This is a genomic window from Hydrotalea sp. (genome assembly GCF_049968455.1).
GTDB lineage: Bacteria > Bacteroidota > Bacteroidia > Chitinophagales > Chitinophagaceae > Hydrotalea.
Genome location: NZ_JBMFQT010000015.1, coordinates 1 through 57,671, shown reverse-complemented (window position 1 = coordinate 57,671; position 57,671 = coordinate 1). Strand labels below are relative to the sequence as shown.

Genomic DNA, 57,671 nt, shown 5'->3' with positions numbered 1-57,671 from the left:
CTACGGTAAATGCAGCTGACTTAATTGGAGATACCAAAATTGGTAGTTTAGAAAAAGGTAAGATGGCCGATGTGGTAGCAGTAGATGGTGATCCCGTTCAAGATGTGAAAGTAATGGGTAAAGTTGTTTTTGTAATGAAAGCAGGTAAGGTATACAAATCAGAATAAGTCAATATTTTTTTTCAAACGGAATGCTGTTTTACACAAATGGCATTCCGTTTTTATATTCCCAATACTGTTTTTAATCTACTATATCCTGTTTTGCTTACCGGTAATTGTTGTCCGGTATTTAATATGGCCGCATAATTTTCCTTTTCCAATAGTTCTATTTTGGTAATGAATTGCAGGTTTACAATGTATGATCGATGAATTCGGGCAAACTGCTGTTGAGGCAACATTTGCTCAAAATACTGCATGGTTTTTTTCTTTAAAAATGTACCTTCTGATGTAATGATTTTTACGTAATCATCGGCCGCTTCTAAAAAATGTATTTGTGATAATGGAATGATTTTTATTTTACTGCCGTCCTTTACTACAATGCGATTGGCTGAAAGTGTTGTGTTGAATAAATTTTCAGGTAAAGATGTTGTGTTATTATAATCGGAATTGTGCAAAGCTTTTTCAATGGCCTTGTGAAATCGTTCTTTGCTAAAAGGTTTTAGCAAATAATCAATGGCATTTTGTTCAAATGCTTTTAAAGCATATTCGTCAAATGCAGTAGTAAAAATTACCGAGGCTTTTGTTTCTACTAATTCTAACAATTCAAACCCGTTTATTTTCGGCATTTGTATATCTAAAAACAACAAGTTGGGTTGGTATTGCTGAATGCTTTTAGCCGCTTCAAATCCATCACTGCACTCAGCTACGATTTCAATGTTAGGATATGCTTGTAAATATTCTTTTATAATACTGCGTGCTAAAGGCTCATCATCAATAATAATACATTTCATACTATGCATTTGTTGGTTTTAAAGGTTGCGGAATTTGCAGTGTTACAGAAAACCGGCTATTGGTTTTATCAATTACTAATAAATCGTTGCGACCAAATAATAACCACAATCTTCGCTTAATTGCAGTTAAACCAAATCCCGTTCCGCTTAGGGTATTAGCTGTTTCTGCATCATAGGGATTAGTAACAGTGATGATCAAATAATTTTTTTCAACTTTTGCCAAAATACTAATGGTTACTTCTCCAATAGTATCGTAAAGTCCAAATTTGATGGCATTTTCTACCAATGGTTGAATTAACAGTGAGGGAAGCACTAACGGTAGTGCATTTTTGTTAGATTGAATGTTGGTTAATAAACGATGGCCAAAACGAACTTGTTCAATGGATAAGTATAAGCGCATATAGGAAAGCTCTTCTTCTAATGTATTCCATTGTTCTTCCTTTCGAATAGTGCCTCTTAAAAATTCAGATAATTCTTGAATCATTACCCTGGCTTTTTCAGGTTGTACAGAAGTTAAAGCACTAATTGAATTTAAACTATTGAATAAAAAATGGGGTTGTAATTGCTGGCGCAGTTTTGCCAATTCAGCTTCCTTAGCCAAATTGGTTAAATTTTCTTGTTGTGCTTCTTGTTGTTGTGCTTCTAATTGTATGTACCAGATCATTCCTGCAAGTGTAATAGAACTCAACATTAAAAACCCGTATGCCCAGCGTATAAATAAGGTGCTTCTTAAAAGTTGCAAATAGGAAATGTTATTGGGAAATAATAGTTGTGCAATTATTTGTGCTATAATAGCAGATGCTAAACTCAAAATAAGACTTGTAATAAGGGTGTATCCATATTTTTCTTTCTTGGGCAAATAATAACGCATATTATTGATAACAATCCAACTGCTGGCGAATAACAACAAATTTTCCAATAAACTGTCGAAAGCTGCAACAAAAACGTTTAGGCCTGAAATAATTAAGATATTCCATTGCCATACTATCCAAAGCATCCACCAAATGGCGAGGGCTATAATACGGTTTTTGCCGTTGAAAAATGATTTGGTCACTTGCCGATTAAATTATCGTATGAGTTAATAAAAGTTTTTCTTGAAGTTGGGCAGCCTTTTTTTGAGTAAAATACTCATAATTTTCTGCTTCGTCAATTTCCTTAATGCATGAACTTAATTCAATGCCGTCAGTAAGTTTTTCAATTTCAAATAAATCGGTAATGCCTAAGAATATCCATTGTACAAGCTGATGGTTGTTATTAAAAAACGTTTGTGCTTCTTCATTACCCGTATTAATTGCTTTTTGAAGCGCAATATTTGCACTATTAGCATAAAACAACCTTATTTGTTCATCAAATTGCGGAACATGTTTACCATTGCCGCATTGTATTTTGAACACCATTTTAGCGATATAATATTTCATAAAAAAAGTTGTTTCAACTGTTTTATTAATTGTTTGTTTGCTTTTAACGGATATCCATTGGTGTATTTTTTCAGTACATTATTCCATTTATTTATTTGCCTTTAGTGTATTTACTACCTCATTTATCGCAGCAAAATTGGTAGTGGGCACATATTCAAATGTTTTGATAAACTTGGTACTATCAAAAAAATAATCTCTATCATACTGATAAGTCATTTCACTTAACTCTTTTATAATAGGAATAAATATGCCCAAAGTTTGAATAGCCCATTTGGGTAATACCTGCATTTTAGCCGGCACCTGCATAGCATGCGCAAACAGTTCAATCCACTCCTTTCCGGTAAGGGCTTGGTCTGATACGGGCAAATTCCATATTTGGTTATATGCATCATTGGTATTGCCTAATAAAGCAGTGCCTTTCGCTAAATCAGGTGTATAGCCCATGCTATGCATTACATTCGCATTGCAAATCCATTGTGCTTTTTTCCCTTTTAATAGATTTTGGTAAACCATTGTCATTAATAAACTTTTGTCAATTGTAGTGCCAAAAAAATCGGGCGAACGTGCAATGATGGCTTGCAGTTGTTGCTGCTCAATGGCATTGATTATTAGATTATCAACTTCTGCTCTAACTTTTCCTTTTTTACTAATTGGATGAATGGCTGAACTTTCAGTAATATGTTCTATTTGATTGGCATCTAACGCATACACATTATCAAAAAAAATCAATTTACATTGGTACTGAAGGCAGGCATCAATTACATTTTTTATAAATGGTACCCATTGCTGTTGCCATACATTTGTGTTATAGGCAAAGCCAATTAATACATATACAATACTGCTGCCTTCCACTGCTTTAAATACGGCTTCTCTGTTCAGCAGGTTGGCCGGCATCAGCTCATCTGTTGCATTTATTTTTTTTGGGTTACGAGCTACCAAGCGAATGTTTGATGTGTACTGCGGCAGTATTTTAGCAAGTTCGGTACCAATAGCACCACCGGCTCCCAGAATAGTTTGTTTATGGTTGTTATTATGATTCATGCAGGTTAGTTTTAATTGTAACAATCGGTTATTACTAATAACTTTTAATTTCTATGCCGGCAAACACGGCAGATCCTTTTAGTGTGAGTATTTTACTATCGTTATCCATGTTAATTGTATTGAACTTTCTTTTATCATCTACACCATGAAATACACCATCCATCTCATTTTGTACTTTCCAGTTTTGCGGAACAATTAGTTTTACGCCACTGAAAACGGCTTCAATTTGTAAACAAGCAGCAGTTTGAATGTTAGCTTGTGTACAATCTATTTCTACACCACCAAAAACACTATTGATTTTTCCCCCTAAAAAATTTTTGGAAATTACAGTATGCTGTATGCCACTAAAAATGGAATTAATATTGATGGCATCATCTTCATTAATTTGAACATTGGCAGGGCTGTTTACAGCATTAGTATTTTGGTAATCTTGTTGCCATTTTTTTTTGCAACCTGAATTGTTTCTTTTGGGTTTTAAAATAAAAAATATACCTGCTAATATTAAAAATGTTGGCCAAAAATATTGGTGAAAGGCAGCAAAGGCAAACTCCTGTTCAACCAAGAAAAAGCTGCCGATTGCAATAAGGATTAGCCATCCAAAATTTTGAAACCGATTTTTTATGCCAATTAAAATGCCAATTACAATGAGTAGCATTTGCCAGGAGAAAACCCATACTGGTATGGGATAGCCCATTTTATAAGCTAACAATAATAGCCCACCGACAATTAAAATTAAACCGGTGAATAATCTGCCATTGCTTCTGTTTTGTGAAGGACTCATATATTCTTGATTTAAACAACACAAAACTATGCTGGCCTTTTACTGTGGACAATGGTTGTTAGGCAGACGGCAAATATTGGGCGGTGAGTGACCGAAATAAGGCGGCGAAATTTTAACAGGGTATGAAAAATTTTGGAATCGCACTAAATTTGGGCATGCATATTTTTACAAAATACCTGAAATGGGGGCTGTTTTTGCTATTACTATGGGCTTGTAATAATCCCTCTCAACAGGGTGTTGTAACCGGGTCTTCTGCAAATACAAGTTTCAGCGCACCCTCTCAATTTAATCCTCATCCAAAATATATTCGATATTCAAGGCATGCCCGCTGCCGTATGGAATGTAGGCATATTACCGAGCAGGAAATTGCTGAAATAATTGCGCTTGGGAAAATTGATTACCGGAAAAGTAATTTGCAGGCTGATAATTGCCATAAACGCTATGCTTTAGAAGGAATAACAGCGGAAAATCAATATTTGCGTGTTATAGTGGCTGAATGTAATGATGTATTAACAGTAATAACTTGTATTGATTTGCGCACTGAATGGCCTTGTAGTTGTAATTAACGGTGTTGTATTTGTTTTAATGAAGCATTTCATGCATCTACCTGCCACTGATGATCACAATCTTTGTAGACAACTTTTCCTGACCTGTAACCTGATCTCGTATCAATACCAGATAAATGCCACTGGCTACTTTTTCGCCCTTATAATTTAAACCATTCCAAACAGCTTGTCCTCCCAAGGCTTGTGTTTGATAAACCAATCGCCCAGATAAGTCGGCAATTTTTACTAAGGCATTTTCTGCCACACCACTAATAGCAATAGTGCCGGTATAACCGGGTGGAACGGGATTGGGGAACACCAATACACTATCGTTGGTACTACTACCTTCAGTAGCAGTACCCCGGTAACTCATAATGCCGGTAAAAGTGCTGATGAATACTTCACCGGTGGTGGGTTCTATGCTAATTTTTTGCACATTGTTATCGGGTAACGGAGAGTTATTGACGGTAAAGTGTTGAATAATTTTATCGCCTTCTGCTGAAACCAGCCATGCGCCATTGTTGGTACCTACCCATTTTCTATTTGCTCCATCCACCGCAATACATTGTACTTGTTGGCCTTGAAATAAATATCCTGCAAATTGGTCTTGTTGAATAATGGGCCATACAGCATCACAAGGTTGTTGGAAATAATTGGCAGCGCATTGCACAACCCCTATGCCATTATCGGTACCTACCCATATAAATCCATTTTTATCTTTTGCTAAGCAGTAAACATTGTTGCTGGGAAGATTTCCCTTTCCTACGCCGGATTGCAACATTCGCCATTGGTCGTCATTGGTAGCGGTAATGCTGTTGCCATAATTGTAACAAATGAGTCCATTGTTTTTAGGACTAACAATCCAAAGTTGATTTACATCATCTATTACTATTTGGCTAACGGCATTTTCTGTTAAGCTAAAAGGGATAGCAAAGGCATTGAAGCTGCCATTATTTTGAAGTACTTGTAAATTTTGCGGTGCACCGTAATTGGCAATCCATAAATTATTGTTGGCATCAAAAGCTAAGCCACTAACACGATAACTGGTGGGGTCGCCAATAGCTGATTGTAGGGTAGAGTTACTTTGTTTAAAAATTTGAATGTTGTTGTTATTAATATGCACCAAGCCACCTCCGTAACTTCCTGCCCAAATGCTGCCATCTCTTTTGTCGGCAGCCAAAGTAATAAAATCAAGCGTACTATCTAAAATAGATGTATTAAAAGCGCCAATATCGCTCCAGGAACCATCCTGTAAAATATAAATACCGTTTCTGTTGTATTGGTAATTCCAAGCGGCATTTACGCTGCCGGCTGCAACATATAAAGTTTGATTATTAAAAACCATATCGCCACTGGCAGGTCCTAAAGGCCCATTGGGTATATATCGTTGATAGCTATTATTGTTGAATGCAGAAAGTCCTCCATAATAATCTGCAATCCAGGTGGTATTGTTTACCATAATTGCATCTTTCGGAAAGGATATAACGTTAGGAACAGCAATGGTATTAATAATGGTAGCAGTATTATTTAATGTTATTACCCTACTATTGCCGGTTGCTGTTCGTTGACACACTAATAAGTTATTGCCTGCAGGTTCAATTTTAGTAATAGGCCAATTGGAATCGTTATACCATAATGACCAATTGTTATTTTGTAAAACATAAATACTGTTTTGAATTTGTGCGTACAACGTATTGTTGGCCGTTATTACATTATTAACCGGTAAGGCAGGAAGTCCATTGGTGCCGCTGATATTGTTCCAATTGCTGTAATTGGCTAAGTTTAGCCCAATAGCCGGTGCTGTTTTTAACCCTTCATCCGTAGCAGCATAAAATTGTTGATTGAATAATAAACATGCGTTAATGTTTACTTGATTTCCATTGCTGCCAATAATCCAAGTGTCTTTAATATCATAGCTTTGCAAATTGGCCACTATAATGCCCAATCCTGAGGAAAGATAGGCTAACCCTGCATTGCAGAATATACTGTTAATGCTTTTATTGCCACTAATATTGCTTCTTAAAATATCGCTGATATTGGTAACGATACTGCCTTTAAGTACATCTACATTGCTGTTATTATAGGCAATAACCAATTGTTGCGTTGTATTATCCCATCCAATAGTGCTAACACCTACATCATTCAGTCCTGTAACCTTGCTGTAACGTTCAACATTCTGTTCTGCATCAATACTAAAAACATTATTTTGAGTGGCGCAATACAGTTTATTTCCCTGTACAACCGTTGTGGTGTTTTGATAGTTAAAGTGTTCGCGCCAATAACCAATGGGTTGTAAATTACTTTGTGCTGTAATAGCAGTAGCTATAGCAAATAAGCTGTAAACAAGGAAACTTAAGTGTAAAAAATATTTAAAATATTGCCGCATGGCGTTAAAGCTAAGTAAGGTTATAAGTTTTCTTTCTGAATGTAACGTTGAATTGTAGTATAATTCACCAGCCACAAAATTAACAGAAACAATAATGCTGTTGCCAATGTGTAAATAGAAAGTGTAGGGTTAATAAACATGTAAAGCTTTTGCAAACGTAAAGCCACAAGGTATTGGATAATTGCTACAATAATTAAAGTGCCAATAATAATCAATACATTGGGGGGAAAAAATCGGCGCATTAAAAATTTTCTTAACTGTTTAGGGGCCGCACCTAAAGTTACAAGCAATTGTATTTCCTCTTTACACGAAGCAATGGTTAATTGAATAAATAAGGAAAAAATGAGTAAGGCAAACAACAATAAAATACCTCCGGTTACGCCACTAATTTGTACAACAACATTTACAATTTGACGGTATTTGCTAAAGCGTGTTTTGTCGGCATCAGTAGTAAGTTGATGGTCTTTTAAGTATTGCACCAAAGCGGGATTGCCCGGGTCTTTTGTACGAATAACTACTCTTGAAGGTTGCGCATTATTAAGTGTACCATAATGGTTGTTGGCCCATTCCATAAATGATTCCGGTACCAATAATGAAGTAATTCTATCGCTAAAGCCTACTACTTTTCCTTTTAAAGAAACAACCCCATTCGGCGTTTGTATATTCACTTTAAAAATGATCATTTTCACAATTTCCTGTGTGAGTTGCGGCAAATTCTGCGATAGTGAAAACTGAAAATTATAAAAGTCCAGAAATAGGTTAGGCGCTATCATGGGAACAATATCATTGCCGGGTTGCCATTGCCATTGTGTGCTATCCACATCAATAAAAGCAGCAGGCACACTTTCAAATGAGATGTCGGTATAAAATGGGAATTGGCTACTGAAACTTTCAATAGATGCTTTAAATCTGCTGGGGGTTAAAATGCCCACTGCATCCACAAAAGGCTGTTTTTTTAAATCATCAATAGCTGTGGTAGGTAATGTAGTGTTGCCATAATTGGCATTGGTTAATTGTTTGTTTATCACCAAAAAATTGGCAATACTGTCTTGATTGCTTTTGCTGTGTAATAAGTCGTTATAATTAGCCTGTAATTGAACAGCTGAAAGTATTAACAGCAAGGCAACGGAAAGTCCTATGATAGCTAAAATCAGCCGTAATCTTCCTGAAGCGGTTTTAATAATTTTTTTCAATATATTATTCCAGGCCTGCACTTATAACACTAAATTTTGGTGGTAAGTAAAATAATTATCATCATCTAAATCGGTTAATATAAATCCTGCATTTCTTTTATTGCATTCTTCCGTAATCAATGCTGCTGCTTTTCGGGTATTTTCCTGGTCAAGATGACTGAAGGGTTCATCCATCAACAGCCATTCAAAAGGTTGCATTAATGCCCGAATAATGGCAATGCGTTGTTGTTCACCATAACTGCAAATGCCTACCCGTTGGTGTAATATTTTACTAATGCCCAATTGTTCAGCCATTTCTGTAATGGTAGATACAGGATATATGGGTTGTTGCATAACCCTTTTTAGTTCAATATTTTCCCAGGCAGTTAAGTTGGGAAATAAACGTAAATCCTGAAAAACAATGCTTATTTTTTGTTGGCGATGTTGTGCTAGCTGAGCAGGTGTAAAATTTTGCAAATCAGTATCCCCCCAAAAAATGTTGCCTTCATAGTCATTACGTAAATGGTATAAAAAATGAATGAAGGTAGTTTTGCCGGTGCCGCTGGCGGCTTTTATCTTCACCCTTGTTCCGGGTAAAAAAGTAATTCCCTTCAACCAAATATCACTTTGCCTATTTAATAAATTGGGCTTTAGGGGTATGGGCACCACTTGCTGAATTTGTAACTGCATTGCATTAATGGTTCAAATTATAAACTACCAAGGCGTGAGGAAAACGGAACATTAAAAATAGATTCCGGATTACCTTTCCCATCTTGCTTGCGTGCTGCTCTGTTCTTTTGCATTTGATCGGAAATGTAAGGGAATAATTGCAGCATGCTTACCAAACTATTTTGCGATTCATTTTGCATGCGTAATACAAAATTGCTTGAAGTATTGGTGCCATTAAATGGTTCTGATTTTATAACGATGTCTTTGAAGGTATGATGAATCAATTGATTTGAACTGCTACTGTCGGTTGCAAATTCATCAATTATTTTTCCGATATCGCTGTACATGAATGTATTAGTATTTTGCATTTGTTGCAAAATATTGTCACTCAAAGGTGCAGGCGCATTGTTGTTATTATAAGCAACCAGCAATGCAGTATCGTTGGTAATAATCATGTTTTTATTATTTGCAAAAAGTATTAAATGCATATCTCGCATCAACTTGCCCGATTGGTAAGTGTCTTTTTCTTTTGTTATGAATCCCATTTCGGCAATTTTATCCATAATGCTATGAAAACTACTGTCATTACCAATGGCCATGTTCAACAAATATTTACCCCATTGATTATTATTTTGTGCATAGTTTTTAGGGTTAATATCAGATATTACCAATGCCATATCACCTGAAAAGGCATTGTAAACAGCATCCGATGGAATGCCTGATTTGTCTAAAAATCCATTCACCAACGGTGCTACATCTAATTGCTGTAAAATACCATTAATAATTTTCGGATTAAATGCCATGAGCATGGCAAAATCAATATTTTTTGAGGGATAATGTTCTATGAGTTTTGTATTAACCTTGCCGCTTTTATAAGCTTGTAAAATAGCCTTCATTAATTTATTGGGATAGAAATTGGTATTAGCTGCTACTTTACCTTTTTCAAAATTAAAAGTACCGGTAGTAATATTGTTGTTCAACAATTCAGCTAATTTAGGCAACTGCAGCATGCCCATATTTAATGTGCTAAGTGCATTTGTGCTATTTGTATAAAAATATCCGTCAGCCGATTGTTTGAATAAATCCTTCACTAACGGTACTACACTTATGGATGCACTATTGCTTTCCGTATAATAGCGATTTACTTCTTTTTTCAATTCATCAACCTGGCTAATGTTATCTGTTTCATTTACCCGCATAATGCTATCGGGAAATAAGCCTCTGGGTTGTTCGGTATAATCTTGCATGGTAAGGATGGCATTTTCCTTGTTCCATGAAATAATGCCTTTGCCATCCATTTGTATAAAGGCATATTCCTTTTCTTTATGAATATCGCGGCCCTTTAAATAATCAATTTGTGTTAAATAGGCTCTTAGTTTACTGCTGTCATTTATGCCAATAATCATGCTTAAAAAGTTGCTGTATGATTTGTTGGCATATACCTTAGTGGTCTTAAAAATCATTACCCTATTGGTAAAATTAATACCGGCCTTTTGTAATAGCTGGTACTGATGTACTAATTCACTATTGCCTGTATCTTTTTTTATGAGTTGTTGTATCACAGAATCTATGGAAATACCTGCGGTAGTTAGTTTGGTATTTATTTGATCATTATTAATACAAATTACGGTAGATGCATCATTAGGAATGAGGCGTAATTCTTTGGGCATTTTAGAGGAACAGGCTGCGAGCATACAAATGCCTGCCAATAAAATACCATAATAAAAAGGTTTGCGTTGCATGGAAGTATTTTTAGCAGTGGTTGATGGAAGTATTTAAATCATAATTTCCATAAATGTAAACAATTTATCTTATTACTGTATGGCCTTGTACAATACTTCCTGAATATTAGGCCGTATGTGCAGGTTAAACAGCAAGTTATTATTTCGTGTAGGGTCAACATGGTTACTCAGAAAAATGTACACCAAGTTGTATTGTGGGTCAACCCATACACAGGTGCCTGTAAAGCCGGTGTGGCCAAAAGTTAGCGGTGAAGCACTTTTGCAAGGATACGGATCTTTGGAATTGGCATTGTTTTTTTCCGGTTTGTCAAATCCTAATCCGCGACGACTGATATTGCTGTTATAGGCGGTAAATTCATTCACAACCTTTTCCGATAAATATCGCTTCCCATTCATGGTACCTTTATTCAACAGCATTTGGTACAATTGGGCTAAATCATACGCATTGCTGAATAAACCGGCATGCCCTGCTACGCCACCCAGCATTGCAGCACCTTCATCATGCACATCGCCCCACATTTGCTGGTTCCGAAAATGTGTTTCTATTTCTGTAGGAGCAATTTGGTCTAAAGGAATTTTTTTGCGAGGTGAAAATGTAGTTGATATCATTTTCAAAGGTTCATAAAACTGTTCACTCACATATTCATTAAGGGGTTTTCCGGTAACTGCTTCCACCACTTTTGCCAACAGAATAAAGTCATTGTCACTGTACACATAATGCCCATGTGGCAACAACTTGCTTTTCATAATACGTTGCATAATGGTATCATCCCAATCATTTCTCAGATAAATATTTTCTGCTACCCTTATTTGGTGTTGCGCATCTTTTTGTGTAGCAAAATATTGAGGTAAAGGCTTACCCGTTATGGAATCAATGGTTTCTTTATAAAAACTAATAAATGGTACTAAGCCGGCCTGATGTAATAATATATCTTTCAATACCAAACCTGCTTTATTGGTGCCTTTTGCCTGGGGTAAATAATCGCCTAAAGTTTTTTGAATGTCAATTTTTCCTTCGTCTACTAATTTCATAATAGCTACGGTGGTAGCTGAAATTTTAGTTACTGAGGCCAAATCATACACTGTTTGTAAGGTTACAGGAATTTGCTCATCCGGATTTAAATAACCAAATGCTTTATGGTATACTATTTTGCCGTTTCTAGCAGCTAATACTTCACAACCGGGATAGGCGCCTTTGTCTACGCCTTCTTGTGCAATACTATCAATTTGTAATAAAGTGGTGGCATTCATTCCTGCTAATTCCGGATTTGTTTTTGGAAACCAGCTGTTATACTGCAAACCGGTACCGTAAGGTAAATTTGTGCAAACCGAAACAGGTAATGTTCCCTTTGCCGTTAAACTATCAGTCAACCATTTGTAAACAGCCATTTGGGTATCATGGGTATCTTCATTAGCAGAAACTAAATTGGTTGCGCTGCATACATTGCTAATTGCATAAGGATTACCAAATGTAATGATGATGGCGTTCGGTAATTGCTGCAATTGTTGCAGTAAATAAACCGATGGAGCATCAATACCAAAATTATTGGCAGGGCGGCGACTATAATTGTGCAAACCAACCAACACTAAATCATATTGATTGGCTGTAATAGTTTGCAATAAACGATTGGCGGTAGCAGAGTCCGATTGAGTAAACGGTTCCCGGCTATTCAGATTATCCATTACCTCATTACCCATTTTTGCTTTATTGGCAAAACTATATATATGGGTGTTATAACTATTTTGTAATTGTTGTGCAATAAACGGTATGCCATTAGCGCCAATAGAAACATAAGCAATTTTTTTTGTTGCGTTTACCGGAAGTAATGAATGATTGTTGAATGAAACTGCTGTAATGGCTTGTTGGGCTAAAGTTTCGTTTAGTTGCGCAGTTTTGCTATTTAAATCATTTACTAAATTGGTAGTATCAATAGGCGTAAATTTCGCCAAGCCCATGTTGTATTTAACCAATAACACTTTTTTCACTCTTGCATTAATATCGTCCCAACTTAGTTTCTTGTCTTTAATGGCTTGTAAAATTAATTGAATGCTGCCCGGCACATCGCCCGGAAGGCACAACATATCATTACCTGCAATTAATGATTGCAGTGCAGCTTGTCCCGCAGGGAAAAATTTAGCAATACCCTGCATTTCCAATGCATCGGTAAAAGTAATACCCTTGAAGCCAAGTTCATTTTTCAATAAACCTGTTACTGCATTTTTTGATATTGAGGTGGCAAGGTGTTCAGTGGTATCAATAGCAGGAACAAATAAATGCCCCATCATAACACTTCCCACTCCTGCTTTTATCAAGGCTTTAAATGGGTAAAGCTCTAATGAATCTAACTGAGCCATGCTTTTATTAATAACGGGTAGGTCTTTGTGTGAGTCGACAGCTACATCCCCATGTCCAGGAAAATGTTTCGCACAAGCCATAATATTTTCGCTTTGCATGCCCTGCATAATGGCGGTACCGTATAATGCTACTTTGTATTTATCTTCTCCAAAACTTCTATCGTTAATCACCGGGTTTTGTGGATTATTATTAATATCCACTACAGGTGCATAATTAACCTGAATGCCCATGCGTTTGCATTGTTCTCCAATAGCTTTTCCTACTGTATACATTAAAGGTGCATTATCGCTAATGGCGCCCAACAATAATTGTCGTGGAAAAGATATTACACTATCTAAGCGCATGCCCAGTCCCCATTCACCATCAATACAAATCATTAATGGTGTTTTTGCAATACTTTGATAGTAATTGGTTAATAAGGCTTGTCTTACAGGCCCACCCTGAAAAAAACATAAACCCCCTACATGGTATTGTTGCACCAATTGTGTAACAGCTTGTATGTGTTCTGCCCCTAAATTACTATGGGCCCGTACAATCATTAGTTGGGCAATGCGGTCGGCTTTGCTCATTTTTTTAAAAGTATGGTTTACCCATTTATCAGCCGCTTTTGAATGTTTATAAAAGTCTTGTGCCTGAATCGTTTTCGTGGAAAATATCAGTGCACTCAATAGCATACATAAATAACCTGCAAAGCGTAGTGATTTTGAGTGCTGTGTGTTGAATTGTTGATTGCCGGATAATAAAAAAGCATTGAAAGGCTTCATAATGAAAGTTATTTTGTTGAAACATTTAGGCATAAGTTCACCGATTGAATGTGGTTAGGTGTTATGTGGTGCTGATTGGCCTAATTACCAATAGGTACAGCACAAATTAAGAAAAACGCGCAAAAAGCCGAATTTTTTTGCAGGAATATACAGGAGTGGTAAAAAAAACGCTATACCTAAAGGGCATAGCGTTAGGGGAAGATTGATAATGAAGTATTAAAATTCATTCGAAGCCTCGGTAGATTCTGTATCGTCAGGCAGTTCAAACGGAATATCGTTTTGTTTGATAATGCCGTACCAACGCACCATTTTTTTCATGTCGCTGGCATAAACACGGTCAAAATCCATTTCAGGATATACTTTTTTAAAATAATCTTTAATGGCTTTTGGGTCTTTTTCTGAAGGAATGACTTCACTGCTTTTATCCATCGCTTTAAACACATCAACCAGGTTCACATTTTCGCGAATGGTGAATATTTCAATGCTTTCAATGTGTGAAAATTGGTGTTTACGGCTGCTTACAAATTTGGTGGTATTGTCTTCCAATGAGCGAACAATGGCACCATCGGTTTTACTGCCCACCAACTCATAAAGACCGCTCATGCCCGAAATAGCAATTAACTTTCTATATTCCATACTTCCATTTTTATTGGCTGCAAAGTAAAGGGAAAGATGCAAAAACAATGATAAACATTTTTTATAAGCGTATCAGCTATCGGGAAAACTGCAGCTATTCAATAATTGCTAAACCAATAACAAGCCTTACCCACCGCATTGAATTGAGGAGATATAATTACTGTAAATATGGCAGCAGGCAAATTTGATATTTCTCCCTATCAACAGCGTTGCGCAACGCTGTTGACTCGAAGCAGTCTCGAAGCAGCCTCGAGTAAGGTACCAAGTAGATTTCATTAAAAGTGTGCCAAGTTGGCGGGGTTATGAGGTAGTGTTTAGAAAACTGTGTAAAGGGTCTAGACAGTCGAAGAATAAAAGATAATTAGAGATTTATTAACCAAAAACTGGGTATCTTTCAAGAGCAAAAGCATCAAAAAAGTCAAACTGTTTTTGAAAATCTATCCAGTTTATAAGGGGGTGATACAGTTGTAACTGTTGCGGGTTACCAATTTAGCAAAAACACCCGCCGGACCATTGCCCTTTCCTCAGCGTAGTTTATCAACATCAAAATAATAAAACGCAGTAGGCGTAAGGCTTAGCCTACGCCTTCTTTTTAGTAGCCTTCAGCTACCACCAACCATATTCTCGCAATAATCAACATTTTTTCAAAACCTCACCACCGCCATTATATCTTTTAGAAAGTTAGAACTCTTGGTAGTCATCCAAATTGGAAGTTGCAATTTTCGATCTTCAGTTTTTTAAACTTTATATTTACGCAATCAAAAAATTACAATGGCAAAGAAAGAATTACAGGTATTAGTGGCAGAACAAAAAATACTAAATAGGATTTATGTTATCCGAAATCAGAAAGTAATGTTAGACGAAGATTTAGCAGAAATGTACGGTGTTGAAACAAGACGTCTGAATGAGCAGGTAAAACGCAATAGCAAGAGGTTTCCGAAGGATTTTATGTTTAGCCTAACTAAAAAGGAGTATGAAAACTTGAAGTCGCAAAATGCGACATCAAATTGGGGTGGAAGAAGAAAACTGCCCAAAGCTTTTACAGAACAGGGAGTAGCCATGTTGTCGAGTGTTTTAAACAGCAATGTCGCAATAGAAGTAAACATTAGGATAATAAGGGTATTTACAAAACTTAGGGAATACGCTTTAACACATAAAGAGATACTGCTACAATTATCCAAACTAGAAAAAGAGGTAAAGGGGAACAGCAAAGACATTGAAAATATTTTTATGGTATTGAAGGAGTTAATTGAAAAACAAAATAATCATGTACCAAGAAGGAGAATAGGATTTATAAAAGAAAAAGACGAAGAATAAGCTACACACTAAACATCCCTCACCTCCGCGTAGTTTGTCCAACATAAAAATTTTCTCTCTGTATTGGCTGCGCCTACACTGTACATTTTTAGCATGCAGCTACTAATAACAATATCCATCCAATAATCACCCACCCCTCAAAACCCCGCCACCAGCAGCACATGCTTTAAAAATTTAGAACTGTGGGTAGGCAGTCCGTTGGAAGCTTTCCAAAGGCAACCTTGTAAAAGGTTCCTTTTTATTTTGTGCTGTAAAGCCTTGCAGTTGGACAATAGTGGCGAAGAGGGTATTGATACTGACGGTTCAAACTGTGTTATTTTTCTTATTGTACATCATTCCTTCGGCAAACAGTAGGTATTGTAATTTCTTTTCTTAATATATTGATGAAACCCAAAGTTGGCTTTGATTTTCTGAAAGTATAAGCATATAAAAAATATTACATTAAAATAAGTAAAAGAGGTTTAATCCTGAATTTTTTTCTGACTGCTTCAAAAACTGTAATTTCATGCTATGCAAACAAAGCCTGTTGTTCCATTGTTTGTTTCATTCCTAACCTCATTAAATGGTACTTGCTTATGAAAAAGCTATCTTTCCTCACATTTTTTTTGTTTCTTATGCATATTGTAGCGCATGCACAGGTAGTAATGCCTCCGGAAGGTTCACCTTTAGAGGGCAGATGGGATATGGTATTGCATTTAAACGGTAAGGCATTGCCTTCCTGGTTAGGCGTTTATCATTCCGGCTTGAAAACATTGGTTGGCCAATTTGTAGGCCCCGGTGGTAGTGCTCGCCCTATTTCGGAAGTGTTTTTCGACAACAATAAAATGCATTTTGCTATTCCGCCCCAATGGGAAGCAGCAACCAAATATTTAAGTATTGAAGGTACCTTACAGGGGGATAGTTTGGTTGGAACCGGCGTAAGCAGTGAGGGCGAAAATTTTACGTGGACTGCACATAGAGCTCCTCGCTTGCATCGCAATAAGCCGGTGGTTTGGGGCGAACCTATTCGCTTATTCAATGGCAAAGATTTAACCGGATGGCATGCCATGGGGCCCAACCAATGGGTGGTTGAAAATGGTGTGTTGAAAAGCCCGCATTCAGGCGCTAACCTGGTAAGCGATAAAAAATTTCAAGATTTTAAACTGCACGTTGAATTCAAATATCCGGCAGAAAGTAATAGTGGGGTGTATTTGCGCGGCCGATATGAAGTACAGATTATAGACAGCAAGGGCAAAGAGCCCGCCGTTGGATTATTCAGTGCTATTTACGGATTTATTGCACCCAGTGAAATGGTAGCTAAATCGCCCGGTGAATGGCAGTCGTTTGATATTACTTTAGTTGGCAGAATGGTTACGGTAGTTGCCAATGGTGTTAAAGTAATTTGTAACCGTGAAATACCCGGTATTACCGGTGGTGCATTGGATAGTGATGAGGCAGCCCCAGGGCCTATTTATTTTCAAGGTGATCATGGGCCTATAGAATTTCGGAATATTGTGATTACACCGGCGAATTAGTAAGTAAAGAGAAGTGGTGGCACTATATTGTAATTATCATTTTATTATATGTTATTAAAACTTCTATTGATGCAAAAAAACAGCATCATGGCATTTGCCGCTATAATGTTATTAATGGTGCTTCACGTCAATGCACAGCCTTTACATAAATCAATCTTATTAGCGCTTTCAAAAACCAATCATACACTGGCTATAGTAAACCCTGTTACCTTAAAAGTTATTACGCAAATTCCGGTGGGTATTGATCCGCATGAGGTGATTGCCTCTTCCGATGGTAAAAAAGCATTTGTGTCAATTTATGGCGGGGGTACTTTACATACATTGAATGTAATTGATTTGGTGGCGCAAAAACCTTTGCCCGATATAGACACCAAACCATTATTAGGCCCACATGGACTAACCTTTGCAAATGGTGCACTCTGGTTTACTGCAGAGGGATCAAAATGTGTGGGACAATATAATCCTGCTAACCAGCAATTCGACTGGGTAATGGGTACCGGACAGGACAGAACCCACATGTTATATGTTACACCCAATGGCAAAGAAGTGTATACCACTAATGTTGCTTCCGGTACGGTGAGTATTTTATCAGAAACGATGTTTACACCCTTTCCCGGTGCCTCGGCACATAAAGATTGGGCGCAAACCATTATACCTACTGCAAAAGGAGTGGAAGGAATGGATGTATCGCCCAATGGGAAAGAATTATGGACGGCTTCTGCAGAAAATGGAAATATTTATATTATTCATCTTAAAACTAAAAAAGTAACAGCCATTATTGATGCAAAGATTACAGGTGCGAACCGATTGAAATTTACACCCGATGGCACAATGGTTTTTATATCAAGCCTTAAAACAGGCGATTTAGCAATTTATGATGCCAATACCCATCAGGAAATAAAAAGATTATCACTTGGTCATGGTGCAGCCGGAATATTAATGGATCCTGATTGTAAACGCGCTTTTGTAGCCTGTTCTAACGATAATTATATTGCGGTGATTGATCTTAAAAAATTAACGGTGATCCAGCATCTGGAGGTAGGTGGAATGCCGGATGGGTTAGCCTGGGCAAATCAATAATAACATTTTATAATTGCATGCGGGGTAACTAAAAGATGCTGTGCAACCCTCAAAACTTCTATTTTCCACTAACTTTAGTGCATTGTATTCATTTATCGCTATAGCCATGACGCATCATGCCACACCGCCAAACACTTTAAAGCAGGAAATTGTAAATAGCATTATTCATGGCTTTGGTATTATTTTCGGTATTGTAAGCATTCCTATATTAATTGTATTAGCATTTAAAAGTAACCATACACCCGGTGTAATAGGTGCGGCTATTTATGGTTTTTGTTTTTTGCAACTTTTCACATTTTCTACCCTATACCATGGCTTTCAAAATTTACAAATAAAAAGGGTACTGGAAATATTAGACCATATTAGTATTTATTTTCTGATTGCAGGCACTTATACGCCCTTTTTGTTAATCTACCTGCACAATACGTTTGGTATTAGTGTACTGGTAACACTATGGAGCCTGACTGCCCTTGGTATTATATTCAAAATTTTTTTTACAGGAAAATGGAATATCCTTTCTACGTTTATTTATATTGGAATGGGTTGTATTTTATTAGTAGGAGGGAATACTTTTTTTATTACCATTCCTATGCCTGTAATGACCATGATTGTAATTGGTGGTGTGCTTTACTTAATAGGTGTAGTATTTTATTTGTGGAATAAATATCCCTATAACCACGCTATCTGGCATTTTTTTGTATTAGTTGCTGCCGTTTGTCATTATGTAGCTATATTATTAGCTGTGTAATTTGTAATTTCATAGGATTGTTTTCCTTACCACACCTTTTTATATGTATTTCATGAAAAAGCTAAAAGGCAGGTGTTTATTGATTTTATTTTTTGTAATGATTTGTCAAATAGCCTTTCCAAAGCAAAACCATACACCATTAACCATTCGGAATTTGTATGGCAACTTTTATGTTTATATTACCTATGGTAACGTAGATGGATTGCTGTATCCGGCCAATGGCATGTATGTGGTTTCCAAAAAAGGGGTGGTATTGCTTGATACACCATGGGATACTGCCCAATTGCAACCTTTATTAGATTCTATATGGAAACGGCATCATCAACGGGTGGTGCTTTGTATAGCAACACATTTTCATGCCGATAGAACTATTGGCTTGCCTTATTATGCTTCTAAGGGTATTAAAACCTATAGTTCTCAACAAACAAAAAACTTGTGTATCAAAAAAAAGGAAGGTATAGCTGAATATACTTTTACAAAGGATACTGTTTTTACGGTAGGTAATGTACAGTTGCAAACATATTATCCCGGCCCCGGGCATAGTGCCGATAATATTGTAGTATGGTTTCCAAAAGAAAAAATATTGTATGGGGGCTGTTTTATTAAAAGCGTTGCAACCAATGATATTGGTAATTTATCAGATGCTAACGTGCCTGAATGGCGATTGGCCATTCAAAAAACCATGCAACGTTTTGCGGGGGCTACTTTTGTTATTCCCGGCCATTTAGATGGGTATAGTCCTCAAAATATAGAACATACCGCCCATTTGGTAGATAATTATTTGCAACAAAATCATTAACATGAAACTGCATACATTTATTTTCATTTTTTTTGTCATTATTATTACCACTTTATTTTCTTCATCATTTGCTCAAACACCTGCTGCAGTGCATGAAATACCTATTGTTTTGCAAACGGCATCCGGATCCATTGAAGGTACCTTAATGCTTCCGGAAAAAAGCACACCTATACCTGTAGTCTTAATTATAGCCGGTTCCGGGCCTACAGATAGAAATGGAAATAATCCCACTATGCACAATGGCAGCCTACGAATGTTGGCCGATAGTTTGGCTAATAATGGCATTGCTAGTGTACGATACGATAAACGTGGAGTGGGAGCCAGTGCTGCGGCTTTAAAGGCAGAAAAAGATATTCGTTTTAACAATTATGTAAATGATGCTATTGGCTGGTTACAATTACTACAAAAGGATAACCGTTTCAATAAAATAATTGTTATTGGTCATAGTGAAGGGTCGCTTATTGGTATGTTAGCTGCGAAGCATAACGCGAATGCCTTTGTGTCGATTGCAGGAGCCGGTATGCCTGCGGCTGATATTTTAAAAACACAATTGGCTACACAACCTGAACCGTTTAAACAAATAATTGATGCTGATATAGATACCTTACAACGGGGCGATACCTTACGTTATGTGAATCCATTGTTGTATAGTTTGTTTCGCCCTTCGGTACAGCCTTATTTAATTTCGTGGTTTCAATACAATCCTGCAAAAGCTATTGCTGCATTGAAGGATATGCCTGTTTGCATTATTCAAGGTACGGCCGATATACAAATTTCAGAAGCCGATGCAAAATTATTAGCACAAGCCGACCCTGCTGCCCAATTGGTTATTATACCCGGAATGAATCATATTTTTAAGCATGTAAATGGCGATAGGAATGCCAATATTGCTACTTATAATAATCCGAATCTCCCAATTAACACCCAATTAGTGAAAACCGTTGTAGCATTTATACATGCATTGGAATAGTTTTAATAATTGTTGTTACTATTAATGTAACACAAGGGTGCTTTCCATATTTTCTAACGCAATACCTTTTGTTTCCGGCATCATTTTCCAAACGTACAAAAGTTGCAATACCATCATAAAGGCAAAGAAGCCAAAAATAAGGGTACCTGAAACCGTAGCTGCAAAAAATGGAAATACCTGTGCAACCAAGGCTGCAAAAAACCAATGGGTTAAACAGCCAAACGAAGTACCGCTGGCACGTATGGCATTGGGAAATAACTCAGATAAAAATACCCATATTACCGCACCTTGGCCTACAGCATGCGCCGCTATAAACATGAATACATAATAAACAATCATGCTATGGTTAGTGCTATTAAAAGCAATGGCAATTAAGGATAAAGATATAATGTACCCGAAGGAGCCGATAAACATTAGCGTACGTCGGCCAAACTTATCAATCAACGACCAGCCGATAATAGTAAAAATTAAGTTCACTACACCAATACCTACAGTTGAAAATAATGCAGCACTGCGGCCTATGCCTGCCATTTCAAAAACTTTAGGAGCAAAATAAATAATGGCATTGATGCCGGAAAGCTGGTTAAAAAAAGCAATAAGAAATGCCAATATTAGCAGGCGAAGATGCTTTTTTTGAAAAAGCCTTTCTGTATTGGAACTAACCGATTGTTTAATACGTTCAATTAAATGATCGGTATTGTCTTCCGTAAGGGCCAATACTTTTCTGGCTGCAGCATCATCTTTTTTATACAATACCAACCAGCGTGGAGTTTCCGGGGTAAATATCATTAGAATAGAAAATGCCGCAGAAGGAATGGCAACAACGCCCAGCATCCAACGCCAATCATTTTTGCCATCAAAACCTTGTAATAGGTAATTAGAAAAATAGGCAATTAATATACCCGCTACCACATTTAATTGAAAGGATATCACCATTCTACCCCTGTATTTTGGTGGGGCAATTTCTGAAATGTACACCGGTGCAACTACCGAAGAGGCGCCAATACTTAATCCGCTAATAAAACGGAATAGCATAAATGCATATACGTTAGTTGAAACGGCGGCTCCAATAGAGGTAAGTAAAAATAAAACACCAATCCAAAACAGTGTTTTCTTTCTGCCTATTTTATTGGCAGGTATATTGCCAAAGGCTGCACCAAATGCAGTACCATATAAAGCCATAGCTATTGCCGTACCATGCATCCAATTACTCAGTTGCCAAAGTTGTTGTATGGCTTGTTCTGCTCCGGATATAACAGCTACATCCATACCAAACAGTAAACCGCCCAAGCCAACGGTAATTGACCATAAAACTAATTTTTTATTCATACGGCATTTTTAGTTGTTGCTCAAAAAAAAGAAAGGGTTGCAAATGAGTGGGTGTGAACTTTCATCACCCTTGTCTAATGTAATTAAGAAAAGGCAGATGGCAAAAAATTGCTGAATTGACACCTGTAAACCCTATTATTTTTATTACATCCTGTGTTTTGATAGCAAGATAAATTGTTCCGCAATTAAAAATATGGAATCCAAAATACTACCTACTGCATTGGTCTATTTCATTTTTGTAGCTTATTTCTTAGTTCATATTCCGTTGTTTAAATTAGTTTCTATGTGCAAGGCACCTGACAATATTTTGTGTATAGGGCAACGATTGGCTATATACAATAATCTTTCTTTTTGTTCAGCAGAAAGATTGCCGTTTAGCTGAATAGATCTTTCAAAAATGGTACCCTTTGTTGCATCTGCTTCAACTGTAATATTCACATTTACCTGAACACTATCTAATGGCCATTCTTTTCTATTGGCATACATACGTAAGGTAATAGCAGTGCAGGAAGCTAAACTTCCCAATAACAACTCATGTGGGTTCATTCCCTTTTGTGTTCCGCCTACTTCAATATGTTCATCGGCTATGAATATACCCGATGGCGTATCTAAAAGGGTTTGGTATTGTTCCTGATGAATAGTAGCAGTAACAGACATACATTACAATTTAGTACTTAAATGTACCAAAATAACCGAGTAATGGCATGATTAATTTCTTCAAATAAACGGCAATTTATAAGAAGCCTTTTTTTATGGCAGCATGAATTAGTGCTGCTGTATTTTTTACATTGAATTTTGTAAGGATGTTTTTTCGATGTGAATCAACTGTAGTGGTGCTAATAAATAAACGTTGTCCAATTTCCGGATTCGTTAATCCTTCCGCGATAAGTGCTAAAACTTCTTTTTCGCGAAGGGTTAATATTATTTCATCATTGGAATGATAACGTAATGTTTGAGCTACTTCAAAACTAAAATAAGATTTTCCTTTCATGGTAGTTTCAATGCAATCTAAAATTTCTTTAGTGGAAGCATTTTTTAATAAATAGCCGGAAGCACCATTTTCCATCATTTTTTTTATAAAGCTTTGTTGATTAAATGTGCTTAGGGCAACTATATTAATAGCGGGGTATTTTGTTTTTACCATCTTACATAACTCAATACCACTGGTATCCGGAAGGCTAATATCCATTAAAATAATATCGGGTTGTTGGTGTTGTAAAAAAGCCAGGCATGAATCTGCGTTCATAGCGTGCCCTATCCACTCAATGTTTTTTTCATTTTGTAGTAATGCATGAATGCCTTCAATTACCATATAATGGTCATCTACTATGAACAATTTTGTTATCATACATTAAGTTCAATGTGAACTGATGTGCCTTTTCCCGGTGCGGTTTGAATATCTACTTTCCCTTTTAAATAATCTACTCGGCTATATATATTATTCCATCCAATTCCTTTTGAAAATTGTTGTTTGTGCTCCGGCATGCCCTTGCCGTTATCTTCTACCGTAATATGTATAGTATTATCATCATCAGTAATTTGCACAATGGCTTGTTGTGCATTAGCATGTTTTAAAATGTTATTAATCAGCTCTTGTACAATTCGGTAAATATGTATGGCGGTTGTTTGTTCAAAAGTTTTATTCTTAATACCAATGCTTTGATATTTTAATTCAATGGCCCCCGTTTCGTTTGTTTGTTGGCATAAATCATGTAAAGCTGCATCTAATCCAAATTTAAGTAGTACTTCGGGCATCATGTTATGTGCAACCCTGCGCATTTCGTTGATAGAAGAATCAAGCATATCTAAACTACGTTCAAATGCTTGTTGGTTTTCGGGTGTCATTATCAAATTTTGTTTCATATGGCTCATAGTGTATTTGATACCCGATAGCATGCCTCCTAATCCATCATGTAAATCTTTGGCTAAACGGGTTCTTTCCTGTTCTTCACCTTTCAAAATTGCTTCTGTAGCGGCCAGTTGTTGTTGCGTTTCTAGTTCAATAATACGTTGTTGTTGTAGTGTTTGTTTGTGTTTGTGATTGCGATAGGTTAACGAACCAATAATAAATATGGTAATAGATGCTGCAATTAGAACATAATTCCAAATTTTATTTTGCTTCAATGCTAATTCATGAATTTTTTTTTCAGACTCTAATTGTGCAATTTGTAATTCTTTATTGGCATTTTGATATTTGGCTTCTAGATCAAATAAATAATTTTGATTTGAACGGGCTGCCAATGAATCCTTTAAAGTGGTATACTCTTTTAAATATTGATAAGCAGCAGGAATGTTGCCTAATTTTTCTTCTACTATTACCATATTTTCTAAACCATATTGTTTAATTTGATCTAATCCAAATTGTTGCGCTAGGCTAATGGATTGTGTTAAATAGTATTTGGCTTCATTATAGTTTTCTTTTTGTAGATAGTCGAAGCCTATATCTTCTGTAATACTAGTAATTTCATATTGATTGCGAATTTTCTGCATTAATGTCAATGCCTTTTTTTTGTTTTCAATAGAAGAATCAAACATTTGTTTTCCTTCCGAAAAATATTTACCCAATAAATGGTGCGCTTTTCCTTCTGCATAGTAATGTTGAAGTGAATGTGCTAATGCAATATTTCTTCTTAAAGGTGTAAGTACAGTATCGAAATTTTTTAAAGCGATATGAATGGACATTTCCTGGTTAATGGCAATGACCAATTTAGTTTTATCATTTAATTTTTCTGCACCTTTTATGGCTTCTTTACTATAATATAGTGCTTTATTATTGTCATTTAAGAAGCTATAAATAGTGGCTAAATTTAAACAGGGGAAAAAGGTCAATCCTTCTTCATTGATAGAGTTAAAGATTTTTATCGCTTCTAAATATTGCATAGTGGCGGAGTCATATAATTGACGTTGATGATAAATAACTCCATAATTGTGGGTTAATAGGCCTTTTTGTTTAATAAAAGTAGGTTGGGTTGAATTTTTAATTAAAGCAAATGCTTTATCATAAAAATATTTGCCACTATCTAATTGGGCTTTGTCAATATATAATACACCTCTTAATCTTCTGGCAATTATTAATCCTAATCTATAATTTAATTGTTGCGCTAATTGAATAGATTTCCACGATATTTCTTCTGCTTTGTCATGATTTTGAAATTGCAGTAATCCAATCAGTTCATTTAATTTGTTCACTTTTGCGGTATCATTAGGCATGCGTTGTATTTGTTGCATTATGCTATCGGCACTGATAGTTTGCCCCTTCAGGTTTATATGCATAGCAGCAACAAATAATATAAAATACAATAGCCTTTTGTACGACATTAATTGATGATTGTCTTAACAAATTAACCATTTTATCGATAATCCACTATTCCCCCTTTCAGGTGATTTTTGATTGATTTAATGAATATCCCAGTTTTAAGGGATAGGTTTTAGGATATAATTTTTTCATTTTTACACTTGCTGTTTAGTCAGTTTTATTCAATTGTGCATTTAACCTATTACAGTGTATGAAACAATTAAAATGCTTATTCCTACTGCTGGTGATGTTTGTTCCCTTTTTAATGCAGGCACAAACAAAATCTTTGGCTCCCCAAAAAGAAGGTATAATGGAGCAATTATTGTTAAAAGTTGCTTTGCCTTATCGTATTATAAATGATAGCGTAGCAGTTATTCCATACAGTGGAAGCAGTATTCCGGATTATCAAATTGTTATTCAGCGCGTAAGTGATTTATGCATTATCTATACCAATTTATCTGAAGTACAATCTTTTAAAGATGATTCACTTGTAATGCACCACTTGTTACAGCAGGCTGATCATTTTGACTTGATTAAAATAGGAATGGATCAGCATAATGATGTATATATCCGTTCTGATGCATTCATTGATTTGTTGAATAGTAAGTATATGGAACGTTTGATTCGTCAGGTGGCTAATGTTGCCAATATTGTTGCGGGTGAGATTGCACAACTACAAACAAATGCTTTGAAATAATTTTTAAATCAGTAATAAATGTTTTAAGATGTATTCTTTTTTTTATTGTAAAATATTGAAATGTTCATTCTTCTTGTTTATTATTCTCAACAGCCATTTATTAATAGGGCAATCTGTTAAAAAAAGCAATGTTGAACAGCCACCTACACAACAAGAAATGCAAGCCTTAATACGACAGGCTCAAAAGCAAATGAGTAATATAAGTGCTAAGGAAAAAAAGACGATGGACAGTTTAGGTATTCTTCTTCCTGATTTTAATAAAACAGCTCAACAAGTGTCCCATGTAAATGACAAGCAATTGAGTAAGGCTTATGCAAAAGAAACGCAAATAGTTCCCATAAGAAATACGGCAAGAATTAGTCGTATACCACCCACACCTGTTACACAACAGGGTGTAATTACTTTATTAAAATATGGTCAGCAAAAAATTCAACAGGTTATGGGTGCTTCTATTGTTACGTTAGGGGATGAAATATTTCAACAATTAATGTCATTGCCTGCTGCACAAGCCGGAAGAGCGGCTGTGGGAATTTGGATGATGGGAAATCAGGCAGTGGCAGTATATGTTATGGGTAAAATAGTTTTACAAAATCCAAATAATATAGACAATTTGAGCAATTATACTTCTATGTTAATTATGAGCAGTGCTGAACCCCTGTCTATTCCTATTCTGCAGTATTTAAATAAACAGTATCCGAATAATAATGCCATACTTAATAACTTGGGTCAGGCCTGGTATGGATTAGGTGAAATGAATAAAGCTGAAAAATATTTAGATAGTGCTATTCGTTTGTATGCATATCATCCGCAAGCTAATCTTACCAAATCATACATTGAAGAAAGCAAGGGTAACAAAAACGGTGCTATTAATGCAGTAAAGCAATCGTTACATCACGCATATACAAATGAAAAAGAAAGTAGACTTAGAAAATTTGGTGTAACAATTTCTGAGAAAGATATTGAATGGAAATTGCCCGGTAATGATGAAAATCTCATTTTATCGGAATATCAACAACCGGCTTATCCTAAATCGGTTGATGGGTGCATTGCATTAGAGAAAGATTGGGCTAATTACATAGCTATGTGTGATGAAGAAATTGAAAAATTGAAACAAACTTTAAAAGGATTACAGGAATTAGCACAACAAAATAATTCTATACGAATTAATCAAAACATACAATTCGTCAATAAAGCATTGCTAACAGGTAAAAAAACAGGTACATTATCGGTAATGCCTTTTTATGCTCCAAAAGCAGCTTTAAAATTAAAAGCATTGAACGATGAGTCGAGTAATTATATGGTGCAACTAAAGCGACTGAATGAAAAACAAATGAAGTTTTTATACAAACAAAATGAATTGAAAAAAACTTATGATTCGTTATTGCATACCATTAATGAAAAAGAAGCGGAACAAACCGGTGAAGGATTAGCTAACAAAAGTTTTTGCGCGGAAAAGAAATTGCTGACAAATAATTATTTGCAAACTGTTAATACCGAGGCTGAAGAATTAAAACAACAAATGCTGGATTTATTCCGTCGTAAAATGAATGAGGAAGTGCACTGGTTAAAATATACGCAATGGCCCGAAGAATTTGAAGCCAGCAAAGTAATGATGAAGATTAAATGGTGGGAAGCATTACGCGAAGCCCATTTTGAAAAAAACACCTTATACATATGTACAGAAGAATCGAAAAATAAACCTTCCGGCAAATTTAAGTTAGCAGAGTTTGATGATGTTGCATGCCAATATCATACAGAATTAAACATGATTGTGATGAAGGCAAGTTTTGATTGCAGTAGGGTAACCACTTCTATTGATGTGCCCTTTATTAAGGGAAGTTTGAAACAGAATATGGATAAGGAAACTTTTGCAGATCAATTTATGAATTGCACTGTTGAAATAACAGCAGAAGCAGGTAAAGAAATAGAAGTTGGTCCTATTCAAGTGGGTGCATCTGCAGGTGGAGGAGTGGGTATTGAAATTGATAGAACCGGCCTAAAGGATGCATATGTAATTGGTAAAGCAGGAGTAAGTGCAGGACCTGCTGATATAGGTGTAGAAGGTAGAATTAGTTTGGTGAGTGGCAGTAGTTCAATGGGTGGAACTGGTTTATTAGAAAGCCTCAATTAATCATTAAAATAAATACAATGAAACTAATAATGTTAAGCTTGGGTATACTGTTTTGCATAAACAATACCCACAGTCAGTTATTAAAAAAGCTACAACAAAAAGCAGAGCAGGCAGTATCAAAAAAAATTGATAAAGCGGATGCACCTAAAACAAATGATAATCCTAAAAAATCTGATGCAGGTGATAATGCAACGGCATCAAGTCAGTCACGTCAACCCGATTTAAAAGTGTATAGTAAGTTTGATTTTGTTCCGGGTACTACCATTTTATATTTTGATAATTTTGAAAAAGATAATATTGGTGAAGCTCCTGAAGGATGGATTACTTCTAAATCGGCTGAAGTAGTAACCATTGATGGTTTAGAGGGTAAGTGGGTAAAAATGGCCGCAAGTAATGCCACACATATATCGCGCAACAAAAAGCAAAGTTGGGGAAATAATTTCACTATAGAATTTGATTTGTTGATTGTAAAGAATTCATACGATCCAAGGCTCGATATTGTTTTGTATAATACAGGAGGTAATTTAGTAACTGATGAGGGTATTTTACAAAGCGCTAAACCGGCAATATATTTTGAATCTATCATTGCGGGTGAAAATAAAAGCCGCGCTATCCTCAGAAATCTCGATAAACGGCTATCAGATAATATGTCTGAGGAGTTACCTTACAATAATTTAACACCGGTACATGTTAGTATGTGTGTACAAGGTAAGCGTTTTAGAATGTGGTGGAATGATAGAAAGTTATACGATTTACCCGCTGTCAATGAAACTTATTTGCCTAATCAATTTGGCTTCAATTTCGGCAGTGTTGGTGGAACAGACTATTATGTGAGTAATATTCGTGTTGCAAAGGATGTACCCGATACCCGTTCTCGTTTTGAAGAAGGTAAATTAGTTAGTAACCTATTATTCTATAGTGGTACTGCTAATTTAAAACCCGAAAGTATGGGTGCTTTGTTAGATGTAAGTAAAGTGCTGAAAGAAACAACTACACTAGTTAAAATTGTTGGTCATACCGATAGTGACGGTGATGAAGCACTAAATTTAAAACTTTCACAACAACGTGCTGAAACAGTAAAAAATATTTTAGTTAATCAATATAATATTGATGCATCCAAACTTACTACAGAAGGGCGCGGAGAATCACAACCCATTGCTGATAATAAAACACCGGAAGGTAAAGCACAAAATAGAAGAGTTGAATTTATATTTAAGCCTGAAGCCGATAATTATAGCAACACCATCAATTCAACTTCTGAAAGTAAACCCAATGCAGCTAAGCCTAGTACAAATACATCAACCGGAAAAAACAGTACTCCGGTAAGTAATACCAATTTGCAATTGCAAAGTAAAATTTTAAATACACAATTACCGTTTGCTCAGTTTATGAAAACAGGTGAAAATACTTATACATTCATTGCAAGTAAAGAGGAAGGTAATAGCAAAGAAAATTATGTGAAGATTCATCTGGTATCTGTGAATAGCAATTTAAAACCTGAAACATTCAATTTTCAGGAGATTAATCAAAAGCAACCATTATACGGAACTAAACAATATGCTGAAATAAAAGACAATGAAGCGGTATTATTTTATGGAACAGATAAAAAACCGTATGTATATAAATTTTCACCTATTGTTACCAACGGACATATGGCCAATTTTGTGGATGAGGGATTAATTCGTCATTTACCAGCTGCATCTCCAACCTGCAAGTTTGTTATTGAAAAAGTAGAAAATGGTAAAGCAAGTGGTTATTTTACATTTGGTGTGATGATTCAAGGACTTAAGCCCATTAAAAAGGGCGATGCTATGACGGAAACCTTTACCAATGGCTTTGCGGGTGATATTAAAGGAACTTTTACCAATGTTCCAATTTATTAATCATGCATTAATGAAATGTTTTTATGTTAACTAAATTAATGCATAGCACAGGAGTGCTTTTGATGCCATTGTTTTTCATTACCAACTTAAATGCGCAAATAGATAGTTTTGATCTTGTAACGTTTAAACCACCCATTGGATGGGAGCAACAGACATTTCAAGACGTAAGAAATTATTATACTATCAATCAAAAAAATAAGGAGTGGTGTAAAATATCAATTTTTAAAAGCGCTATAACAACGAGTACACTAAAACAAAACTTTGACCTTTCCTGGCAGCAATTGGTAAAGCAAAACCTGCACGTAAACAATGAACCGGAAATGCAAAAACCAATAAAAGAACAGGAATGGGAAGCTATTAGTGGTTATGCACCTTTTAATGAAGGTGAATTAAGCGGTGTTGCGCTGCTAGTAAATGCAACTCGCAAAAATACTACGGTAAATATATTAGTGATGTTTAACAGTGCTGTATATACATCATTAATTGATGATTTTTTATCGTCAGTACAATTCAAACAATCGGTTTCGGATTCAACATTAGTGATACAAAACAACAATCAATGGATGCAGATTGAAACGCCTGTTGCGAATTCTAAGTTTACATTTAATACTACAAATTTTGATGATGGGTGGACTGCAATTGAAAAAGAAGATTGGGTAGAAGTATCAAAAGATAATTACAAAGTTTTATTGCATTATCCTAAAGAAGGAACAATATTTCCTGCAGATACGGATCCGCTTGTTAGAACTGCATGGAATATTTTAGTTGCACCTCGTTACAGTAACTTAACTAATTTCAGAACTACTTACATTAATACTTTTAATAGACCTTATATTGGCTTTGGGAATGCGGTTTCAAATGTAACCAAACAACAAGTTTATCTGGTATTGTTTAAACGAAGTGCCGGTTGGATAGAAGTTATAACACCCACAAAAGCTGATTTTGTATCCACATTTCATTTTGATCCGGAATCCATTCAATGGGATAGTAATGCTGATGTATTGCAAACGCTTGATAACATGTCTGGTAGAAACAAATTTGCTGTGGCCGCTGCAGATTTATTTGGTACCGGTAAATGGACGGATCGTTTTACAAGTAATACCTACTATACTAATATTTATACCGGTCAAAGTGCTGGAATGCAAACCTATGCCTCAACGCAATGGTTCAATTTTGACGGGAGCAACCATTATGAATGGCAATTGATAGCTACTAACAGTTTTGGTGGAAGAACAGGTGTTTTGCAAAGTAAAAGTAATGGTGTTTTTGAGTCAGTTAATAATTGGCAAATACGGTTTTCAGATATCAGTGGTAAACCAAAGGTTTATGATGTTTATTTTACGGCACAAAAAGGGAAAAGAGTTTTGTGGATGAATGATGCTCAATATCCTGGTTCAGGGGTTTTTACGGGCTTCTCTAAATAAATTTAATTATTAAAAATCTATATTATGCGTACAATTATACTTTTTTTGTTGTACTTCCCGCTTATCACATGGGCTCAAAACCAAAGAGTTTATTTAAAGCTATTTGATGAAACGGGTAAATTAATCAAAGGTGATGCATTCATGCGTGGTTTTGAAGGTAATATTTCTATACTGTCTTTTTCTGAGGGTGGGAAAAACAGCAATCAATTTATATTTTCTATGAATATAACAGGAGCAAGTGCCGATTTAAAAAGGGCTATGCAACTTGGCATTGTATTAAAAAATGGGTTACTATCCGTTTTACAAATGGGTAATTCAGGTCAGCTTGTTTTAGGAAACACCGTTTTCATGGAAAATGTTAGAGTAATTAATTGTACAGAGGCAATGGGCTGTAATGGTTTATTATCTACACAGGTTACATTAGCCCCTGCAAAAGTTGGGTGGACTTATTATCAAACAGATGCGTTGGGTAAAACAACAATATCTCGTAAGTACGGATTTGACAATGAATCGGGAACGCAATGGAATAATTTTTAGTCATCCCATAACTACACATATAAATTGGTTATTGAGAAAAACTAGCTCATATTGGCCTTCAATTCAGCTATCGCATTGGGATGAATATGGTATACTTTAATTCTTTTATCGATAGCATCCGGTTCACGAATAATCAGTTCTGTGCCTTTTATGGCTAAGTACTTTTGATTAATGGAAGTAAGAATTTTGTATCGCTGGCTTTTTTGTGTTTCCAAGCTTTTATTTTTTAAACCTAATATGCTGTTTAATTCATCAATGCTAGTAGGTTCATTATTTTGCGTATTTTGTAAGATTAATTTTAATACTTCCCATTCTTGATCAGTATACTCCGGAAATTTTTTTGTGTATAAGCTTTTTTCGCCAGTTAGGTTATTGGTAACAATTTGTTGTAAGGATGGCGCATGTTGTTTGTTTTTATAATACTTCCAAAATGCAACTCCACCAACTAATACCACTAAGCATGCAATGATAAGAATGGTGAGGTTACTATTTGTATGCAACTGATTTGCTTCCTTCACATAAATTGGTATACCTGTATCTTCAAATTCCGAAAGGCTGAGGGGAATGGTATCAATTTTATTTTTTTCGCACAAGTAAAGGGTTGAATCTAAACAAAACAAATTTCCATTTAAATAATTCGTAATAATAAACTGGCTTTTGTCGTTTTCCAATGGTAAACGGTATAAAGTATTTTTCTCAAAGTTCCACAATAGGTTTTTCCCATCATTATCTAGTAGTACGCCCCAGGGGGTCATAGCAACTTCCTGAGTAGATTTGGTAAATGGCCATAAAGTTTTATTCAAAGTGCCTAAAGTAGTCCAGTTTAAGGTGTTTAGGTCAAGCACTTTCACCTTATATTGGTTATAATTTTGTGTTGTTTGCTTTTTTATGCCTCCATTTTTGTCAACAAAATTGGCACAATAAATTTTTCCTGCATTGGGATTATACCAAATCATGCTGGCATTAGGTTCATTAAGTACCGGATTTTCCTCATTTAAAGGAATAATATACCATTCATGTGCCTTATTGCTATATTTTCGTAAATGCCCTGTAATACGCCAATAACCACTACCGCCTAAATTATATAATTCATTTTTATATATAAAAGGGAAAGCACCATAATTGTAACCCCTATAAATAGTGGAGTCCATTCTTACAAATTGATGATGATTGTATTGATAAATGATACCCGACCCGTCAATAAAAAGGTAAATGGCGGTATCTGATTTTAAAAGTACTTGTCTTTGATTTTCCCAGGGATGAGATAACTTAATAAACTCAGCATTTCTTCCGGGTAAGGTGATGTGTACAGACTTTGGATACTTTAATAAAAATTCTATTTCAGGATGATGTGCAGTATTATTTTGGGCATTGGTCATAGAGCATACATGGCAAATTGCTATTATCCATAACCATTTATTCAATATTTTCAAAAAGGGGTAGTTCAATTTTTTCTAAGTTATTTAGTTAATAACTAATGTGTAAATATACTTTTTTCAATGGGGTTACGCAAATTAAAAACATAACTGGTTAAATAATGCAATTGTTTACCAAATTTTCTGCTTTGGGTTAATGGCAAAGTAAATTTGTCAGGTGTTCAGGCTCAATTTCTTGTAACACTCTTTAACCGAATATCTTTTTATAAAGCCAAAATTATGATGAAATTAAAAAGTGTACTTTCTGTCATTTTAATGACTATTCTTTTATGCAGTTGTGGAATGAATATGGCTTTAACAGCCAATTTCAACAATAATGTTACGAATGTAACCTTATCTCAAAAAAATTACAAGGTAGTTGGTTTGGTAACCGGAAAAGCGCAAGCCGCTTATGTGTTGGGAATTGGTGGTTTATCGCACAAAGCATTGGTTGCAATGGCAAAAGCAGATATGCTAAAGCAAGCTAATTTAATGGGCAGTGCAAGGGCTGTTATAAATGTTACTACTGAAGAAAATTTAGTGCAAATACTATTTCCCATTTATTTCCGAAAAGAAGTATATGTGCAAGCGCATGTAATTGAGTTTGTGAATGGTGGGTAATAGCTATTATGTACAATTCATTTTTTAAATAATTGATGAGTGCTCATTTAAAAAAATGACTTTTGGTTTTCATGGTTAAAAAAATAGAGGGGTAGTGTTTTGTTTCCTATTTTGTTTCACTCAAAATCAAAATAGGTTTTTTATTTAGTATAATTGTTCATCGTATGCTATCGGCGCTTCCTGTATATTTTTTTTATTGGTGATGAATGGATTTTTATAAGCAACATAAGCAGATAAACTACACATTAAAATCAATAATGATAAACCTTTTGATAACCCTGCATGTTCAGAAATAAAACCTATTACGGATGGTCCGGTTAAAAATCCTACTAATCCACCAGTAGTAACCATTGCAAAACCCTCAACCGTTGTTACTCCGGGTATATTAGCAGAAGCCCTAAACAAAATAGGTACAATGGTACAACTTCCTAAGCCTATCATTATATAGCCAATAATTGCTATGAATGGTTGATATGCAGTAACTACTACTAAAAATCCGCTTGCTGCTAATAAAGCGCCATATATTACCATATTTTTACTGCCTAATTTGGTAATCAGCGTGTCGCCATTTAATCTTCCAAAAGTCATGGCAACTGAAAACCCTGCATAACCCAAGCTTAACATAGCTTTGGGGGCATGTAATACTTCTTTAAAATAAATGGCACTCCAGTCTGCTACACAACCTTCAGCCATAAAACTTACCATGCAAATAAATGATATACCTAATATGGTTAAAGAGGGTAGTTTAACTTGTGAACGCGAATGAATGATTTCTGTATTACTTAATAAATTGGCCCTATTTGATAAAATAACAGTTGAAATGAACAATACCACCAACATTATTTGAATGCCAGGCGGAATATGTATTAAAAATAATAATGCGGCTATACCTGCACTAACGGCACCGCCTAAACTATACATGCCATGGCAGGTACTCATGTATAAACGATCGTGTTTTTTTTCCAATAAATTAACTGTGGCATTACTTGAAACACCATTTAAAAAACTAATGAGTCCGTAGCAGTATAAGCATGTCCAAAACATGATTCTATTGGCTGAATTAATTTGGGCTATCATTATACAACCCATGGCAATATATCCACCTACCATCCATTTACCTACCGGTACTTTACTAAATACACGGGTGGATAGCAGCATTCCGGTAATAGCTCCTAAAGGCGAAAGTAAAAGGGATAAGCCCAGTGAGCCATCCGAAAAATGCATACGACTTTTAATGCCTGGAATGGCAGCCACCCAAATACCAAATATTAAACTGGAAGTGGCAAATAAAAACCCAACTGCTAAAGCCGTTCGGGTTTTAATAAAGGAAGTGATATTCTGAATCATACCGGGTACAACTCTGCCGGGAATATTTTATCTCCGACAATTGCTTCAGCAAATTACCAACATTTTTTTTGTATAGATATGCTACATGCTGAATTTGACAAATGATAAAAATGGCATGCTATTACTTCACGTTACGAGTAATACCTATTTGTATAAAATAGGGATGGTAGATGATAGCCAAATTAATTAGCCATTGTGGTATTAAAACGCATAGATAATAGCATAGGAAAATCAACCGCCACACCATCAAAAAATGCCGGTTGCCATACCGGCGATAATTTTAAAACACGAATGGCTTCTAATAAACAGGGCTTGCATTTTTCGGGTGGATCAATAGCTATAAATTGAGTGGGTTTTCCGTTTTTTGTTATCCATATATCCATTTTAACGGTATAAATTCCTAAAGGGATATTGGGTTGCATAGCCACTTTTATATCCATATTTTTATTAAGGAAATTTTGCCATCCTTTAATGCCACCCACAAATTCAGGCATTTGTACGGCTATATAATTGGGTATAGGCTGTCCTTGCTCATACCAGCCCAATTGAACAGCTGGTACTTTGTCATGTGCTTTTACATAATGCGATTTTTTATTACCGTTGGCATAAAACGCAGTTCTTTCTATTAAAATACCTTCTTTAAATAACATTGAATCAAGTAATACCCAATTTTATCATAATTTTTAAAAGGGCCATCAGCTTGTATGCAAAAGTTGTCCAAGTAATTCCCCTCAGTAGCCAAACGATTATTACTGATGTAGTAAGTTTTAGCATGATAATAATCTTCTCCGGGCGTTACTTTCATCATTTGTTTTGCATCAATATTGTTATGTGAAATACCGGTTGAATTTTTGTACAAAATATATTCCTGCTCCTGTGCTTTTGAAACATTGATAGATGTTAATAGCAATATGAAATACCAAATAATGTTATTTTTTTCATGTTTAAATGGTTTTGTTCTTTTCTTTGTTAAAAGCCTGCCTATCTTTATTTGCAGATGGAATTATTAACATAGATAAAGCATCTCGAAAATTATAACATTACGAATATATGTATTTTAAGCGATAGAAGATTTCTTTATTTGCATTAATTTTTATGTATTGAATAGTTGAATTTTATGAGTCATTATTTGAAATGTTTGCAAAAAGATAAAAAGTTGGCTGCTATAATTCGCCACCATACACCGTTTCAGTTGCAAAGAAGGAACAGAATTTACTTGCAATTGTGTAATGCTATTATTGGGCAACAACTATCGGTGAAAGCTGCAGCTGCTATTAAAAGCAGGTTTTTGAACCTATATACTGCTACTCCGGAACCTATTGATATTGCACAAACTTCCTATGAACAATTAAGAAGTATAGGTTTATCGCATGCTAAAGCTAACTATGTTCGTAACGTAGCTGAGTTTGCTTTACAACATGGAATGGAATACCAACAACTAAAGCAAATGACTGACGATGAAGTGATTGAATATTTAACACAAATAAAAGGGGTGGGCAGGTGGACCGTAGAGATGTTGTTAATGTTTACATTAGCTAGAGAAGATGTTTTTCCTGTTGATGATTTAGGTATACAACAAACCATACAACTTATTTATGGACTACCCGAAATGCCTAAAACTGCTATGCGTGAAAAACTTACACAAATTGCCAGCCGTTGGAAGCCCTATAGAACTTATGCCTGTTTACATTTATGGCATTGGAAGGATAATCCTCCAAAATTATAAGTTGATTTTTAAACAAGTCGGCAGGGAATTTCCAGGTCTTCTGATAAATAATAAATGGCACATAGCCGATGATAACCGTCGGCAATTATTAGTTTTTCATTACCCCTAACCATTAAAATGGGCGACAGTTTTCCTCCTTTTTTTACTTTCTTAATATTTTCTTTAACATGAATATTATCAGCAGGTAATAAAGGTAATTGAGCAGCCCGTAATATATCTTTTGCTTTTTTTGAAATAGTTTTTGCTTGCTTTAATTGAGTGGTTAATTGTTTGGCTTTTGTTATTGGAAATATTAATTCTAAATAATCTGTGGCAGCAGGAAAATCATGTGGTTCAGGATTGGATAACCAAATTTTTTGCATGGGTTAACATTTATGTTATTAGGGTTAGTATAAAAGAAAACCGGTGCAAACATTGCACCGGTTTTGAAGATAGGTTTATTAAGGATTCGTGCTGTTAATAAAATCAACAATATCTTTTCTAAAGGTTACTAGTGAAGCAGGATGAATGTACATCATATGCCCTGCATCAAAATATTTCATACTAATATTTTTTTGAATAGCAGGTTCCAATCCTAAATGATCCATGGTATACTCAGTACCATAAAATGGTGTAGCCAAATCATAATAACCATTAAAAACTAAAACTTTTAAACTTGGATTTTTGCTCATGGCATTAGCTAAGTCAGGTGCAGTGGTGGGTGGGTAAACCCCTTCGCCCCACATGCCGCCTTTGCGTTGCCAGTCCCAATGAAATCCTTCTGCATTGTAAGCAGATGTGTGATAAGACATGCTTTTATTCACTTTCAATTCGCTATACAAGTAATTTAAAAATGCCGCAGTATAGGCAGGCGTAATGGCTGTACTTTGTGGATCGAACTCTGCATTTTCACTTAATAAATTTTGATCAATACCTGTAAAGCGACTGTCTAATCGGCCAACAGTGAGGTGTTGGTCGCGCAGCAGTTCTTGTGTAAACTGAGGTTCATTTACTCTTAAGTTTGCTTTTAAAATATACTCTTTACTTAAACCGGTATATGCTGCAAGTTTTTCTGCAACTGCATTTTTGGTAGCAGCATCAATTTTATCGCCCAACATTAATGCTGTGGTGTAGGTGCCTTTGGCATAATTTGTTACCTCGTTAATAAAAGCTTTGAAGTCGGAAGGTTGATTGGGTAACTTTTTATGAAAGTAAGCTGTGGCAGCATAGGTAGGCAAATACATAACGTAGGAAATATCATCTCCGGCACCAAAAGTCAGTTGACGCAAGTCTAATACAGAAGAAACGAGTACAACACCATTCACAGCAATGCCCAACCGTTGTTGCAAATAATTAACTACACCGGCTGAGCGCATGGTGCCATAACTTTCACCCAATAAATATTTTGGAGAATTCCAACGATCGTTTTCAGTAATATATTCTTTAATAAAATTGCTGATAGAACGAAGATCTTGGTCAACACCCCAAAAATCTTTGTTTTGTGCTTTGCCAATGGCATGGCTAAAGCCGGTGCCAACGGGGTCAATCATTACAATATCAGTAACATCTAATATAGAATTTTGATTGTCTTCAACTTTGTAAGGGGGTGGTGTAGGTCCGGATAAGTCATTCACCACAACACGGCGAGGCCCTAATGCACCCATGTGTAACCATAATGAAGCAGAGCCCGGACCTCCATTATAACCAAACAAAACCGGGCGCTTACTTAAGTCTGTAACACCTTCTTTTGTGTAAGCTACATAACCAAAACTGGCAATAGGTTCACCTTTGTCATTGTTTAAAATAAGCGTACCGGCTGTAGCAGTATAATTAATGGTTTTGCCAGCAATTACAATACTATGGTGTGTAACTGCTACTACGGGTTTGGCAGCAGAATCCATTGGGGGCTTAGGTGGAGCTGGTGGAGGAGCAGGTTGTGCTATGATTCCTACATTCATTCCTGCTAATAAAATAGGCAATAAATACATTTTCTTCATGTGATTTTTATTTTGATGAACAATAAGGAATATTGTAAAAATTAAATGGGCCTTTGTTGCCCTAAAAATTGAATATGCTTTTATACTCAATCATCACGAAAGTTAAAGAATTAAGGGCTTATTCTTTAGTGATTTTTTGTAAATGGTAGTAATTAGGGTAGTATTTGCACCTCTTTTAATACATTTTTAATGCGTTGGCGAAGTGTTGCTTCATCGGTAAATCCTTTTGCCAATAAATATAGTTTGCTTTCTGTTGTTTGTAATAAAACAGCAGGGTAACCTGTTACCTGTAATTGTTTGCAAAGTGCAAATTCATAGTAAGCTTTTTCTTTGTACGTTTCATCATGCAGTTTTTTGTAAAATTCCTCTTCAGGAATTTGATATTGATGTAACAAATGACGATAAGCTTCATCATCTGTTAAGTCGCGTCCTTCAAAATTTAAAGCATATTGCAAATCGCTCGCAAACTGCAATTGTTTTTCGGGGAAATATTCTTTAAAGATACAAAGCGCTATAGCCGGTTTTTCAGAATTAGGGAACCAATCGCTTAATTCCGGGTGAAAAATATGCCACAAATAATCTTCTCCAAAATTAATTCCGGTAGTATTTTCAACAGTTTTGTAGGCTTGTTGAATGTAAGGTGCCATTACACCAATAGGGGTGGGTTGCTCCGGTAAAATCATTCCGCCACTTAAAACCTCCACACTAAAATAGGCTGCAAATTCTGCAGTAACTTTTTTTAAAACCGGACTGAATCCGTAGCACCAACCACAATAAGCATCATAACAATAAATGAGAATAGGTTGCATAGCATTATTACTAAATAATAAAACATTGTTGCAGGGCAAGTTAACGGTTAATTTTCATTTATAATTACTAACAAGTAGTATGAAAATTTTTGCAGGAATGCCCAATTAGCATTTGGAGGTAGTTATTATGGCCAATGGGGGTACTATTGCTTTACAACAAAAAAAGGTTTTTAAAAAAAAGGTTTTTAATGAATGTTTTTTTTATTGCCCAATGGTTATTGTGTGTAATGCACGTAATAAGCAAGTGTACTATTTATTCAAAGAATGTGCCAGACACTAAGGGGGTATTAAATGGGTAATGAAGCATAGTATTGATACCCTTTTCTTGGTTGGTAACATCATGTAATAACGCCATTTTTTTAATAAACCGGGGGGCGAATGGCTTACTATTTCATTCGGGATTAGTTCTATACAAGTAGCTATCAACAGCGTTGTGTAACGCTGTTGAGTCGAAGAAGGGTCGAAGCGGGTAAGTAGAAGGGCCAATGATTTTGATAAACAAACTAACGTAACTTGAGGTATATTATTTAAGCAGCACCGGAACCATCATTTACTTTAAGGGTATTAAAACTTAGGCCAAAGCCAGTACCTTAGTGTAGTTGTAAATAGAGTGCATTAACATTCACTACATTCTTAAATTAATAGCATTGTATGGGTATATGTAATGTTCAAAAAATGTATAAATATGACTACTAAAACAGTATTAGTAACCGGAGCAGCCGGTAATTTGGGTAAAGCAGTAGTACAAAAATTTGCTATCGAGGCATACAGTGTGTACGCATTAGTGCATTCAATAACTCAAATAGATACTTGGAAAGATTTACCAGTTACACAATTGCCAACCGATTTATTAAACGAACACAATTGCCAAACTAGCATTAACACAGTTATTGCTGCAACCAAGCATATTGATGTAGCTGTATTAACGGCTGGCGGCTTTACAATGGGCACAATTGCAGATACTGATTTGAACAAAATGCAACAACAAATGGCACTTAATTTTGAAACAGCGTATAATATTGCCCGCCCGGTTTTTTTACAAATGCTACAACAAAATAATGGACATTTATTTTTAACTGGCTCAAAGGCAGGTTTAAATACACAACATGCAAAAGGGGTAACCGCTTATGGATTGTCGAAATCGTTATTATTCCGATTAGCCGAAATTATGCAGGCAGAGGCAAACGGCACACAAGTGCATATTCACGTAATTGTACCCAATATTATTGATACACCACAAAACAGAGCTGCCATGCCTAATGCCGATTTTTCTAAATGGACATTACCCGAAACCATAGCAGATAAAATTTATGCCATTGTTAATTCGAACAGTATTGAACCTATGGTAATTATGGTTTAATGAACTTGTGTAAATTTTTTTGATGGTTAGCTGAAAATGCTATTTGTAACCTTCAATACAAAATCACTAATTTAAGTGTATCAAATTTGTACAATGGTTAATACTTTACAACAACATTGGGAACAGGTGTATAGCACCAAACAACCCCATGAGGTTAGTTGGACACAGGAAATACCTGCTACTTCATTACAGTTCATACATACTTTTCAATTATCCAAAACAGCAAAAATTATTGATATTGGCGGTGGCGACAGTAAGCTAGTTGATTATTTATTGCAAGAAGGTTTTGAAAATATTACCGTTTTAGATATTTCCGCTACTGCATTGGAAAAAGCCAAAAAAAGACTGGGTGCAAATGCCGCTAAAGTGAAATGGATTGTGAGTGATATAAATAATTTTGAACCTTCAGAAACATATGATGTTTGGCACGATAGAGCTACTTTTCATTTCTTAACAACTGCCGAACAAGTGCATGCTTATTTAGAAAAAGCTCGAAAAGCAGTAAGTAATTATTTAACCATTGGTACATTTTCAGATAAAGGCCCTGATAAATGCAGTGGTTTGCCGGTACATAAGTATAGTGAAGATGAATTAACAAATGAGTTGCAAATGGGGTTTGCGAAAATTCGCTGTATTACAGAAGACCATTTAACACCGTTTCATACCGTTCAAAACTTTTTGTTCTGTAGTTTTAAAAAGAAACAAATAGCTTAGTTGCAGCAGGTTAAAAAGCTGCAAATAGGCAATCATTCATCTATACAATGAAATTTCTTTGTAACAATTGAATGCTTTGTTGTTGCTTACAATTAGCCAATTTAAAGGATATGTTGTGCGAAGAATAAAAAACTTTCATATTATTTTTATTCATTAATGGCTACTACTTTGTAAAGTGCTAATTCGTTTTTTATCTGTAGGTATTCATATCAATTATAGGATAAACTATGTTAAATGACACTATGTAAAATTGTTTTTGCCATATTGGTAGTATTTGTATTCGGTGCTTGCAGCCATTCGTATAAGATGCAATTTGCCTTAACTAAAAATTATACTCCGGATGATAAAGCATTGTATGATACAATTTTTCATTTAGATAGTTTGTTTTTTAGTCATTATAACCAATGTACTACTGAGTTGCCACAATATGCCAACTTTTATGATGATAGTATAGAGTTTTATCACGACAAAAGTGGATTATCAACTTCCAAAAAGGCTATTGTTGAGGCAACGCAAAAAAACATTTGTGGTAAAGTAACCCGCGAATTAGTAAAAGGCAGTATGGAAGTATATCCAATTCCCCATTTTGGGGCTATTGAAATAGGCTTACATATTTTTCATAACAATCAGGAACCATTGCCTAAACACCCTAACCAAAGCCGATATACCATTATTTGGAAAAAATATCCTAATGCTTGGAAGATTTATCGAGTAATTAGTTTGCATTAGGGTTTTCATACAGGTTCATGATACAAAATGATGCATCCCGCAATATTTTGCTAATTTTGCCCTCTACTATTTTCAATTTTTAAAAATAACTATATGCCCGGTTTTGAATTATTTGGCGAAGAAGAAAAAAAACAAGTGAATGAGGTACTGGAAACCGGTATCTTAATGCGTTATGGATTTGATGGTGCACGTAAAGGTATTTGGAAGGCAAAAGAATTAGAAACCGCCATTACACAAACATTTGGCTGTAATTATGCACAGTTAACCAGTAGCGGAACAGCCGCATTAACTACTGCAATGGCTGCTTTAGGTATAGGGGTAGGTGATGAAGTAATTATGCCTGCTTTTACGTTTGTTGCTAGTTTTGAAGCGGTGTTAAGTGTTGGCGCAATACCCGTTTTAGTAGATGTAGATGAAACATTAACACTGAATCCTGCTGCAGTTGAGGCTGCCATTACCCCAGCCACAAAATGTGTAATGCCGGTACATATGTGTGGAAGCATGGCCGATTTAGACGCTTTAAAAGCAATATGCCAAAAACATCATTTGTTTTTATTGGAAGATGCCTGCCAAAGCATTGGCGGAACTTATAAAGGAAAAGCATTGGGTACTATTGGCGATGCAGGTACTTTTTCATTTGATTTTGTGAAAACCATTACCTGTGCAGAAGGTGGAGTGGTAATGACCAATAGTGAGTCAATATATGAAAAATGTGACGGATATACCGATCATGGGCACGACCATAGAGGGGTTGATCGGGGTGCAGATGAACATCCGTTTTTAGGCTATAACTTTCGCATTAGTGAATTGCATGCCGCTGTAGGATTAGCGCAAATTAAAAAACTGCCTCAGTTCTTAGCTATTCAACGCAGTAATTATGCTCAATTAAAAAGTATTCTGGAAAAAATTCCGGCTATTAGTTTCAGGTCCATTCCTGATTCTTCCGGTGATAGTTGCACTTTTTTAAGTTGGTTTTTGCCAACTGAAAATATTACACGTGCTGTTGTTGCCGAAATGAAAGCACAAGGCATATTAGCGGGCAATTTTTATTGGTTCGATAATAACTGGCATTACATACGCAAATGGCACCATTTAAAAAATGGTGTAGCATTGAATGCGCTGAATGCAGGCCAGCAAGCGGCTTTGCAAAAAATTCAATCGCAAGAATTTGCAGCAAGTGATGCTGTAATGAGTCGTTGCATATCAACTTCAATTAGTTTGTTGTGGACACCTGAACAAATTGCAGAAAAAGGTGCTAAAATGGTTGCAGCTATTGAAAAGGTTTTACAACAACACACTGTTAATGCATAAATAATAACTGTTTAATACATGGCACTTTATCCATACAAAGGCAGTGTTATGCCGGGTTGGCAACGCAAATTATTTTATGCCATTATACTATTAAATATTGCTTTTGTTGCCTTTCAAATTGCGGTATTTGTTCATGGACACGACAAGCGGAGTATTTTCAACATGCTGTATGCATTATTGTTAATAGGCTATTGTGTATTACGATTAAGCAGTACCAAACATCCACGGCATTATTTGATAGTTGATGAAGAAGGTATTACATGGCATTTCCCTTTTTTTGAAGCAGCGGAAACGTACCATTGGTCTGGCATGAATGCGGTTGAAATACAGCCTAATAACTTGTCTTTATATTTACGCAATGGGCAGCAGGCAAAAATTAATTTAGAATTAGGCTATGAGCCGAAGCAAATTCAGCAGATTATTACAGCGGTTAAGCAACAAGCAAAAGACAAAGGTGTTACTATTCGGGGTTAATGGTGTTGGGTAATTTGCCCTCTAATTTATTTACATATTGATAACTACCCAGCCTAAAACGCAGGGGTATTTTAGTTTTTTGCTCCCACTTCCATTCTTGACGGCAAAAAAAGGGCAAATGTTGGGTATAAAAATTGGGTTTAAGATTGTAAGGCATTGTATGCAAAGTATCGGCAAAAGCTGTAGTATACTTCGTTTCCAAAGATTGTGCATGTGCATGTACAGCAGTAATTAACAGTAAATTGAGGAGTAAACCGAATACTTTCGTAACCATGTTGCCTGCATTGTTTGTAAATTTACCGCGATTTTGTGTAGGCTGCATGATTTGTTTAGCTAAATAGCGAACAAAACGTTGCAGTGTGCGACGCAACCGGTGTTCAATAGCAATGCAAAAGCCGGTAACATAAAAAAAATTTGAGGAAGCAACAATTATGGCATTAAGTCAGGGTTTACAGCAAAAGTTACTACAAAAATTATCGCCTCAACAAATTCAGTTAATGAAGTTGTTACAGGTGCCTACCGCATATTTGGAAGATAGAATTAAGGAAGAAATGGAAGAAAATCCGGCGCTTGAAATGGAGGAACAGGAACATGATGAGGGTATGGAACCGGAATTGGTAGATGAATTTGATAGCAGTAATGAAGAAGATTTTGATAAAGATGGGAGTGAGGATGAATATGAGAATTTAGATTTAAGTGAATATGTGGCTGATGAAGATGGAGAAATTGCCGATTATAAAATGCGGGATGAAAATTATCCGGAATTGGATGATGCAAAAGTAATTCCCATTAAAAGTGAAACCAGCTTTTATGAATTACTGGTGCAACAATTGGGTTTGCTGCATTTAGATGATAGGCAGTATAAAATTGCTGAACAAATTATTGGTAGTTTGGATGATGATGGTTATTTGCGGCGCGAAATTTCATCGATAGTGGATGATTTGGCATTTAGGCAAAATATTGATACCAATGAAAAAGAAGTAGAGGCATTAATAAAAAAAATTCAACAGTTTGATCCGCCGGGGGTAGCTGCCCGCAATTTGCAGGAATGTTTATTGCTGCAATTAGAAAGAAAGAAACATGAAGGACATTCTGTTGAATTGGCCATTGAAATTTTGCAAAAATATTTTGATGAGTTTACCAAGAAGCATTACGAAAAAATTCAGCGCGGCATGAATTTAACTGATGAGGAATTAAAAGAAGTAATGCAACAAATTATAAAACTAAATCCGAAACCGGGCGGTGATGCCGGCGAAACCAACAAGGCCGATACTTATATAATACCCGATTTTTTTATTTTTAATAATGCAGGAAGACTTGAACTAAGTTTGAATAATAAAAATGCACCCGATTTACGTATTAGCGATACTTATAGAGAAATGATGCGTGAGTATGAGCGGGGCAGTAAAAAGGATAAACGCCAAAAAGAAGCTGTTTTGTTTATTAAACAAAAAATTGATTCGGCAAAATGGTTTATAGATATGATAAAACAGCGCCAGCAAACTTTAATGGTTACCATGGAAGCCATTATGAACCACCAGAAAGAGTTTTTTTTAACGGGCGATGAAACCAATTTAAAGCCCATGATTTTAAAAGATATTGCCGAAAAAACCGGATTAGATATTTCAACTGTAAGTAGGGTAGCCAATAGCAAATTTGTGCAAACAGAATTTGGTACCTACCGCTTAAAATACTTTTTCAGTGAAAGCTTGAGTACAGATAGTGGCGAAGAAGTTAGTACCCGTGAGGTTAAAAAAATACTGAGCGATTTAATTGAAGGAGAAGATAAACGTAAGCCTTTAAGTGACGAACAATTAACTGATTTATTAAACCAAAAAGGCTATAATATAGCACGGCGAACCGTTGCAAAATACCGAGAACAATTGAATATACCGGTAGCGCGTTTGCGTAAACAATTATAAAATGATGGCAGAAAATACAGAACAACAATATAACCCCACTGCAAGTTTATGGCTGGTTTTCCCGGCTAAAGTTTTATCGTATTTGTTTCATCCGTTATTTATACCTACTTATTTTTTTCTTTATTTGGTGTATCGTTTTCCTTTTTTGTTTACCGATATTACCGTGTATCAGCTTAAGTTAAAGGTGTTTAGTGTATTTTGGATGACGGCTTTTTTCCCTGCCTTTGGTGTGTTTTTGTTATACAAATTAAAGTTTATTCAAGGTATTTATTTGCGAACAGCCAAGGAACGCATTGCGCCCTACATGATTACCATGTTTTTTTATTGGTGGATGTATTACTTAAGTAAAAACATGAGTAACCAGCCCGATGCCTTGCAGTATTTTTATTTCGGTATTTTTATTTCTACATCAATAGGTTTGGTAATTAATAATTTTATTAAAATTAGTTTACACGGTATTGCAATGGGCAGCTTGTTAACTGCCATGATTTTGTTATCGTTTTATTATCATGCACCAATGGGTTTAGCTATAAGTATTACGGCTGTAATTGCCGGTTTAGTAAGTAGCAGTCGTTTATTACTGAATGAACATACCAATCAGGAAATGTATGCAGGGTTAATATTGGGAATTGCCTGCCAATTAATTGGATATTTTTTTGTAATGTAGTAAACAATGATAATTGGTGGTTAAGTTCCATCAATTGTATAGGCTAATAACAGGGTTTATTATGTTTATTCGCTTGTAGCTTGAACAATAATTTTGGGAATCATTGTAATTTTTGATTTTACGGAATTAGAAATTAAACAGGCGGCTTCTGACTTTTGTAAAACTCTTTCTGCCCGCTCTCTATCTCTTTCTTCGGTAATAATAAGTGTAGGTTCCAGCAACACTTCACTCATCATGAATTTGCCATCAACTTGCTCTAATTTTCCTTTTGAACTACAACTAAAATGGGTGTACGTTAGTTTCGAGTTTTCGGCAATAGCCAAAAAGGTAGTCATTAAGCAACTACTTACTGCTGCCGTAAACAAATGTTCCGGCGACCAAATGCCGGGCATTCCTTTAGGAAAGTCGGGTGGGGTAGCTACTTCAATACAACTTCCTGATGCATTGTTCAATTCGGGTGAACACATAATTCCTTTGCGTTCTGAATTCCAGGTTACATCAACCTGATAAAAATGTGGTTCCATAATGATTAATTTTGAATACAAGTGTTCATTGATTTATTAATGATGTCTGTTTTAATAAATTGCTGATAAGCGTTCTTAGGCCACTCAATAGGGGGTAGTTGAATAACTGTAAATAATGTTTTTGGTGGCTGCGAAAGTAGTTTTAAGGTGAATTTTTCCTCTAATTGTTTAAGCTCATTTAATTGGCATGGGTTTAGTTTTTGTTGAATTGCCAATTTGCCCATTTCGTCAATGCGTTGTGGTTTAATACCCGGATTTAATTGCACGGCTACTGTTTTACCGTTATCTATGCGTTGAGCAATGAAAAGATAGGGGATGGAATCATTAATGCGAAAAGAATTATACTGGTACCTACCACCACTTAAAAAAATGCCAATATCTGCAAGGCATGGGGAGGATTTGCTGATGATGCGTGTATTGGTTCTGTCAATTATACTGTCGGGATATAAAGTATATAAAGCTTGTTGTAAGCTTATAAATCCCATAGCTAGTCCATCGCATAAATGACCATGCAGTTTTTCGGCGTCATTTAAGGTAATAACTTGTTGATGTGTTAATCTTCCTTTAGAGAAATCTGTATCAACAACTTTTATGGACGGGTTTTGTGCAAATACTGTTTGTACTAAGAATAGTGGGAAAAGTAGGATTATTGTTTTCATATTATTTGTTTAAATTTCTTCTTCACAATCTTCACAGTCCATTTCAAATTCCAATGTGCTGTGTTGAATATTGGCATGTTCTAACAAATGTTTAATGTTTTGTTTTATTGTTGTAATGGTATTTATGTTAGTGTTATTTGCTACAACAATATGGGCTGTGAGGGCATTGTAAGTTGTGCTAATAGCCCAAATATGTAAATGATGCACACCAATTACACCGGGTAGCGCTTCCATTTGCTTTTGTAAGTTGGCAACGTTAATGCCTTTAGGTACAGCATCAATGCTTAAACTAAAACTATCTTTCAATAGTTCAAGCGTACTAAATAAAATTACAATGGCAATGGCAATACCTAAAGCTGCATCTAACCAATACCAATGCGTGAACATAATAACAATCCCCGCAATTACCACACCCAATGAAACAATTGCATCGGTAGCCATATGTAAATAAGCGCCTTTTACGTTTAAATCTTTTTCTTTGTCTTTTAGAAAAAGCAAAGCGGTGGCGGCATTTATAAAAATACCAATAGCAGCAACAATGGCCATATTTTCACCATTGGTTTTTTCGGGTATTTTAAAACGAGCAATACTTTCCCAAATTATAGCCACGATTCCGATTAACAGTATAATGGCATTGAGTAAGGAAACTTGCACCGAGGTTTTCCTATAACCATAAGTGAAATTTTGTGTTGCTTTTGATTTAGAAAGTTTAAATGCCAGCATGGCTAATAATAAACTGGCTACATCACTTAGGTTATGTCCTGCATCAGAAAGTAAAGCCATAGAGTTATAATAAAACCCTGAAATGACTTCTATAACAACAAATACAGTGTTTAATAGGATGCCAATGATAAAAGCCTTGTTTAAATTGCTGATAATAGGCTTATGTTCATGATGATGGTCGTGCATGTAACTTTTTTTAGCAAAACCGGCAAAATGTACCGTAGTATAAATTTCCTAATTTATTTTGTATGTTAAAATTATTTTATTTATGCAACAGGGTTTCTTTTTAATTGTCTGCAAGTATTTATCTTGCTAAATAACCACCATCAATGGCATAATAACTGCCGGTAACAAAAGAAGCCGCATCACTGGCCAGCCATTCAATTAAAGCGGCCACCTCTTCACTTTTACCTAATCGGCCAATAGGGTGTAAGGCTATAATTTGTTGTTTTAACGAGGCATCAAGGCCATTTAATAAAGGTGTATCAATAAAGCCTGGGCCAACTGCATTAATACGAATATTTTTTGCGGCATATTCCAAAGCGGCGGTTTGTGTTAAACCAATTATGCCATGTTTTGCAGCCGTGTAAGCTGCTGCATTTGCAAAACCCACGGAGCCAAGAATGGAAGAAATATTTACAATACTACCTCCACCACTATTTAGCATGGCTTGAATTTGGTATTTCATGCCAAAGAAAATGCTGTTTAAATTAATGTTAATTACTTTCAACCATCCCTCAATGCTCATGTCGGCTACAGCATTGCTTTCACCACCAATGCCTGCATTATTCACTGCAATATGTAAAGCTCCAAAACTTTTAACTGTTTGAAATATTAATGCTTCCATTTCAGTTGCATTACCAACATCTGCTTTAAAAAATAGGGCCTTACCGCCATTGCTGTTAATAGAATTTGCCAAAGCTATTCCTTCAACTTCCTGAATATCGGATATCACCACTTTTGCTCCTTGTTTAGCTAATAATTCTGCGGTGGCTTTGCCAATGCCGGATGCTGCACCGGTAATAACAGCAACTTTATTATTCATGGTCATTGTTTTCAATTTTAAGTGAAATTAAAATGTTGCTAACAATTCAAAAATGACCAATGTCATTATGCAATACATCTAAGTTAAGCATATTTTAAAATGATGGCTAGTTGTCCTGCATGATAGGCTGTATGTGATATTATTCTGCCTAAAGCTGCAGCTTTGGTTTTGGTACCAAATTCTTTTGTTGTAATTGATTCTTCCCAGGCTTCATTAGGTTGTTGTTCAATGACTAATTTTAACTGGTTGAATGCTTCTTCCTGAAATTGTATTAATGCACTTAAGTTAGTCCATTCACCTGTGTCGTGTTGTGCTATGATTGTTTTTGCGTGAATATTAATATTTGTTGCACCAAATACATTTTTGGCAAACAACATTTCTACTTCTGCTATATGCCTTATTAAGAATCCTACACTATTTTGCGTGCCTATCAGTTTTTTTGAAAGTGATGTTTCGTCAATTTTTAATAATAGATTTGCAAATCTTGTACGAGCCTCTAACCAGGTGGTTAATAAAGTTTCAGTTGTAGTCATTATTGAATATTTATAAGATTATATTAAACAAGTATCCTGATAGTATCATGAAAAATGCAATGGTACCAAAGTAAATGGCAATTAACTTCCAGTTCATTACCTTTTTCAATAACATAGCTTCGGGTAATGATAGCCCAATAACCCCCATCATAAATGCAATTGCAGTTCCTAGCGGCACGCCCTTTGCAACCAATACCTGTATAACCGGAATTACGCCGGCGGCATTACTATACATGGGAACACCCATTATTACTGCTAAAGGTACTGCATACCATTGGCCTTTATTAATATAGTGTTCAAAAAAACCGGTAGGTAAAAAGCCATGCATAGCGCCACCTATTGCAATGCCTACAATAATATAAATGGATACATTTTTTACAATGTTTAAAGCTTCTTTTAGTATGCCGGGAAATCTTTTTTTCAATGAAATATGTTCTACTTCTAAAGCCTCTTCGGTGTGAGCATTTGTAATTATATTTTGAACCCAGGGGGTTAAATGTTTTTCTAATTTTAATTTTCCTAAAGTAAATCCCCCTATTATACCTAGAACAATTCCTGTGATTACATATAATGCAGTTACTTTAAAGCCAAAAGCTCCCGCAAAAATGGCAATGGCAACTTCGTTTACCAATGGTGCAGTAATTAAATAGGTGAATGTTATTCCTAAAGGAATTCCACCTTTTACAAAGCCAATGAATAGTGGAACAGAGGAACACGAACAAAAGGGTGTAATTACTCCAAAACTTGATGCAAAAATATATTCCAAGCCATAAAGTTTATTTCTACTTAAATAATTACGAATTTTTTCAACCGGGAAATAGGCATTAACAATACCCATAATGGTGGTAATGATAAAAAGTAAAATGAAAATTTTTAATGTATCAAACACAAAAAAATTCAATGATTCACCTAATCGGCTGTTTGCCGGAATTGCAAACACACTATAAATTAGCCAGTCTGCAAAATTTTGTAACCAATCAAACATAAAATATTTGTTTTTAAATTTTATCAACAATTGTTGTTTGCATTGCTATTACAACATCCACTATCGCCTTGCGTAAAGTCATTTGAAGTATCGCAACAGCCACTTGCTTGTTCATTATTCATTATGCTTGCTGTGTTCCCTTTTACCGGAAATCCTTTTTGTACCCAACGCACAATGCCGTGTTGCATGTTTACAACAAGATTAGGATTGTATTCATGGTTAATTAGAAAGCCGGCTGCACGTAAACTGCGTCCTCCGCTTTTGCATACCATTACCATTTTTTGGTTTTTCGGTAATTCCTGAAATCGATCTTCGAATTCAGATAAAGGAATGTTGACAATATTGGGTACATTAAAAGCTAATAAGTCAACTTCTTCCTTTTCTCTAACATCTACTAATAAAGCACCTTCTTTTACCCATTTTTGTGTGGTAGTTGGGCAAATTTCTTTTACTAAATTTTGTGTTTTCATTTTCATTTATTGCATTAGTAATTGTTTAATTTCATTTATGTCGGCTACACGACCTTTTACAACTGCCACTTCATTAATCATTAATACAGGCGTTGTTAATACATTGTACTGCATCATGGTTTCTATATCTTCTATTTTTTGCACTTCGGCATCAATACCGGTTTGTTTTATTGCTTCTAAAACATTGTTATAAGTGGTTTTACACTTGGGGCATCCGGGGCCTAAAACTTTGATATTTGTTTTCATATACTGTTTGTTTTATCGTTTTTTTACGATTGGTTTGATTAAAAAAATTATGAGAAAAAGTTTGTGAAATATTGTTTTGCTTCCATCCAAGCTTCTTTATTTATGCAATATTTTATACGAGGGGGCATTACATTTCCTTGAATTAAACCGGCATCTTTTAATTCTTTCAAATGTTGCGATATGGTTGATTGTGCTAAAGGAATTTCTTCTGTAAACTCTCCCGTAAAACAGCAAGCTTGTTGATCGAGAAATTTTAAAATTCTTATTCTAATAGGATGCGCTAGGGCCTTGGCATACCGGGCAATTTTTTCTTCCTGAATAGAATAATCAATAGGGGCGGCTGTTCTTTGCATATTTCTTAAATAGTTCATCGCAAATTTACGATGAATATTTTTTGGTTTTTTGTGATAATTGTCACATTGCTGCGAAATAGCAATGCAGCCAATTGCAAGATGTGTGAAAGTTAGAAGTTTGGATAGTGTTATTGTCTATTTTATTGAGCTTAGTGTTCCTTCATTTTTCTTTTGGCTTTTTTTAGCCACGCTAATTAATAGTACCGGCAATAAAATAAGATTAGTTAAGGTACCCATTACCAAGGTAAATGATGTTAACCAACCCAAAACTTGTGTGCCGCCAAAGTTGCTAAAGCAAAAAATAACAAATCCGGCAATGAGTACCAACGAGGTATAAATAATACTTACACCGGTATAGCGAATGGTTTGAACAATAGTTTGCTTAACCTGGCCGTTGTAGTGTGGCAATTCTTGCTTGTAATTAACCAGAAAGCGAATAGTAACATCAATTACAATACCTAATGCCACGCTAAATACCAATACGGTTGAAGGTTTTAAAGGAATATTCAACCATCCCATTAATCCTGCAGTAATAACCAATGGAATAAGGTTAGGAATTAAAGAGCAAATTAAAATGCGCATTGATTTAAAAAGTAAAAACATGGCAAGCGCAATTAATAAAAATGCCCAAAAAATACTGTCTTTTAAACCATGAATAATAAAGCTGGAACCTTCTAAAAAGGTAATACTACTTCCGGTAAAAGTAATTTTATAATCGGCTGTATCGAAAATTTTATCTGCTTTTTGTTGAAACTGATGAATGAGTTGTTGCAATTCAGTGCTACCTACATCTTTCATATTCACACTAATACGTGCTTTTTCTTTATCGGCATCCATAAAACTATTCATCAGTTTACTAAAGCCCGATTTATTAGAAGTGTCTGCCTTTGCACGTAAATAAGGTGCCAAAAAAATCATATCACTTTCATAGGGTACGGCATAGCTGGCACTATCACCATCAAAGTAAGCTTGCTTGGCAAATTTTAAACCTTGCACAATAGATAATGGTTTTGCCGTGTTGGGGTTGTGTGCAATGTATTGCGAAAATTCATCAATTTTTTGCAAAGGCCGCGTTGAGCGCACCAAGCCCATTTTCTTTTTTGTATCTACAATAATCTCCAAGGGCATAATGCCTTTAAAATTGTTTTCAAACCATTTTAAGTCGGTATAAATTTTATCGTTTTTGGGAAGGTCATCCACAATATAACTTTCACTTTTCAATCGAAAGATACCTGCAATAGCAATAATGGTAACTACTATGGTTACACCATACACCCATTTAGCATGATATAATGCCCAACGTTCAATGTTTACTAATATTTTTTCTAATATTTTATTGTCTAAATAACGAATGTGCCTTGCTTTAGGGGCAGGTAAAAAACTGAGAATAATTGGAATAAAAATGAGCGAGATAAAAAACAATAGCATGATATTAATACCCGATACAACACCAAACTCTTTTAGTAGCTGGCTTTTGGTAAGGGCAAAAACAGCAAACCCAATTGCTGCGGCCAAATTGCAAAAAAGGGTAACAATACCCATACGGCCAATCATTTGTATAAGGGCTTGCTCTTTGTTGCCCGTATCGCGGTAAGCCAAATGATATTTGTTTAAAAAATAGATACAATTGGGGATGCCAATTACTACTATTAATGAGGGAATAAGTGCAGTGAGCAAAGTGATTTTATAGCCTACCAACACCATAGTTCCTAAAGTACTAACCACACCGAAACCCACCACTAACAAACTCATAAGCGTAGTGCTTAATGAGCGGAAAAATAGAAACAAAGTAATGGCCGATAATAGAAATGAACCAAAAATAAACCCGTTCATTTCCTGCTTGATACGATTACTTATAACTGTTCGAATGTAAGGTAAGCCACTAATATGCGCTTGAAGTCCGGATTGCTGTTCGAACCGTTGAATTTTTTGCTGAATGCGTTGTATTAAAAAAGTACGGGCTTTGCTATTTACCGTATCATTGTTTAAGGTAACTGCCATTAAATAGGCATGCGTATCGGGGTTATATAGTAGGTTTCGGTAAAAGGGTAAATTATTGAATTGATCTACTGCAACATTCAAACTATCTTGTTGGGTGTAGGGATAGTGAAATATTTTTTGGGGAACCAAAGCTTCAGTAGCACTATCTTTTATTAGATTAAAAGCATCTGGTATACTTAATACATTTTGTACTGCGGAAATGGTTTTCAGTGATTTGCCCAAAGCTGCAACTGCATTGAAAACCTTAGGTGTGTAAAAGGTGCTATCCTGAATTCCTATAACCATAACACCCGCATCGCTTCCAAACTTTTTTAGGAAAGATTCATATTCCTGGTATTTTTTATTATTAGTGGGGATGGCTTTGGTAAAATCATAACTCATTTGCACTTTGCTGGCTTGCCAACTCATAAAACCAATAAATAGAAGCAAAGCCACCAATAAAACAATCTTATTTTTTAGAATAAACTTACCTAAGGTATACCACATGGTGCAGATTTAAAATTTTCTGATTGTGCAAATAAATAAAATAAAATGCAGACTGAGTCTTGTAGTACAATATTTACATTGCTTGTAGCCATATAAATACACTTTTATTAAAAAACGGAACTGATAAACTTTCGTTAAAAGTAGTTCGTACATTAGTGTCACAATTCCAATTTTCTATGAAGAACCCAACTCGCATATTGCTATGGGTGCTATTCTCAATGATGGGATATGCCCAACAATTGCAAGCGCAAGGTTTGTGCAATAGTAGTGCACTTCAACCTGTGTTCAAGCAAGATTTTGGAACTGCCGCTTCTTCTACTGCAACTTCAAAAGCACCTCCCGGTTCAACTAATTATAATTATGGTAATGTAGGTACTGATGGGAATTATATTGTTACCCCCTATGTACAAAATGCCAATAAAAGTGATTGGGCTAAAGGAGGCGACCATACCGGAAATGTAAATGGAAACATGTTTGTAGTGAATGCGGGTGGAAATAATTCCATTTATTTTAGAGATACCGTTAAAAACTTATGTGACGGATCTATTTTTAACTTTTCTGCTTGGTTAGCTAATGTTAACTCACCTAATACACAGTCAGTTTGCGGCAAATCATTGGTTTATGCACGAGTAATTTTTAATGTTAAAGATTTAAACGGCAACATTTTAGGAACTGTAACAACACCTAACCTTCCTTTATCGCCCGCTGCAGGTCCCTTGAATTGGAACCAATATGGTTTTCAATTTGCCTTGCCATCAGGCATGAATTCATTAGTACTTGAAATGGTAGATTTTTATGGCGGAGGTGCGCAATGCGGAAATGATTTGGCTTTGGATGATATATTATTTACTGCCTGTACCCCCAATGTAACAGCAAATATTACAACTGCTAATTCAGTATGTGTGGGTAGTAAAGCTAATATTGTAGCCAACTTAGTTAATAATCCTTTTACTGCTCCTGCTTACCAATGGCAAAAAAGTACTGACAATGGAGTTACTTGGCAAAATGTGGGTGCTCCTACTTCTAATGCCTCTTTCACCATTAACAGTGTTCAGTTATCAGATAATGGACTGTATCGTGTCTTAGTTGGTCCTAATGCCAATAGTTTAAGTAGTACTTCATGTATTACCGCTTCTAATAGTATTCAACTTTCAGTACATCCTGTACCTACCGTAACTGTACAATCAAACGGTCCAATATGTGCAGGAAATACACTTAATTTAACTTCTACAGTTAATGGAGGCGTTGCCGGAAATTATACTTATAGTTGGTCAGGTGCAAATGGGTTTACATCATCTGCTGCGAATCCTTCAATTGCAAATGCTACAGTAGCAGTGTCAGGGAATTACCAACTTACTTTAACAGATAATTTTGGTTGTTCTAATACAGCTCAGACCAATGCGACTGTTAATCCTTTACCGGTTGTAAATCCTATAACAGGGAATGATGGTGCTTGTTCCGGTACAACTGAACAACTCAGTAATAGTACTCCAGGTGGTATATGGAGCAGTAGTAATACCAGTGTAGCAACAATTGATAACACTGGAAAAGTAACAGCCATAGCAGCAGGTAATACAACCATTAGTTATACAGTTTCTAATCAGTATGGATGTAGTGTAAGCGTAAACAAAAACTTTACTGTTAATAGTGTAAAATTACCGCCAGCTATTACAGATTGTAATAATGGAACCATAAAATTTAGTGATGCTCCAAATGCCCCCACATATGGAAGTAACTCAGGAACCTATTTATGGACAGTTGCTGGTGGAAATACTAATTATGTTGCCGGAACTACTAATACTAGTGCATTTCCTCAAATAAAATTCGATAATAATTCAATTGATACTGTTACTGTTGCTTTCACAACTAATAATATTACTTGTACAGCAACAACAGTATTATATATTCGTTCAACTGCACCCATTACAGGCGGTGCAGACACTTTGTGTGTTGGTACTACTGTTTCATTTGTAAATCCTGTACCGGGCGGTACTTGGTCATCATCTAATACCAACGTTGCAACGATTAATCAATCAGGTTTGGTTACAGCCGTTGCAGCAGGTAATGCAACTTTAAATTATACGAATAGCTGCGGGCAAACAGTAAGTAGAAATATTGTTGTGCAAGCAAAACCGATAGTTAGCCCTATAAATGCTTCAACCAATTCTGTGTGTTTAGGTAATAATGTAACAGTTTCTACCACTTCAACCGGAGGGTTCTGGACAAGCAGTAATACGAGCATAGCTACAATTGATAGTTTAAATGGAACTATTAAGTTGCTGCAACCTGGTACAATTACTATTACTTATACCATAGAAAATAAATGTGGAATCGCTTCTCAGTCAATAAATATCACTGTCAACCCATTGCCGACGGTACAACCTATCAATAC

The 57,671-nt window shown here is 35.6% G+C and carries 56 protein-coding genes (1 of these 56 running past the window's edge); 23 read left to right on the top strand and 33 right to left on the bottom strand.

All coding sequences use genetic code 11. From position 1 onward, the window contains the following. Positions 1 to 167, top strand: partial view of an amidohydrolase family protein gene (locus ACP5P5_RS11065; RefSeq protein WP_428286175.1) — the end only. 1,108 nt of this gene lie to the left of the window's left edge; the window shows 167 of its 1,275 coding nt (coding positions 1,109-1,275); its start codon lies off the left edge, out of view; the stop codon is at positions 165 to 167. A 53-nt stretch (positions 168 to 220) separates the two neighbouring features. On the opposite strand, the gene ACP5P5_RS11060 is transcribed toward ACP5P5_RS11065, so the two are convergent. The 5 genes from ACP5P5_RS11060 to ACP5P5_RS11040 all read right to left on the bottom strand — a co-directional run bounded on the left by ACP5P5_RS11060 (position 221) and on the right by ACP5P5_RS11040 (position 4,189). After that, complete coding sequence (locus ACP5P5_RS11060; RefSeq protein WP_428286174.1) at positions 221 to 949, bottom strand: LytR/AlgR family response regulator transcription factor; 729 nt, start codon at positions 947 to 949, stop codon at positions 221 to 223. A 1-nt stretch (position 950) separates the two neighbouring features. After that, entirely contained in the window at positions 951 to 2,003 is a 1,053-nt protein-coding gene (locus tag ACP5P5_RS11055) for a sensor histidine kinase (RefSeq protein ID WP_428286173.1), read from the bottom strand. 7 nt (positions 2,004 to 2,010) lie between these two features. Further along, positions 2,011 to 2,367 (bottom strand): DUF4288 domain-containing protein, encoded by a 357-nt coding sequence (locus ACP5P5_RS11050; RefSeq protein WP_428286172.1) that lies wholly within the window; start codon positions 2,365 to 2,367, stop codon positions 2,011 to 2,013. An 87-nt stretch (positions 2,368 to 2,454) separates the two neighbouring features. Next, on the bottom strand, positions 2,455 to 3,408 hold the full coding sequence (locus ACP5P5_RS11045) for an NAD-dependent epimerase/dehydratase family protein (RefSeq protein WP_428286171.1): 954 nt from the start codon (positions 3,406 to 3,408) through the stop codon (positions 2,455 to 2,457). A 34-nt stretch (positions 3,409 to 3,442) separates the two neighbouring features. Continuing rightward, on the bottom strand, positions 3,443 to 4,189 hold the full coding sequence (locus ACP5P5_RS11040) for a LiaF transmembrane domain-containing protein (RefSeq protein ID WP_428286170.1): 747 nt from the start codon (positions 4,187 to 4,189) through the stop codon (positions 3,443 to 3,445). Between the two features lie 155 nt (positions 4,190 to 4,344). Between ACP5P5_RS11040 and ACP5P5_RS11035 the strand changes: the two genes are divergently transcribed. After that, positions 4,345 to 4,755: a DUF4258 domain-containing protein gene (locus tag ACP5P5_RS11035; RefSeq protein WP_428286169.1), complete on the top strand. Its 411-nt coding sequence runs from the start codon at positions 4,345 to 4,347 to the stop codon at positions 4,753 to 4,755. 37 nt (positions 4,756 to 4,792) lie between these two features. Here ACP5P5_RS11035 and ACP5P5_RS11030 read toward each other — a convergent pair whose 3' ends face one another. The 6 genes from ACP5P5_RS11030 to ACP5P5_RS11005 all read right to left on the bottom strand — a co-directional run bounded on the left by ACP5P5_RS11030 (position 4,793) and on the right by ACP5P5_RS11005 (position 14,459). Next, positions 4,793 to 7,120, bottom strand: a complete 2,328-nt coding sequence (locus ACP5P5_RS11030; RefSeq protein ID WP_428286168.1) for a two-component regulator propeller domain-containing protein — start codon at positions 7,118 to 7,120, stop codon at positions 4,793 to 4,795. 20 nt (positions 7,121 to 7,140) lie between these two features. Then, on the bottom strand, positions 7,141 to 8,313 hold the full coding sequence (locus ACP5P5_RS11025; RefSeq protein ID WP_428286167.1) for a hypothetical protein: 1,173 nt from the start codon (positions 8,311 to 8,313) through the stop codon (positions 7,141 to 7,143). Positions 8,314 to 8,334: 21 nt separating this feature from the next. Next, on the bottom strand, positions 8,335 to 8,982 hold the full coding sequence (locus tag ACP5P5_RS11020) for an ATP-binding cassette domain-containing protein (protein WP_428286166.1): 648 nt from the start codon (positions 8,980 to 8,982) through the stop codon (positions 8,335 to 8,337). A gap of 17 nt (positions 8,983 to 8,999) precedes the next feature. Then, on the bottom strand, positions 9,000 to 10,703 hold the full coding sequence (locus ACP5P5_RS11015; RefSeq protein ID WP_428286165.1) for a hypothetical protein: 1,704 nt from the start codon (positions 10,701 to 10,703) through the stop codon (positions 9,000 to 9,002). Between the two features lie 72 nt (positions 10,704 to 10,775). Further along, positions 10,776 to 13,823 (bottom strand): glycoside hydrolase family 3 N-terminal domain-containing protein, encoded by a 3,048-nt coding sequence (locus ACP5P5_RS11010; RefSeq protein WP_428286164.1) that lies wholly within the window; start codon positions 13,821 to 13,823, stop codon positions 10,776 to 10,778. A 216-nt stretch (positions 13,824 to 14,039) separates the two neighbouring features. Continuing rightward, positions 14,040 to 14,459: a DUF5606 domain-containing protein gene (locus ACP5P5_RS11005; RefSeq protein ID WP_428286163.1), complete on the bottom strand. Its 420-nt coding sequence runs from the start codon at positions 14,457 to 14,459 to the stop codon at positions 14,040 to 14,042. A 771-nt stretch (positions 14,460 to 15,230) separates the two neighbouring features. Here ACP5P5_RS11005 and ACP5P5_RS11000 point away from each other — a divergent pair. The 6 genes from ACP5P5_RS11000 (at position 15,231) to ACP5P5_RS10975 (ending at position 20,887) form a co-directional block, all read left to right on the top strand. Continuing rightward, entirely contained in the window at positions 15,231 to 15,776 is a 546-nt protein-coding gene (locus tag ACP5P5_RS11000) for an ORF6N domain-containing protein (RefSeq protein ID WP_428286162.1), read from the top strand. 614 nt (positions 15,777 to 16,390) lie between these two features. Next, positions 16,391 to 17,290, top strand: coding sequence for a 3-keto-disaccharide hydrolase (locus ACP5P5_RS10995; RefSeq protein WP_428286161.1), 900 nt, complete (start codon positions 16,391 to 16,393; stop codon positions 17,288 to 17,290). Between the two features lie 87 nt (positions 17,291 to 17,377). After that, positions 17,378 to 18,370 (top strand): YncE family protein, encoded by a 993-nt coding sequence (locus ACP5P5_RS10990; RefSeq protein WP_428286160.1) that lies wholly within the window; start codon positions 17,378 to 17,380, stop codon positions 18,368 to 18,370. A gap of 40 nt (positions 18,371 to 18,410) precedes the next feature. Then, the gene (gene trhA, locus ACP5P5_RS10985; protein ID WP_428286159.1) at positions 18,411 to 19,118 is read left to right on the top strand and encodes a PAQR family membrane homeostasis protein TrhA; all 708 of its coding nucleotides are present in this window, start codon (positions 18,411 to 18,413) and stop codon (positions 19,116 to 19,118) included. 52 nt (positions 19,119 to 19,170) lie between these two features. Next, positions 19,171 to 19,917: a BlaB/IND/MUS family subclass B1 metallo-beta-lactamase gene (bla, locus tag ACP5P5_RS10980; RefSeq protein WP_428286158.1), complete on the top strand. Its 747-nt coding sequence runs from the start codon at positions 19,171 to 19,173 to the stop codon at positions 19,915 to 19,917. Position 19,918: 1 nt separating this feature from the next. Next, positions 19,919 to 20,887 (top strand): alpha/beta hydrolase, encoded by a 969-nt coding sequence (locus ACP5P5_RS10975; protein ID WP_428286157.1) that lies wholly within the window; start codon positions 19,919 to 19,921, stop codon positions 20,885 to 20,887. Between the two features lie 21 nt (positions 20,888 to 20,908). Here the strand turns inward: ACP5P5_RS10975 and ACP5P5_RS10970 are convergent, their stop codons facing one another. From ACP5P5_RS10970 to ACP5P5_RS10955, 4 genes are all read right to left on the bottom strand, one after another. After that, a complete protein-coding gene (locus tag ACP5P5_RS10970; protein ID WP_428286156.1) occupies positions 20,909 to 22,216 on the bottom strand; it encodes a sugar porter family MFS transporter in 1,308 nt (435 codons plus the stop codon). Positions 22,217 to 22,471: 255 nt separating this feature from the next. Further along, the gene (locus ACP5P5_RS10965) at positions 22,472 to 22,873 is read right to left on the bottom strand and encodes an OsmC family protein (RefSeq protein ID WP_428286155.1); all 402 of its coding nucleotides are present in this window, start codon (positions 22,871 to 22,873) and stop codon (positions 22,472 to 22,474) included. A gap of 76 nt (positions 22,874 to 22,949) precedes the next feature. Beyond that, positions 22,950 to 23,564 carry a response regulator gene (locus ACP5P5_RS10960; protein WP_428286154.1) on the bottom strand — a complete coding sequence of 205 codons (615 nt, stop codon included), beginning with the start codon at positions 23,562 to 23,564 and terminating at the stop codon, positions 22,950 to 22,952. Next, entirely contained in the window at positions 23,561 to 25,489 is a 1,929-nt protein-coding gene (locus ACP5P5_RS10955; RefSeq protein WP_428286153.1) for an ATP-binding protein, read from the bottom strand. Before ACP5P5_RS10955 ends, ACP5P5_RS10960 begins: the two co-directional genes overlap by 4 nt. A 233-nt stretch (positions 25,490 to 25,722) precedes the next feature. Here ACP5P5_RS10955 and ACP5P5_RS10950 point away from each other — a divergent pair, with 233 nt between their 5' ends. From ACP5P5_RS10950 to ACP5P5_RS10930, 5 genes are all read left to right on the top strand, one after another. Next, the gene (locus tag ACP5P5_RS10950) at positions 25,723 to 26,208 is read left to right on the top strand and encodes a hypothetical protein (RefSeq protein WP_428286152.1); all 486 of its coding nucleotides are present in this window, start codon (positions 25,723 to 25,725) and stop codon (positions 26,206 to 26,208) included. A 73-nt stretch (positions 26,209 to 26,281) separates the two neighbouring features. Further along, a complete protein-coding gene (locus ACP5P5_RS10945; RefSeq protein ID WP_428286151.1) occupies positions 26,282 to 28,339 on the top strand; it encodes a tetratricopeptide repeat protein in 2,058 nt (685 codons plus the stop codon). A 17-nt stretch (positions 28,340 to 28,356) separates the two neighbouring features. After that, the gene (locus ACP5P5_RS10940; protein ID WP_428286150.1) at positions 28,357 to 30,222 is read left to right on the top strand and encodes an OmpA family protein; all 1,866 of its coding nucleotides are present in this window, start codon (positions 28,357 to 28,359) and stop codon (positions 30,220 to 30,222) included. A gap of 23 nt (positions 30,223 to 30,245) precedes the next feature. Further along, on the top strand, positions 30,246 to 31,646 hold the full coding sequence (locus tag ACP5P5_RS10935; protein WP_428286149.1) for a hypothetical protein: 1,401 nt from the start codon (positions 30,246 to 30,248) through the stop codon (positions 31,644 to 31,646). A 24-nt stretch (positions 31,647 to 31,670) separates the two neighbouring features. After that, positions 31,671 to 32,183, top strand: a complete 513-nt coding sequence (locus ACP5P5_RS10930; protein WP_428286148.1) for a hypothetical protein — start codon at positions 31,671 to 31,673, stop codon at positions 32,181 to 32,183. 41 nt (positions 32,184 to 32,224) lie between these two features. Here ACP5P5_RS10930 and ACP5P5_RS10925 read toward each other — a convergent pair whose 3' ends face one another. Continuing rightward, entirely contained in the window at positions 32,225 to 33,562 is a 1,338-nt protein-coding gene (locus ACP5P5_RS10925; RefSeq protein WP_428286147.1) for a hypothetical protein, read from the bottom strand. 276 nt (positions 33,563 to 33,838) lie between these two features. On the opposite strand from ACP5P5_RS10925, the gene ACP5P5_RS10920 reads away from it, so the two are divergent. Then, complete coding sequence (locus ACP5P5_RS10920) at positions 33,839 to 34,219, top strand: DUF6567 family protein (protein ID WP_428286146.1); 381 nt, start codon at positions 33,839 to 33,841, stop codon at positions 34,217 to 34,219. A gap of 144 nt (positions 34,220 to 34,363) precedes the next feature. Here ACP5P5_RS10920 and ACP5P5_RS10915 read toward each other — a convergent pair whose 3' ends face one another. The 3 genes from ACP5P5_RS10915 to ACP5P5_RS10905 all read right to left on the bottom strand — a co-directional run bounded on the left by ACP5P5_RS10915 (position 34,364) and on the right by ACP5P5_RS10905 (position 36,476). Further along, positions 34,364 to 35,566, bottom strand: a complete 1,203-nt coding sequence (locus tag ACP5P5_RS10915; protein WP_428286145.1) for an MFS transporter — start codon at positions 35,564 to 35,566, stop codon at positions 34,364 to 34,366. Positions 35,567 to 35,748: 182 nt separating this feature from the next. Continuing rightward, positions 35,749 to 36,216, bottom strand: a complete 468-nt coding sequence (locus tag ACP5P5_RS10910) for a hypothetical protein (RefSeq protein ID WP_428286144.1) — start codon at positions 36,214 to 36,216, stop codon at positions 35,749 to 35,751. After that, entirely contained in the window at positions 36,192 to 36,476 is a 285-nt protein-coding gene (locus ACP5P5_RS10905; RefSeq protein ID WP_428286143.1) for a hypothetical protein, read from the bottom strand. The genes ACP5P5_RS10910 and ACP5P5_RS10905 overlap by 25 nt, the downstream gene beginning before the upstream one ends. 207 nt (positions 36,477 to 36,683) lie before the next feature. On the opposite strand from ACP5P5_RS10905, the gene ACP5P5_RS10900 reads away from it, so the two are divergent. Beyond that, positions 36,684 to 37,292, top strand: a complete 609-nt coding sequence (locus ACP5P5_RS10900; RefSeq protein WP_428286142.1) for a DNA-3-methyladenine glycosylase family protein — start codon at positions 36,684 to 36,686, stop codon at positions 37,290 to 37,292. A gap of 8 nt (positions 37,293 to 37,300) precedes the next feature. Here the strand turns inward: ACP5P5_RS10900 and ACP5P5_RS10895 are convergent, their stop codons facing one another. The 3 genes from ACP5P5_RS10895 to ACP5P5_RS10885 form a co-directional block, all read right to left on the bottom strand. After that, entirely contained in the window at positions 37,301 to 37,654 is a 354-nt protein-coding gene (locus ACP5P5_RS10895; protein ID WP_428286141.1) for a hypothetical protein, read from the bottom strand. Positions 37,655 to 37,732: 78 nt separating this feature from the next. Further along, positions 37,733 to 39,268 (bottom strand): S10 family peptidase, encoded by a 1,536-nt coding sequence (locus ACP5P5_RS10890; RefSeq protein ID WP_428286140.1) that lies wholly within the window; start codon positions 39,266 to 39,268, stop codon positions 37,733 to 37,735. A 152-nt stretch (positions 39,269 to 39,420) separates the two neighbouring features. Next, positions 39,421 to 40,077: a DsbA family protein gene (locus tag ACP5P5_RS10885; protein ID WP_428286139.1), complete on the bottom strand. Its 657-nt coding sequence runs from the start codon at positions 40,075 to 40,077 to the stop codon at positions 39,421 to 39,423. A gap of 685 nt (positions 40,078 to 40,762) precedes the next feature. Here ACP5P5_RS10885 and ACP5P5_RS10880 point away from each other — a divergent pair. The 5 genes from ACP5P5_RS10880 (at position 40,763) to ACP5P5_RS10860 (ending at position 44,665) form a co-directional block, all read left to right on the top strand. Continuing rightward, positions 40,763 to 41,437, top strand: a complete 675-nt coding sequence (locus ACP5P5_RS10880) for an SDR family NAD(P)-dependent oxidoreductase (protein WP_428286138.1) — start codon at positions 40,763 to 40,765, stop codon at positions 41,435 to 41,437. Between the two features lie 93 nt (positions 41,438 to 41,530). Continuing rightward, complete coding sequence (locus tag ACP5P5_RS10875) at positions 41,531 to 42,151, top strand: class I SAM-dependent methyltransferase (protein ID WP_428286137.1); 621 nt, start codon at positions 41,531 to 41,533, stop codon at positions 42,149 to 42,151. A gap of 234 nt (positions 42,152 to 42,385) precedes the next feature. Continuing rightward, complete coding sequence (locus tag ACP5P5_RS10870; protein WP_428286136.1) at positions 42,386 to 42,880, top strand: nuclear transport factor 2 family protein; 495 nt, start codon at positions 42,386 to 42,388, stop codon at positions 42,878 to 42,880. Between the two features lie 93 nt (positions 42,881 to 42,973). Then, positions 42,974 to 44,191: a DegT/DnrJ/EryC1/StrS family aminotransferase gene (locus ACP5P5_RS10865; RefSeq protein WP_428286135.1), complete on the top strand. Its 1,218-nt coding sequence runs from the start codon at positions 42,974 to 42,976 to the stop codon at positions 44,189 to 44,191. A gap of 18 nt (positions 44,192 to 44,209) precedes the next feature. Further along, on the top strand, positions 44,210 to 44,665 hold the full coding sequence (locus tag ACP5P5_RS10860) for a hypothetical protein (protein WP_428286134.1): 456 nt from the start codon (positions 44,210 to 44,212) through the stop codon (positions 44,663 to 44,665). Here the strand turns inward: ACP5P5_RS10860 and ACP5P5_RS10855 are convergent. After that, positions 44,652 to 44,987, bottom strand: a complete 336-nt coding sequence (locus ACP5P5_RS10855) for a hypothetical protein (RefSeq protein WP_428286133.1) — start codon at positions 44,985 to 44,987, stop codon at positions 44,652 to 44,654. The two genes, ACP5P5_RS10860 and ACP5P5_RS10855, sit on opposite strands and share 14 nt — an antisense overlap. Positions 44,988 to 45,096: 109 nt before the next feature. On the opposite strand from ACP5P5_RS10855, the gene rpoN reads away from it, so the two are divergent. Next, the gene (gene rpoN / locus ACP5P5_RS10850; protein ID WP_428286132.1) at positions 45,097 to 46,587 is read left to right on the top strand and encodes an RNA polymerase factor sigma-54; all 1,491 of its coding nucleotides are present in this window, start codon (positions 45,097 to 45,099) and stop codon (positions 46,585 to 46,587) included. 1 nt (position 46,588) lies between these two features. Next, the gene (locus ACP5P5_RS10845; protein WP_428286131.1) at positions 46,589 to 47,254 is read left to right on the top strand and encodes a hypothetical protein; all 666 of its coding nucleotides are present in this window, start codon (positions 46,589 to 46,591) and stop codon (positions 47,252 to 47,254) included. 65 nt (positions 47,255 to 47,319) lie between these two features. Here ACP5P5_RS10845 and ACP5P5_RS10840 read toward each other — a convergent pair whose 3' ends face one another. From ACP5P5_RS10840 to ACP5P5_RS10795, 10 genes are all read right to left on the bottom strand, one after another. Beyond that, entirely contained in the window at positions 47,320 to 47,778 is a 459-nt protein-coding gene (locus ACP5P5_RS10840; RefSeq protein WP_428286130.1) for an OsmC family protein, read from the bottom strand. A gap of 5 nt (positions 47,779 to 47,783) precedes the next feature. Next, positions 47,784 to 48,437 (bottom strand): formylmethanofuran dehydrogenase subunit E family protein, encoded by a 654-nt coding sequence (locus ACP5P5_RS10835; protein WP_428286129.1) that lies wholly within the window; start codon positions 48,435 to 48,437, stop codon positions 47,784 to 47,786. A gap of 9 nt (positions 48,438 to 48,446) precedes the next feature. Next, positions 48,447 to 49,346 carry a cation diffusion facilitator family transporter gene (locus ACP5P5_RS10830; protein ID WP_428286128.1) on the bottom strand — a complete coding sequence of 300 codons (900 nt, stop codon included), beginning with the start codon at positions 49,344 to 49,346 and terminating at the stop codon, positions 48,447 to 48,449. A 118-nt stretch (positions 49,347 to 49,464) separates the two neighbouring features. Continuing rightward, on the bottom strand, positions 49,465 to 50,211 hold the full coding sequence (locus ACP5P5_RS10825; RefSeq protein ID WP_428286127.1) for an SDR family NAD(P)-dependent oxidoreductase: 747 nt from the start codon (positions 50,209 to 50,211) through the stop codon (positions 49,465 to 49,467). Between the two features lie 77 nt (positions 50,212 to 50,288). Next, a complete protein-coding gene (locus ACP5P5_RS10820; RefSeq protein WP_428286126.1) occupies positions 50,289 to 50,738 on the bottom strand; it encodes a DinB family protein in 450 nt (149 codons plus the stop codon). A gap of 10 nt (positions 50,739 to 50,748) precedes the next feature. Further along, positions 50,749 to 51,723 (bottom strand): permease, encoded by a 975-nt coding sequence (locus tag ACP5P5_RS10815; RefSeq protein WP_428286125.1) that lies wholly within the window; start codon positions 51,721 to 51,723, stop codon positions 50,749 to 50,751. Positions 51,724 to 51,746: 23 nt separating this feature from the next. Further along, entirely contained in the window at positions 51,747 to 52,193 is a 447-nt protein-coding gene (locus tag ACP5P5_RS10810) for a rhodanese-like domain-containing protein (protein WP_428286124.1), read from the bottom strand. Positions 52,194 to 52,199: 6 nt separating this feature from the next. Further along, a complete protein-coding gene (locus tag ACP5P5_RS10805) occupies positions 52,200 to 52,439 on the bottom strand; it encodes a thioredoxin family protein (RefSeq protein WP_428286123.1) in 240 nt (79 codons plus the stop codon). Between the two features lie 47 nt (positions 52,440 to 52,486). Continuing rightward, positions 52,487 to 52,792, bottom strand: a complete 306-nt coding sequence (locus tag ACP5P5_RS10800) for an ArsR/SmtB family transcription factor (RefSeq protein WP_111296798.1) — start codon at positions 52,790 to 52,792, stop codon at positions 52,487 to 52,489. A 135-nt stretch (positions 52,793 to 52,927) separates the two neighbouring features. Continuing rightward, positions 52,928 to 55,279 carry an efflux RND transporter permease subunit gene (locus ACP5P5_RS10795; protein WP_428286122.1) on the bottom strand — a complete coding sequence of 784 codons (2,352 nt, stop codon included), beginning with the start codon at positions 55,277 to 55,279 and terminating at the stop codon, positions 52,928 to 52,930. 176 nt (positions 55,280 to 55,455) lie between these two features. Here ACP5P5_RS10795 and ACP5P5_RS10790 point away from each other — a divergent pair. Then, a partial coding sequence (locus ACP5P5_RS10790) for an Ig-like domain-containing protein (protein ID WP_428286121.1) occupies positions 55,456 to 57,671 on the top strand: 2,216 nt, incomplete at its 3' end.

What these genes read in the sequence shown, in the direction of transcription:
- ACP5P5_RS10810 (WP_428286124.1), bottom strand. Translation starts at nt 52,193, where the DNA reads ATGAAAACACAAAATTTAGTAAAAGAAATTTGCCCAACTACCACACAA.
- ACP5P5_RS10815 (WP_428286125.1), bottom strand. Translation starts at nt 51,723, where the DNA reads ATGTTTGATTGGTTACAAAATTTTGCAGACTGGCTAATTTATAGTGTG.
- ACP5P5_RS10960 (WP_428286154.1), bottom strand. Translation starts at nt 23,564, where the DNA reads ATGATAACAAAATTGTTCATAGTAGATGACCATTATATGGTAATTGAA.
- ACP5P5_RS10860 (WP_428286134.1), top strand. Translation starts at nt 44,210, where the DNA reads ATGGCACTTTATCCATACAAAGGCAGTGTTATGCCGGGTTGGCAACGC.
- ACP5P5_RS11015 (WP_428286165.1), bottom strand. Translation starts at nt 10,703, where the DNA reads ATGCAACGCAAACCTTTTTATTATGGTATTTTATTGGCAGGCATTTGT.
- ACP5P5_RS10965 (WP_428286155.1), bottom strand. Translation starts at nt 22,873, where the DNA reads ATGTCTGTTACTGCTACTATTCATCAGGAACAATACCAAACCCTTTTA.
- ACP5P5_RS10875 (WP_428286137.1), top strand. Translation starts at nt 41,531, where the DNA reads ATGGTTAATACTTTACAACAACATTGGGAACAGGTGTATAGCACCAAA.
- ACP5P5_RS10865 (WP_428286135.1), top strand. Translation starts at nt 42,974, where the DNA reads ATGCCCGGTTTTGAATTATTTGGCGAAGAAGAAAAAAAACAAGTGAAT.
- ACP5P5_RS10835 (WP_428286129.1), bottom strand. Translation starts at nt 48,437, where the DNA reads ATGAAAACAATAATCCTACTTTTCCCACTATTCTTAGTACAAACAGTA.
- ACP5P5_RS11060 (WP_428286174.1), bottom strand. Translation starts at nt 949, where the DNA reads ATGAAATGTATTATTATTGATGATGAGCCTTTAGCACGCAGTATTATA.
- ACP5P5_RS10925 (WP_428286147.1), bottom strand. Translation starts at nt 33,562, where the DNA reads ATGACCAATGCCCAAAATAATACTGCACATCATCCTGAAATAGAATTT.
- ACP5P5_RS10915 (WP_428286145.1), bottom strand. Translation starts at nt 35,566, where the DNA reads ATGATTCAGAATATCACTTCCTTTATTAAAACCCGAACGGCTTTAGCA.
- ACP5P5_RS11050 (WP_428286172.1), bottom strand. Translation starts at nt 2,367, where the DNA reads ATGAAATATTATATCGCTAAAATGGTGTTCAAAATACAATGCGGCAAT.
- bla (WP_428286158.1), top strand. Translation starts at nt 19,171, where the DNA reads ATGAAAAAGCTAAAAGGCAGGTGTTTATTGATTTTATTTTTTGTAATG.
- ACP5P5_RS10840 (WP_428286130.1), bottom strand. Translation starts at nt 47,778, where the DNA reads ATGGAACCACATTTTTATCAGGTTGATGTAACCTGGAATTCAGAACGC.
- ACP5P5_RS10940 (WP_428286150.1), top strand. Translation starts at nt 28,357, where the DNA reads ATGAAACTAATAATGTTAAGCTTGGGTATACTGTTTTGCATAAACAAT.
- ACP5P5_RS10820 (WP_428286126.1), bottom strand. Translation starts at nt 50,738, where the DNA reads ATGACTACAACTGAAACTTTATTAACCACCTGGTTAGAGGCTCGTACA.
- ACP5P5_RS10885 (WP_428286139.1), bottom strand. Translation starts at nt 40,077, where the DNA reads ATGCAACCTATTCTCATTTATTGTTATGATGCTTATTGTGGTTGGTGC.
- ACP5P5_RS10880 (WP_428286138.1), top strand. Translation starts at nt 40,763, where the DNA reads ATGACTACTAAAACAGTATTAGTAACCGGAGCAGCCGGTAATTTGGGT.
- ACP5P5_RS10910 (WP_428286144.1), bottom strand. Translation starts at nt 36,216, where the DNA reads ATGTTATTTAAAGAAGGTATTTTAATAGAAAGAACTGCGTTTTATGCC.
- ACP5P5_RS10830 (WP_428286128.1), bottom strand. Translation starts at nt 49,346, where the DNA reads ATGCACGACCATCATCATGAACATAAGCCTATTATCAGCAATTTAAAC.
- ACP5P5_RS10890 (WP_428286140.1), bottom strand. Translation starts at nt 39,268, where the DNA reads ATGAAGAAAATGTATTTATTGCCTATTTTATTAGCAGGAATGAATGTA.
- rpoN (WP_428286132.1), top strand. Translation starts at nt 45,097, where the DNA reads ATGGCATTAAGTCAGGGTTTACAGCAAAAGTTACTACAAAAATTATCG.
- ACP5P5_RS10855 (WP_428286133.1), bottom strand. Translation starts at nt 44,987, where the DNA reads ATGCAGCCTACACAAAATCGCGGTAAATTTACAAACAATGCAGGCAAC.
- ACP5P5_RS11020 (WP_428286166.1), bottom strand. Translation starts at nt 8,982, where the DNA reads ATGCAGTTACAAATTCAGCAAGTGGTGCCCATACCCCTAAAGCCCAAT.
- ACP5P5_RS10805 (WP_428286123.1), bottom strand. Translation starts at nt 52,439, where the DNA reads ATGAAAACAAATATCAAAGTTTTAGGCCCCGGATGCCCCAAGTGTAAA.
- ACP5P5_RS11005 (WP_428286163.1), bottom strand. Translation starts at nt 14,459, where the DNA reads ATGGAATATAGAAAGTTAATTGCTATTTCGGGCATGAGCGGTCTTTAT.
- ACP5P5_RS10950 (WP_428286152.1), top strand. Translation starts at nt 25,723, where the DNA reads ATGAAACAATTAAAATGCTTATTCCTACTGCTGGTGATGTTTGTTCCC.
- ACP5P5_RS10995 (WP_428286161.1), top strand. Translation starts at nt 16,391, where the DNA reads ATGCATATTGTAGCGCATGCACAGGTAGTAATGCCTCCGGAAGGTTCA.
- ACP5P5_RS10955 (WP_428286153.1), bottom strand. Translation starts at nt 25,489, where the DNA reads ATGCATATAAACCTGAAGGGGCAAACTATCAGTGCCGATAGCATAATG.
- ACP5P5_RS10970 (WP_428286156.1), bottom strand. Translation starts at nt 22,216, where the DNA reads ATGAATAAAAAATTAGTTTTATGGTCAATTACCGTTGGCTTGGGCGGT.
- ACP5P5_RS10870 (WP_428286136.1), top strand. Translation starts at nt 42,386, where the DNA reads ATGACACTATGTAAAATTGTTTTTGCCATATTGGTAGTATTTGTATTC.
- ACP5P5_RS11000 (WP_428286162.1), top strand. Translation starts at nt 15,231, where the DNA reads ATGGCAAAGAAAGAATTACAGGTATTAGTGGCAGAACAAAAAATACTA.
- ACP5P5_RS10935 (WP_428286149.1), top strand. Translation starts at nt 30,246, where the DNA reads ATGTTAACTAAATTAATGCATAGCACAGGAGTGCTTTTGATGCCATTG.
- ACP5P5_RS11040 (WP_428286170.1), bottom strand. Translation starts at nt 4,189, where the DNA reads ATGAGTCCTTCACAAAACAGAAGCAATGGCAGATTATTCACCGGTTTA.
- ACP5P5_RS11010 (WP_428286164.1), bottom strand. Translation starts at nt 13,823, where the DNA reads ATGAAGCCTTTCAATGCTTTTTTATTATCCGGCAATCAACAATTCAAC.
- ACP5P5_RS11045 (WP_428286171.1), bottom strand. Translation starts at nt 3,408, where the DNA reads ATGAATCATAATAACAACCATAAACAAACTATTCTGGGAGCCGGTGGT.
- ACP5P5_RS10825 (WP_428286127.1), bottom strand. Translation starts at nt 50,211, where the DNA reads ATGACCATGAATAATAAAGTTGCTGTTATTACCGGTGCAGCATCCGGC.
- ACP5P5_RS10895 (WP_428286141.1), bottom strand. Translation starts at nt 37,654, where the DNA reads ATGCAAAAAATTTGGTTATCCAATCCTGAACCACATGATTTTCCTGCT.
- ACP5P5_RS10795 (WP_428286122.1), bottom strand. Translation starts at nt 55,279, where the DNA reads ATGTGGTATACCTTAGGTAAGTTTATTCTAAAAAATAAGATTGTTTTA.
- ACP5P5_RS10990 (WP_428286160.1), top strand. Translation starts at nt 17,378, where the DNA reads ATGGCATTTGCCGCTATAATGTTATTAATGGTGCTTCACGTCAATGCA.
- ACP5P5_RS10975 (WP_428286157.1), top strand. Translation starts at nt 19,919, where the DNA reads ATGAAACTGCATACATTTATTTTCATTTTTTTTGTCATTATTATTACC.
- ACP5P5_RS10920 (WP_428286146.1), top strand. Translation starts at nt 33,839, where the DNA reads ATGATGAAATTAAAAAGTGTACTTTCTGTCATTTTAATGACTATTCTT.
- ACP5P5_RS10845 (WP_428286131.1), top strand. Translation starts at nt 46,589, where the DNA reads ATGATGGCAGAAAATACAGAACAACAATATAACCCCACTGCAAGTTTA.
- ACP5P5_RS10900 (WP_428286142.1), top strand. Translation starts at nt 36,684, where the DNA reads ATGAGTCATTATTTGAAATGTTTGCAAAAAGATAAAAAGTTGGCTGCT.
- ACP5P5_RS11030 (WP_428286168.1), bottom strand. Translation starts at nt 7,120, where the DNA reads ATGCGGCAATATTTTAAATATTTTTTACACTTAAGTTTCCTTGTTTAC.
- ACP5P5_RS10800 (WP_111296798.1), bottom strand. Translation starts at nt 52,792, where the DNA reads ATGCAAAGAACAGCCGCCCCTATTGATTATTCTATTCAGGAAGAAAAA.
- ACP5P5_RS11035 (WP_428286169.1), top strand. Translation starts at nt 4,345, where the DNA reads ATGCATATTTTTACAAAATACCTGAAATGGGGGCTGTTTTTGCTATTA.
- ACP5P5_RS10930 (WP_428286148.1), top strand. Translation starts at nt 31,671, where the DNA reads ATGCGTACAATTATACTTTTTTTGTTGTACTTCCCGCTTATCACATGG.